This is a genomic window from Streptomyces griseiscabiei, from assembly GCF_020010925.1.
Lineage (GTDB): Bacteria > Actinomycetota > Actinomycetes > Streptomycetales > Streptomycetaceae > Streptomyces > Streptomyces griseiscabiei.
In genome coordinates, this window is sequence record NZ_JAGJBZ010000002.1 from 804,743 (window position 1) to 862,413 (window position 57,671).

A 57,671-nucleotide genomic window follows, 5' to 3' on the forward strand; every position below is an offset into this window, starting at 1 on the left:
TCGCCACGGCCACCGTCAAGCGCCTCCATCTGGAACTGGGCGGCAAGGCCCCGTTCGTGGTGTTCGACGACGCCGATCTGGAGGCCGCCGTGCACGGGGCGGTCGCGGGCGCCCTCATCAACACCGGCCAGGACTGCACGGCCGCCACGCGCGCGTACGTGCAGCGGCCCCTCTACGAGGAGTTCGTCGCACGGACGGCCGCCCTCATGGAGACCGTCCGGCTCGGCGACCCCTTCGCCCCGGGCACCGACCTGGGCCCGCTGATCTCGCACGTCCAGCGCGACCGGGTCGCGGGGTTCGTCGAGCGGGCACGCGCGTACGCGCGCGTGGTGAGCGGGGGAGAGGCTCCCCAGGGGGAGCTGAAGGACGGCGCCTACTACCGGCCCACGCTCGTCGCGGACGCCGCCCAGGACTCCGAGATCGTCCAGTCGGAGATCTTCGGGCCGGTGCTGGTGGTCCTGCCCTTCGACAGCGACGACGAGGGCATCCGCCTCGCCAACGACACCCCGTACGGCCTCGCCGCCTCCGCCTGGAGCCGGGACGTGTACCGGACGAACCGCGCCACCCGCGAGATCAAGGCGGGCTGTGTGTGGATCAACGACCACATCCCGATCATCAGCGAGATGCCGCACGGCGGCTACAAGGCCTCCGGCTTCGGCAAGGACATGTCCTCGTATTCGTTCGAGGAGTACACCCAGATCAAGCACGTCATGTTCGACAATACGGCGATCGCCAGGAAGGACTGGCACCGCACGATCTTCGGGGACCGCTAGCCAGCCCGGGGACCGGCCGTCCGACCCCCGGCCGGTCCCCGCCCACCCTCCCGAAAGGGCACCTCCGAAAGGGCATCACGCGCATGGAGCAGTACGAGCCCGACCGCCTGTCCCCGGCCCAGGTGGCCGCCGTGCGGCGCGGCGCCAGGAACGGCCGGGCCGCCCTCACCCGCCGTTCGCTGCTGCGCGCCACCACCGGCGGCGCACTCGCGATCGGCGGGCTCGGCGCGCTGAGCGCCTGCGGCATCCCCGCGGCGAAGAACACCTCGGGCGGCTCGTCCGAGGACCACTCGGCCAAGGAGAAGGAGGTCAACTTCTCCAACTGGACCGAGTACATGGACGTCGACGACAGCGGCAAGCGCCACCCCAGCCTGGACCAGTTCACCCGGCGTACCGGCATCAAGGTCGACTACACCGAGGACATCAACGACAACGTCGAGTTCTTCGGCAAGATCAAGCCGCAGCTCGCCGCCGGCCAGGACACCGGCCGCGACCTCATCTGTGTCACCGACTGGCTCGCCGCCCGGCTGATCCGCTTCGGGTGGGTGCAGAAACTGGACGCGTCGAACCTCCCGCACGCCTTCTCGAACCTCTCCCAGCAGTTCCGCGACCCCGACTGGGACCCGGGGCGGGCCTACTCCTACCCCTGGCAGGGCATCTCGACCGTCATCGCCTTCAACAAGAAGGCCCTCGACGGCGAGGAGGTCACCTCCGTCTCCGACATGCTCGACAACCCGAAGCTGAAGGGCCGCATCGGCTTCCTCTCCGAGATGCGCGACAGCATCGGGATGACCCTGCTGGACATGGGCAAGGACCCGGCGACGTTCACCGCCGACGACTACGACGCGGCGATCGCCCGCCTCCAGAAGGCCGTCGACCAGGGCCAGATCCGCCGCTTCACCGGCAACGACTACACCTCGGACCTCACCAAGGGCGACCTCGCTGCCTGTGTCGCCTGGGCCGGTGACGTCGTCCAGCTCAAGGCCGACAGCCCGGACGTCGACTTCGTCATCCCCGACAGCGGCTACATGACCTCGACCGACAACCTGCTGATCCCGAACAGGGCCCGGCACAAGACCAACGCCGAACGGCTCATCGACTACTACTACGAGCCGAAGCCGGCCGCCGAACTCGCCGCGTACATCAACTACGTGTGCCCGGTCGACGGGGTGAAGGCGGAGCTGGCCAAGATCGACCCGGACGCGGCGAACAACCCGCTGATCATTCCCGACGCGGCCATGGCGGCCAAGTCGCACGCCTTCCGCTCCCTGAGCCAGAAGGAAGAGACGGCGTACGAAGAGAAGTTCGCGAAGCTGACAGGGGCGTGACGAGGACGATGACCAGCAAGAAGAGCACAGCCGAGGGCAGCGGCGACGTCCGTCTCTCCGGCATCGGCAAGACCTACGGCTCCTTCACCGCCGTGCACCCGCTCGACCTGACCGTGCCGGCCGGTTCCTTCTTCGCCCTGCTCGGCGCCTCCGGCTGCGGCAAGACCACCACCCTGCGCATGATCGCGGGCCTGGAGGAACCTTCCTGCGGAACCGTCCGGCTCGGCGACCAGGACGTGACGAACCTGCCCCCGTACAAGCGGCCGGTCAACACCGTCTTCCAGTCGTACGCCCTCTTCCCGCATCTCGACATCTTCGAGAACGTCGCCTTCGGACTGCGCCGGCGCGGCATCAAGAGCGTGAAGAAGCAGGTCGAGGAGATGCTGGACCTGGTCCAGCTCGGCGAGCAGGCGCGCAAGAAGCCGCACCAGCTCTCCGGCGGCCAGCAGCAGCGCGTCGCCGTCGCCCGCGCCCTCATCAACCACCCGAAGGTCCTGCTCCTCGACGAGCCCCTCGGCGCCCTCGACCTCAAGCTGCGCCGGCAGATGCAGCTGGAGCTCAAGCGCATCCAGACCGAGGTCGGCATCACGTTCGTCCATGTCACCCACGACCAGGAGGAGGCCATGACCATGGCCGACACCGTCGCGGTGATGAACGGCGGCCGGGTCGAGCAACTCGGCTCACCCACCGACCTGTACGAGAACCCGCGGACCACCTTCGTCGCCAACTTCCTCGGCACCTCCAACCTCATCGAGGCCGAGGTCGACTCGAAGAACGGCGGCGACATCGTGCTCAAGGCGGGCGACGGCAAGCTCGTCCTCCCCGAGGCACGCTGTCCGGCGCCCGCCACGGCCGGCGGCAAGGTCCTCGTCGGCGTCCGCCCCGAGAAGATCACCCTCACCCACGCCGACGACGCCGGGGAGATACCGGCCGGCCGCAACCGCGTCACCGGCACGATCGCCGCCACCAGCTTCATCGGCGTCTCCACGCAGTACGTGATCGACAGCGCGGTCTGCCCCGAGTTCGAGGTGTACGTCCAGAACATCGACCGCGACACCCGGCTCGTCCCCGGTGCCGAGGTCGTCCTGCACTGGAACCCCGCGCACACGTTCGGTCTGGACGCCGCCCAGGACATCGACGCGGGCGTGGACGAGGGGGCGGCCGTCTGATGTCGACCGGAACCCTCACCGAGGCCGTGGCGCCACCGCCCCCGCCCCTCGCCCCCGCCCCGGCCACCGGGAAACCACCCCGCAGACGGGGCCGCTGGACGCCGTATCTGCTGCTCGCGCCCGGTCTGATCTGGCTGCTGGTCTTCTTCGCGATGCCGATGGTCTACCAGGCCTCCACGTCCGTGCAGACGGGCTCCCTGGAGGACGGCTACCGGGTCACCTGGCACTTCGCGACCTACTGGGACGCGCTGAGCGAGTACTACCCGCAGTTCCTGCGCTCGGTGCTCTACGCGGGCACCGCGACGGTCCTGTGCCTGCTGCTCGGCTATCCGCTGGCGTATCTGATCGCGTTCCGCGCGGGCCGCTGGCGCAATCTGATCCTGATCCTGGTGATCGCGCCGTTCTTCACCAGCTTCCTGATCCGCACCCTCGCCTGGAAGACGATCCTGTCGGACGGCGGCCCGGTCGTCGGCGCCCTCAACACCCTGCACGTCCTCGACGTCACCAGCTGGCTCGGCCTCACCGCCGGGGACCGGGTGCTCGCCACCCCGCTCGCGGTGGTCTGCGGCCTCACGTACAACTTCCTGCCGTTCATGATCCTGCCGCTCTACACCTCCCTCGAACGCATCGACGGACGGCTGCACGAGGCGGCCGGCGACCTCTACGCCAGGCCGTTCACGACGTTCCGCAAGGTCACCTTCCCGCTCTCCATGCCGGGCGTCGTCTCCGGCACACTGCTCACCTTCATCCCGGCGAGCGGCGACTACGTGAACGCCGAACTCCTCGGCTCCACCAACACCCAGATGATCGGCAACGTCATCCAGAGCCAGTTCCTGCGGATTCTCGACTATCCGACAGCGGCGGCGCTCTCGTTCCTTCTCATGGCCGCGATCCTGCTCATGGTCACCGTCTACATTCGCAAGTCCGGGACGGAGGATCTGGTTTAAATGGCCTTCGTCAACTGGCTCAAGCGCCGTCTCGTCGTCATCGCGGGACTTCTGACGCTCGGATATCTGCTGCTGCCGAACGTCGTCGTCACGGTCTTCTCCTTCAATCAGCCGAAGGGCCGTTTCAACTACGAGTGGCAGGAATTCTCCACGGCCGCCTGGACCGACCCGTGCGGGGTCGCCGACCTCTGCGGCTCGCTCTCGCTCAGCCTTCAGCTGGCCGCCTGGGCGACCCTCGGCGCGACCGTCCTCGGCACGATGATCGCCTTCGCGCTGGTCCGGTACCGCTTCCGCGCGCGGGGCGCCGTCAACTCGCTGATCTTCCTGCCGATGGCGATGCCCGAGGTCGTGATGGCCGCCTCCCTGCTCACCCTTTTCCTGAATCTGGGTGCTCAGTTGGGATTCTGGACGATCCTCATCGCCCACATCATGTTCTGCCTCAGCTTCGTCGTGGTCGCGGTGAAGGCGCGGGTGATGTCGATGGACCCGAGGCTGGAGGAGGCCGCGCGCGACCTGTACGCCGGGCCCGTGCAGACCTTCGTCCGGGTCACCCTGCCGATTGCCGCCCCGGGCATCGCGGCGGGCGCGCTGCTCGCCTTCGCGCTCTCCTTCGACGATTTCATCATCACCAATTTCAACGCGGGTTCGACCGTCACCTTCCCCATGTTCGTCTGGGGCTCGGCACAGCGCGGCACACCCGTCCAGATCAATGTCGTCGGTACGGCCATGTTCCTGGTCGCCGTACTGTTCGTGGTGGCCGGAATGGCCATCGGAAATCGCAGAAAGAAGCAAAAGGCATAGGACCGCCATCGGTTCCGCTGCCTCTGTCGGCTCTGTAGGGAGTTGAAATCATGGCCCCAAGCGCCATGAACCGCTGGACGAAGTCTCTTTCCGACGCACAGCCGGTCCCGTACTGGCTCGAAGACCCCGGCAAGCCCCACCCCGAGCCCGCGCTCACCGGCGCCGAGACCTGCGATCTGCTGGTCGTCGGCGGCGGCTACAGCGGACTGTGGACCGCGCTCAACGCCAAGGAGCGCGACCCGCAGCGGGATGTCGTCCTGCTGGAAGGCCGCGAGGTGGGCTGGGCCGCCTCCGGCCGCAACGGCGGCTTCTGCGCCGCCTCCCTCACCCACGGCCTGGCCAACGGCCTCGCCCGCTGGCCGGGCGAGATCCACAAGCTGGAGGAGCTGGGCGCCCGCAACCTCGACGAGATCGAGACCGCGGTCGCCCGCCACGGCCTGGACTGCGACTTCGAACGCACCGGTGAGATCGATGTCGCGACCGAGACCTACCAGGCCTGGGAACTGCGCGACTGGTACGACGAGATCGCCCGCAAGGGCCTCGCCGACGGCATAGAGTTCCTCGACGCCGACGCCGTCCGCGACCAGGTCGCCTCACCCACCTTCGAGGCCGGGCTGCACGACCGCCGGGGCGTCGCCATGCTGCACCCCGCGAAGCTCGCGTGGGGCCTCAAGCGGGCCTGCCTGCGGCTCGGCGTCCGCGTGTACGAGCACACCCCCGCGCTGAACCTCAAGGCGTACGGCACCGGCATGGCCGTCCGCACCCCCTACGGCCAGGTCCGTACCCGGCAGGTGGCGCTCGGCACCAACATCTTCCCCAGCCTGGTCAGGCGCGTCCGCGCGTACACCGTCCCCGTCTACGACTACGCCCTGATGACCGAGCCGCTCACCGACGGGCAGCTGGCGTCGATCGGCTGGAAGAACCGGCAGGGGCTCGGCGACTCCGCCAACCAGTTCCACTACTTCCGGCTCAGCGCCGACAACCGGATCCTGTGGGGCGGTTACGACGCGGTGTACCAGTACGGCGGCCGGGTGCGCGCCGAGTACGACGACCGGCCGGAGACCTACGCCAAGCTCGCCGACCACTTCTTCACCTGTTTCCCGCAGCTGGAGGGCGTCCGCTTCACCCACGCCTGGGGCGGCGCCATCGACACCTGCTCCCGCTTCTCCGCGTTCTTCGGCACCGCCCACCAGGGCAGAGTCGCCTACGCGGCCGGCTACACGGGGCTCGGTGTGGGCGCCACCCGGTTCGGCGCGGACGTCATGCTCGACCTGCTCGCGGGCGAGCGCACGGAACGCACCGAGCTGGAGATGGTCCGCCGCAAGCCGCTGCCGTTCCCGCCCGAGCCGTTCGCCTGGACCGGGATCGCCCTCACCAAGTGGTCCCTGGCCCGCGCCGACTCCCACGCGGGCCGCCGCAACCTGTGGCTGAAGGCCATGGACCGGCTCGGGCTGGGCTTCGACAGCTGACACGGGGAGGTCCGCAAACCCCGGTCGGTGGGGCGTGAAGGCGCACATGTGATCAACGGGCGTACGCCCGGCCGGACCGTGTTACCTCATTCACCACCAAGAAGTGGTCGGAACCCGCGTAATGCAGGCCCCCAACCTCTGTCTGTGCTCCTGACGCGAAACCGCGTCCGACGGAGCTCTAGAGAGAGGAAGGTCCCTGTCATGACTGGGGCCAAGACGGCGGCCGAGTGGCTGGCATCCGTATCACCGGATCCCGAGGCCTGCCGCTGGGAGTGGGAGCGCAACCCCCTGGGGGTCGCCCTGCTTCCGGCGGGCAGGGCCTGGGACGTGCTGATCCTGCCGGGCACACTCGGCTATCCGACGCTGGACGTCCTGACCCGCATCATCGACCAGCCCGGGCCGGTGCTCGTCGACTTCGGCGACGACCGCATGGGGTTCTTCGTCCCGCCGGGCACGGCCTCCCGGTGGCTCGGCACGGGCGTGCGCAGCGCGGGCCGCGGCACCTGGATCGTGGTGCCGTACCCGGGCCGGCAGACCGGTGGCGTCCGCTGGCTGATCCCACCGGACGGCAGCGGCACCCTCACCGACCCGGCCCTGCTCGAACTGGCCATGCACGAGGCGGCGGCGAACCTGGCCAGGGACGAGAACCGGTAGCCGGGGGCTGACCGCCCCACGCCGTGAGGCGGCCGTCCCCCGGCCGCACCGCGCGCTCGTCGGCCGCCCGTGCGGCCGACGCGGACACCGCCCGGCGGGGGTCCGCCCGAAAGTGGTGGCGATGCCCTCACCCGGAGGACCGGCGCACCCGGAACCACAGCGAGGAGAGCAGCACCGCGCAGACGCACCAGCTCGCCAGCACGTCGAGCGGCCAGTGGTAGCCCTGGCGCACCAGGCCGAAGCCGACCCCGATGTTCAGGACCACCGCGAGGACGACGACCGCGCGGCGCGCGGGGGCGCCGCGCAGCAGGGGCAGCAGAAGCAGCACGGCACCGCCGTACGCGATCGAGGCGGTCGCGGTGTGGCCGGAGGGGTAGAAACCCGTGCCGGGGCCCATGACCGGCGGGCCCGACCGGGCGATGAGCTCTTTCAGCGGGACGACCCACAGGGGCACGGTGACCATCAGGACCGCCGCCGCGGCGGACGGCCGCCACCAGTGGTCCCGACCGGTGGCACGCGCGCGCCACCCCACGTACAGCAGTACGGCGGCGAGGACCGGGACGGCGACCGTGACGTTGCCGAGGTCGGCGAGGAACTGGGTGGGGGCGCCCCGGTGGACCAGGGAGTCGCTGAGGCGTTCGTCCGCGCGGGCCAGCGGGCCGTGCGCGAGGACCTGCCAGGTGATCAGCGCGAAGAGCAGGGCCGGAAGGCCGAGAAGGAGGAAGGCGGCGCGGCGGCCGGAGGGGATGGTCGGCCACCCCCGAACAGGGGGGGTGGTTCGGGGGCGGCCGTCCGGATCGGTGTGCCGCACGCCCCGGGGGGTTTGGGACGCGCGGCCATCCGATCGGTGAGGAGATCCGGAGCCGGAAGCTCCGGGTGTGTGCGCGAGGGCACGACCAGGGCGAAGCTGGGGAGGCCCCGACCCTGTGTCGCCCACAGTCCCCTGTGGGCGGGGTGTATCTCTCATCTGCGTAAGAACCTACGGCAGGGAACGCGGTGACGACAGGCGGAATCGGGACCCGTCATGCACCTTGCACACCTTCTTCACGCGGTCCGACGCTTGTCCACAGGGACCGGAATCCGGCCCCGGATTCCGCTTCCGCGCGGCGTGGGACGGCGGAGGCGGGTGGGGGACCGGCGGGCCACCCGGGCAGGGGATTCCGTATGCGAGCGCCCTGCGGAATCGGACACTCGCACACGGGTCGGAGGCGTTTCGGACGCGCGTCAGATACCGGCGAACGCCTGCTCGATGATGTCGAGGCCCTCGGTCAGCAGGTCCTCGCCGATCACCAGCGGCGGCAGGAAGCGCAGCACGTTGCCGTAGGTGCCACAGGTCAGGACCAGCAGGCCCTCCTGGTGGCAGGCCTTCGCCAGCGCGGCGGTCGCCTCCGGGTTCGGCTCCTTCGTCGTACGGTCCTTGACCAGCTCGATGGCGATCATGGCGCCGCGGCCCCGGATGTCGCCGATGACGTCGTACTTCTCGGCCATGGCGGTCAGGCGCGCCTTCATGACGGCCTCGATGTGCTTCGCCCGGGCGTTGAGGTCCAGCTCCTTCATCGTCTCGATCGAGCCGAGGGCGCCCGCGCAGGCGACGGGGTTGCCGCCGTAGGTGCCGCCGAGGCCGCCCGCGTGCGCCGCGTCCATGATCTCCGCGCGCCCGGTGACCGCGGCGAGCGGGAGACCGCCGGCGATGCCCTTGGCGGTGGTGATCAGGTCCGGGACGATGCCCTCGTCCTCGCACGCGAACCACTGGCCCGTGCGGCAGAAGCCGGACTGGATCTCGTCGGCGACGAAGACGATGCCGTTGTCGGAGGCGAACTGCGCGATCGCGGGCAGGAAGCCCTTGGCGGGCTCGATGAAGCCGCCCTCGCCGAGCACCGGCTCGATGACGATCGCGGCCACGTTCTCCGCGCCGACCTGCTTGGCGATCTGGTCGATCGCCTGCGCGGCGGCCTCGGGGCCGGCGTTCTCCGGACCGGTCGGCCAGCGGTAGCCGTACGCCACCGGGACGCGGTACACCTCGGGCGCGAACGGGCCGAAGCCGTGCTTGTACGGCATGTTCTTGGCCGTCAGCGCCATCGTGAGGTTGGTGCGCCCGTGGTAGCCGTGGTCGAACACGACGACGGCCTGCCGCTTGGTGTACGAGCGGGCGATCTTCACCGCGTTCTCGACGGCCTCGGCGCCGGAGTTGAAGAGCGCGGACTTCTTGGCGTGGTCGCCCGGGGTCAGCTCGGCGAGGGCCTCGGCGACGGCGACATAGCCCTCGTACGGGGTGACCATGAAACAGGTGTGCGTGAAGTCCTGGAGCTGGGCGGTGGCCCGGCGGACGACGGCCTCGGCGCTGGCGCCGACGCTGGTGACGGCGATGCCCGAACCGAAGTCGATCAGCCGGTTGCCGTCGACGTCCTCGATGATGCCGCCGCCCGCGCGCGCGGTGAACACCGGAAGCACCGACCCCACGCCCGCCGCGACCGCGGCGACACGGCGGGCCTGCAGCTCCTGGGACTTCGGTCCGGGGATGGCGGTGACTACGCGGCGCTCCTGAGGAAGTGCGCTCATGTGGGGCTCCTGGGGTCTTGCGGACGGGTCTGACGGACGCTTGTCTTCTTTTCTCGCAGGCTAGGGCGGGGGCCGGTGGGTGGGCATGCTCCATGTGGGCGTTGTCGGGTGTTCGTCTTGTCCGGGTTGGACAGGGACGAACGGTGGGCACGGGTGTGCGCCCGGCCGCGTAATACGGTGAGCACACGGGTCCACCCGGCCGCGTAAGCGGTGAACTCCCCTTGCGGGGGCGTTAGATTGGCTCGCTGATGGTGGACGGAACGGCTGGTCAGGGGGCAGGCGCGATGAACAGCGACGGGACGCGGGACGCGCGGGGCACGCATGCGAATCCTGTGCCGCGCCCGACGGGGTCGCCGGAGATGCCTTCGGCGCCTCCTCGGCCCTCGCGCGCACCAGGGGTTCCCCCGATGCCGGACGGGGCTTCCTTCCTCGCCTGGCTGCGGGCACCGAGGCCGGACGTGGCACCTGGTGTGTGGCGGTTCGGGCACACGCCGCGCCCCGACGAGGAACCCGACGAGATCCCGAAGCGGCAGCTGCTGGGCGGGGCCCTCATCGCGTTTCTGGTGGGCTGGCTCCTCTGGTCGCTGCTGCAGAACGGCTATCTCGGCTATTGGTGGTGGATCCCGCTCGACCTGATCGCCCCCGACTCCTGGCAGGGAGGCTCCGGAGAGGGAGGCCAGGTCGGCACCTTCATCCTGTACCGGGGTTACGAACTGCTCGTCGCCCTGATCATCTTGGTCGCGGTGGCCCGGCTCGGCCGTTGGGGCGAGGTGTGGCGCCGTTTCGTCGTTCCGCGCTTCCGCGGCCGGCCGCCGGAGCAGGCGACGCCCGCTCCCCAGGACGACCCCGCCCAGTGGAACCAGCTCCGGGAGGCCGGGGCCGGGGAGGCCGCCGAGCGGCTGGTGGCCGAGGCGGGGGCCGGGCTGATGCGGGACGTGGACCACGCGCGGATCATGCGGGCGTGGCAGGGCGTGCGCAGCGGGCGGCACAGTCTGGCGACGTTCACCGGGGCGGTGCTGAAGGACGGGGCGGCGGCGTGTCTGCACCCCTCCGGGGAGCGGGACCTGCCGGCCCGGCTCGCCCGGCACGACATGGTCACCGGGCAGGTCCGCCTGGGCGGCACCGTCGACGACCCGCGCAACCCCTACGCCTACCGGGGCTCGGGCCTCGCCCTGGGACCCGAGCTGCTCGGCACGTCCCTGCTGGCCGTCGGACCGGCGGGGTCGGGGAAGACGGGCAGTGTGGTGTGGCCCGTCGCCGAGTCGCTGTGTCTGCACGCGCTCGCCGGGCGGGCCGCGGTGGTGGTCGTGGGCGCGGCGGGGGCGGGGCTCGGACCGGCCGACGCGTACGACGTCGTCGTACGGATCGGGAACCCGCAGTCCGTGTACGACCTCGATCTGTACGGCGGCACCACGGACCCCGACGAGGCGGCGGCCGTGCTCGCGGAGGCGCTCGTCGGTGATCTCGCCGACCCGCATCCCGGCGGTGACAGCCGGCGCTCCACCACGGTGCTGGCCCAGTTGCTCGGACCGTTCCGGGCGGTGCACGGGCGGTTCCCGTCGGTGCCGCAGCTGCGGCAGCTGCTGGACGGCGCCCCCGGTCCGCTGGGCGAGCTGCGCCGGGCCCTCCAGGACGCGGGGCAGGAGTCGCTGCTGCGGGAGCTGGACGCCCGGGAACGCCAGCTCGGGCACCCCGGGGACGTCGGCTCCGTGCTGGCCGACCGGATCGCCCTCCTCGACCGGCCCGCGTTCGCCGGGTTCTTCGACACTTCCGGCCAGTCCCGGCCCTTCTCCCTCAAGGCCCTCGACCACCCCGTCCGGGTCCGGATCGACCTCCCCGAACGCGGCCACGCCGACGCCTCGCGCATCCTGGCGCGGCTGGTGCTCGCGCAGTTCACCGCGAGCGTCGCCGTCCGGGAGGACCGGTCGCTCTTCGCCTGTCTGGTGCTGGACGACGCGACCGGGGTCGTCACCCCGGAGGCCGTCCGCGGCATCCAGCGGCTGCGGTCCGCGGGCGCGGGCGCGGTCCTCACCCTGCGCACCCTCGACGACGTGCCCCGGCCGTTGCGCGGGCCGCTCCTCGGGGCCACCGGCTGCCGGATGGCGCTGTCCGGGCTCACGCCGTGGGACGGGCAGGACTTCGCCGAGGTGTGGGGCAAGGAGTGGACCGAGGCGCGGGACGTCACCGACCGGCAGATCATCGCCGACTCCCCGGCGGGCAAGGCCTGGCACGCGCTGCGCCGGATGATCACCGGCCACGCGCCCACCGCGCGGGCGGTGACCGTACGGCAGGTGGAGCGGGAGCGGTGGTCCGCCTCCGAACTGGCGCACGGTGTGCCGCCGGGGCACGCGGTCCTGTCGCTGACCACCGTGCGGGGCGAGCACGCGCCGCCGCTGCTGGTGGATCTGCGGGGCTGAGCGAGTGGGCGGGGTGGGCCGAGGGGCCCTGGACGGCGGTCCGGCACGGCGTATGTTCTGAGCCATTCGGGTGGGGGTGTGGGGGGCTTGTGATCGTACGGTGAGGCAGAATCGGGACAGGTCGTTCATACGCGGCGGCCAAAAGCCCACGAGCCCCCGTCCGAGCCTCCGTCGACCTGAAGGTCCCATGCCCCCCACGCTCGCCTCGCTCGTCCATCACTCCGCGCTCAAGCTGACCGTGCGGGCGGGCGGGGACCGCCTGGATGTGCCGGTGCGCTGGGCGCACGCCAGTGAGCTGGCCGACCCGGTGCCGTACATGGAGGGCGGGGAGCTGCTGCTGATCACCGCGCTGAAGCTGGACGCGGAGGATCCGGAGGCGATGCGGCGCTATGTGCGGCGGCTGGTGGGGGCCGGGGTCGTCGGGCTCGGCTTCGCCGTCGGGGTGCACTACGAGGACATCCCCGAGGCGCTCCTCGCGGCGGCCGAGGGGGAAGGGCTGCCACTGCTGGAAGTGCCCCGGCGTACGCCGTTCCTCGCCATCAGCAAGGCCGTGTCGGCCGCCATCGCCGCCGAGCAGTACCGGGCCGTGACGGCGGGGTTCGCGGCGCAGCGGGAACTCACCAAGCAGGCGCTGACCGACGGCCCCGAAGGGCTGCTGAGCGCGCTCGCCGGGCAGGTCGACGGGTGGGCCGCCCTGTACGACGCCTCCGGCGCGGTCGTCGCGGTGGCGCCCGAGTGGGCGGAGCGGCGGGCCGGGCGGCTCACCGCCGACGTCGAACGGCTGCGGGACCGGCCCGCGCCCGCCAGCGCGGTCGTCGGCGGCGAGGACCGCGTCGAACTGCACTCCCTCGGCACCGGGCGCCGCGCCCGCGCCGCTCTCGCCGTCGGCACGGCGGCGGCCCTCGGCACGGCCGAGCGGTACGCCGTCCACTCCGCGATCGCCCTGCTGACCCTCACGACGGAACGGTCGCGCTCGCTGCACGCCGCCGAGCAGCGGATCGGTGCGGCGGTGCTGCGGATGCTGCTGGCCGGGGAGTGCGACCACGCGCGTGCCGTCGCCCAGGATCTCTACGGGGAACTGCTGGACGCCCCGTTCCGGGTGATCCTCGCGGAGTCGGCCTCCGCGTCGGCTGCGCGGGCCCGGGTGGAGGGGGCCGCGGGGGCTGTGGGTGCCGTGGAGGGGGCGGCGGCCGGGGGCGTGGGCGTCCCACGAGCCGTGCAGGGGGTTGTGGAGGCCGGGCGGGCGGTGGCCGGTGTCGTCGACCCGGGCGGGGATCTGCTCGGGCGGCTCGTCGAGGTGGTGGAGGCGGCCGCCGCGCGGGCCGGGGAGACGGTGCTCGTCGTGCCCGACGGGGAGCGGCTGGTGGTGCTCGCCGTGGACGGGGGCGCGGTGGTCGCCGCGTGCGGGGAGTTCGCGCTGGGGCTGGAGACGTCTCGGGCGGTCGGGCGGGACGTGGTGCCCCTGACGTCGGATTCCGTCCCCGTGGACGAGGAGGAACTCGTCGTCGGGCTGTCCGCGCCGGCCGGGCCGATCGCGGCGGCGGCCGCCTACAAGCAGGCCGAGCAGGCGTTGTCCGTGGCCCGGCGGCGGGGGCGGTGTCTGGTCGAGCACGAGGAGCTGGCGGCCGGGTCGGTGCTGCCGTTGCTCGGTGACGACGCGGTGCGGGCGTTCGCGGACAGTCTGCTGCGGCCGTTGCGTGAGCATGACGCCACGGGGCGGGGGGATCTGGTGGCTTCGTTGCGGGCGTGGTTGTCGCGGCATGGGCAGTGGGATGCGGCTGCCGCCGATCTGGGGGTTCATCGGCATACGTTGCGGTATCGGATGCGGCGGGTGGAGGAGATTCTGGGGCGGTCGCTGGATGATGCGGATGTGCGGATGGAGTTGTGGTTGGCGTTGAAGGCTACGGCTGCGGCGGGGGAGTGAGCGGGTCTTCCTCGCCCCCGCCGCCCCTACCCGTCCCTCCCCCACTCTCGGCTTCGCTCGAGCGGGAGGTGCCCCCATCCAGGGGCTGCGCCCCTTCGCCCCCCATTTTCGCGCTCCGCGCGGGGGTGGGTGGGTACGCGCGCGTCCGGTGGGGGCTGGTCGCGCAGTTCCCCGCGCCCCTGAAAAGCAGGGGCTACGCCCCGTGCTTTTCAGGCCCGCCACCGATCGCCTTCAGGCCCGCCACCGATCGCCTTCAGGCCCGCCACCGATCGCCTTCAGGCCCGCCACCGATCGCCTTCAGGCCCGCCACCGATCGCCTTCAGGCCCGCCACCGATCGCCTTCAGGCCCGCCACCGATCGCCTTCAGGCCCGCCACCGATCGCCTTCAGCCCCGCCACCGATCGCCTTCAGGCCGTGGAGGGCTGGTCTTTCAGGCCCGCAGGGGCCTGAAGCTTTTAGGGGCGCGGGGAACTGCGCGACCAGCCACCACCGGAGCCGCACCCGCCGATGGACCGACCCCACCCCACCATTCCGGCGCAACCCCCACCCCCACTCATACGCGCCGGACAAACGACCCCCCGCCACCCCGGCCCTACCGTGGAGCCGGAAGACGACATGTGCCACCCACCGAAGGGCCGGGATCGACTATGACCGCCACCCATGCCTTCTGGCTCGCCGGCCGTCAGGCCACCGGTGAGACCACGTTCGATGTGAACTCGCCCTGGGACGGCCGCCTGGTCGGCAGGGTGAGCGTGCCGACGGACGGGCAGGTCGAGGAGGCCGTGGCCGCCGCGTACGCCGTGCGGGACGAGTTCGCGGCGACGCCGGCGCACGTACGGGCCGCCGTCCTGGACCACGTCAGCCGGAGTCTCGTCGAGCGGACCGAGGAGATCGCGCAGCTGATCTCCGCCGAGAACGGAAAGCCGGTCAAGTGGGCGCGCGGCGAGGTCGGCCGGGCGGTCTCCGTGTTCCGGTTCGCGGCCGAGGAGGCCCGGCGGTTCAACGGCGGCGAGGCGCAGCGGCTCGACACCGACCTCGGTGGACAGGGGCGGCTCGCCCTCACCCGCCGCTTCCCCAAGGGAGTCGTCCTCGGGATCGCGCCCTTCAACTTCCCGCTCAACCTCTGCGCCCACAAGATCGCCCCGGCGATCGCGGCCGGTGTGCCGATCATCCTGAAGCCCGCCCCGGCGACCCCCCTCTCCGGTCTGATCATCGGAGAGCTGCTCGCGGACGCCGCCACGGCCCTGCCCGCCGGGTCCTGGAGCATCCTTCCCGTCGCGAACGACCGCATGCCCGCCCTCGTCCAGGACGAGCGGCTGCCCGTGATCTCGTTCACCGGCTCCGAGAAGGTCGGCTACGCGATCATGGACTCGGCGCCGCGCAAGCACTGCACGCTGGAGCTGGGCGGCAACGGCGCGGCGGTCGTGCTCGCCGACTACGCGAGCGACGAGGACCTCGACTGGGCCGCCTCCCGTATCGCGACCTTCTCGAACTACCAGGGCGGCCAGTCCTGCATCTCCGTCCAGCGGGTGATCGCGGACGCCTCCGTTTATGACCGGCTGCTGCCGCGCATCGTCGCCGCCGTCGAGGCGCAGGTGACCGGCGACCCGTCCGACGGGGCCACCGATGTCGGGCCGCTCGTCAACGAGGACGCCGCCAAGCGGGTCGAGGCGTGGGTCCAGGAGGCCGTCGACGCCGGTGCCGCCCTCCTCGCCGGCGGCAAGCGCGACGGCGCCTCGTACGCGCCGACCGTCCTCGCCGACGTACCCGCCGACACGACCGTCTCCTGCGAGGAGGTCTTCGGGCCCGTCCTCACCGTGCGGAAGGTGGAGGGGGAGGCCGAGGCCTTCGCCGCCGTCAACGACTCCAAGTACGGCCTCCAGGCGGGCGTCTTCACCCATGACCTGCAGACCGCCTTCCGCGCCCACCGCGCCCTGGAGGTCGGCGGGGTCGTCATCGGGGACGTGCCCTCCTACCGCGCCGACCAGATGCCGTACGGCGGGGTGAAGCAGTCCGGTGTGGGACGTGAGGGCGTGCGCTTCGCGATGGACGACTACACCTATGAGCGGGTGATGGTGCTGACCGGGCTGCAGCTCTGAGGCATCGCGGGGGCACCGTCGAAATCGGTCCGCCCACCCCTAGCTTGTGACAATCATTTTCATGTATTCTCGGGTCAGATCCCGGGATGAAGGGGCCCGGCACCGATGCCTTCCGGTGCCGGGCCCCTTCTGTGTGCCGGCCTGCTTCCGGACCCTCAACCGGAGAAGCCGACGTGCGCCAGCCGCAAGGGGCCGCGCAGTCGGAGGCGGACGTCGTGCACGCCGGTGGCGGAGACGGCGGTGCGCAGGGTGGTGTACGTGTACGGGTCCGCGGTGGGCGGGGAGAGGGACAGGGTGGCCGGCACCGGGCCGCCGACGAGGGAGAACTCGACGCTGCCCCCGCCCGACACCTCCACGGTCACCTCGGTGATCCCCGCACCGAAGTCGCAGGCGCGGAAGAGCAGTTCACCGGACCCGCCGTCCGCCGGCGTCACCGCGTCGCCCGACACCTTCGCGCGGTCGACGATCTCCGTGCCGCGCTGCTCGTCGAAGTCCGCCGCGGCCAGGCCGTGGGTGACCACCGGGCGTGGGGCGACCGGGGAGCCCGCCACCGTGACCGTCGTCCGGAGGCGGATGTCCTCGCTCGACGCGCCGGCCAGCAGTTCGTACGCGCCGGGCTCCAGGTGCCAGGCGCCGTGGGCCACGTCCCAGAACTCCAGGACGGAGAGGGGGAGGTCGAAGGTCAGTTCCGTCGAGGCGCCGGGGGCGAGGGTGATGCGGCGGTGGCCGAGCAACTCGCGGCGCGGGCGCGGGACCGACGGGGCCTCGGCGCGGACGTAGAGCTGGGCGACCTCGTCGGCGGTCATCGCGCCCGTGTTGGTGACGGTGAGGGAGACGGTCAGCTCGGAGTCACCCACATGAGCGACCAGGTTTTCGTACGCGAACTCCGCGTAGGACAGGCCGTGGCCGAACGGGAAGAGCGGGACGCCCTCGAAGTAGAGGTACGTCTGACGGGCGCCGATCACGTCGTAGTCGAGGAGGCCGGGGAGGTCCGCGTCGGCGGCGTACCAGGTCTGCGGGAGGCGGCCGGCGGGGGAGACGTCACCGGCGAGGATCCGGGCAAGGGCGGTGCCCGCGGCCTGGCCGCCGTGCGCGGTCCACAGGACGGCGGGCAGGTCGGCGTGGTCGACGGCGTACGGGTAGGCCGAGACCAGGATCAGGACAGTGTTCGGGTTGGCGGCGCGGGCCGCGCGCAGCAGGCGTTCCTGGTGGGCGGGGAGCGCGAGAGAGGCGCGGTCCTCGGTCTCGCGGCCGTTGATGTGCGGGTCGTTGCCCGCGACGACGAGGACCACGTCGGCCTCGGCGGCGGCGCGGGCGACGGACGCCTCGCCCCGTTCGGTCACCACCAGGTCGAAGATTTCCGGATTGCCGTCGGCAACCTTTACTCCGTCGGCGCCGACAGTGACGTACCGGCCTGTCCCTGTGTGCTGGAGGAGGTGACCGTTCCCATGGGATCCGGAGGGCTCCAGGCGGAACGTCTCCTGGACGACCCAGCCGCCCGGCTGGTCGGCCGAGGCGCGCAGCCGGCCGTCGTCGGCGACCGAGAGATAGCGGCCGTCCGGCGCGCGGAGCGTCAGCACACCCTCGCCCCAGTCGACGAGGGCCAGTTCGGTGCCGGTCGCGTCCGTGGTGAGCGGCGGCAGGTCCGTGCGGCCCGCCAGGAGCGCCGGGTCGAGCGCGCCCTCGGCGCCGCGCGCCTCGTCGGCGGCGTCTGGCGCCTCGGGCACGGACAGGTACGCGCCGGTGGAGTGCGCCCGCAGGCGTACGCGGTCCACGCCCTCCGCGAACGTCACGCGCTCGGCGCCGAACCGGTCGTACAGGCCTTCGAGCGGGGTCGAGCGGTGGAGCAGGGTGCCGCTGTACCAGTCGAGCTTGCACTCGTCGGCCAGCAGCCCGACCACGGCGATCCGGGCGTCGGCGGCGAGCGGCAGCAGACCGTCGCCCTCCCGAGCCGGGCCTCCGTCCTTCCGCGCCGGACCGTCACCCTCCCGTGCCGGGCCTCCCTCGTTCTTCAGCAGGACGATCGCCTGTTCGGCGGCCTCCCGGGCGAGGGCGCGGTGGGCCGGGGTGTCGAAGTCCTTCAGGTCGGCGTACGGGTCGGTGCCGGGGTCGAACTCGCCGAGGCGGAAGCGGACGGAGAGCTGGCGGCGGACGGCGGTGTCGATGTCGTCGGCGGTCAGCAGGCCCCGGTCCAGGGCACCCCGGATTCGTCCGATCATCGTCGAACTCTCGGTGCCGTGATCGGTGAAGCTGTCGACGCCGGCGCGCAGCGAGGCGGCGGTGGCCTCCTCGTGGGTGTCGAAGTAGTGCTCGGAGTCGACCAGGTTCGACGGCGCGCCCGCGTCCGAGCAGACCAGCAGGTCCTCGTCGGTCCAGGTGCGCAGATGCTCGGCCAGCGAGGGCGAGACGTGGTTGGGGCGGCCGTTGACCAGGTTGTACGCGGGCATCACACCGGCCACCGCGCCCGCCTCCACGGTCGCGCGGAAGGCGCGCAGGTCGTACTCGTGCAGCACGCGCGGGCGGACCGAGGAGGAGGTGGTGGAGCGGTCGGTCTCGTTGTTGTGCGCCAGCCAGTGCTTGAGCACGGGGGCGGTGCGCCAGTACGTCGGGTGGTCGCCGCGCAGACCGCGGGTGTACGCGGTCGCGATGGCCGAGGTCAGCCTCGGGTCCTCGGAGTAGCCCTCCTCGTTGCGGCCCCACAGGGGGTGGCGCAGCAGATTGACCGTGGGGGACCAGACGTTGAGGCCGACCCGGTCGTCGCGGGCGCGCATCGCGCGGGTCTCGGTGGAGACGGCCTCTCCCACCCGGCGGACGAGCTCCTCGTTCCAGGTCGCGCCGAGGCCGACGGCCTGCGGGAACACCGTGGCCGGACCCATCCAGGCCACCCCGTGCAGGGCCTCCTGGCCGGTGCGGAAGGCGGCCACCCCGAGACGCTCGACCGCGGGTGCGAACTGGTGCAGGAACGCGATCCTCTCGTCCGGGGCGAGCCGCTGGAGCAGATCGTCGACGCGCTTCGCGAGCGACAGCTGCGGATCGCGGAAAGGCGGCGTGGGCGTCGTCTGTGCGGTCACGTGAGGCATCCCTTTGCGGTGGAGCGACGAGGCGCTTTCGAAGCGCTTCGATGCTCATTCGACCGTGGGGTGGGTGTCAAGGGACCAAGGCGCGGCAGATCCGTTTCCGCACCGTCACGCAGGCCCGGATATCGATGGTGGGAAGGGGGTGTTCCGGTCGTCCGTACGTCGTTCACACCTCCGAGGAATCTGCGAATCGACCCTTGTGCACCCCCGGTCGTTCACTTAACCTCGCAGCAACATCGAAGCGCTTCGACTGCCTCGGCTGCGGAGGGAACCGCTTCGCGTGCTCACCTCCCTCCGCCGGTCGTCAGTTCCCTCGCTTCAGCACAGCCAGTTCCTCTCAGACACCGCAGCCGACGGCCACCGCCGGGTGTCCTGGTGTGCGCCATGAAGGGTTGACGCAATGACGCCGAACTCCGCCACCTCCGCCGAGCCCAGCCGGAGAAGCTTCCTCGCCTCCACGGCGGTCGCCGCCGCCGTAGTGGCGGGGGGTGTGCCGCTGCTGTCCGCCTGCGGCGGCTCGCAGGAGGGCCGCAAGGAGGGCACGACGTCGGGCAAGGACGCGCAGAAGATCCTTCCGACGTTCGTCGCGTCGAGTGTCGTCGCGCCCGACCTGCCGGCGAAGAACGGCGCGCCCGCCGGTTTCACCCAGGCGATCGCGACGGCCGACCTGAAGACCTCGGTCCCGAAGAAGCTCGGCAGCGGCGGCGGGCTCAAGGTCATGTCCCCGTTCTGGGGGACCCCGCCGAAGGGCGGCAACCCCTACTACAAGGCCATGAACGAAGCCGTCGGCGTCGAGGTCACCTGGCAGAACCAGGACGGTGTCACCTACGACCAGAAGCTCGGCGCGGTCCTCGCCTCCAGCGACATCCCGGACGTCGTGGTCGTCCCCGGCTGGAACCTGATGGGCAAGATACCGAGCGCCATCAACGCCAAGTTCGCCGACCTCGGCCCCTACCTCTCCGGCGACAAGGTCAAGGAGTACCCGAACCTCGCGGCCGTCCCCTCCGAGGCCTGGCAGCGCGGCATCTTCGGCGGCCAGCTGCGCGCGATCCCGATGCCCGCCCCGTACGTCACGGACATCGCGCCCATGTACCGCAAGGACCTCTTCGACAAGAAGGGCTACAGCGTCCCGACGAGCCCCGACGAGTTCCTGTCCTGGGCGAAGGAGGCCACGGACGCCAAGTCGAAGGTATGGGCCTGCGACGACATGAAGTGGACGGCGTTCAACATCTTCAGTGTCTTCCCCGGCAGCGACAAGGCGCTGTGGTGGAACATGGTCGACGGCAAGCTCGTCAACCGCGTCGAGACCGACGAGTACCTCGAAGCGCTGGAGTGGACCCGCAAGCTCTACGCCGCCGACGTGGTCCACCCGGACGCGGTCTCCGGCAAGGCGGGCGGCGATGCCAGGAACCGGTTCACGGCCGGGCAGTCCCTCGTCTTCAACGGCAACATCTCCGGCTGGTGGGGCTCGGTCTCCGAACAGGCCACCCAGAACCCCGACTTCGAGATGGGCGCCTTCGACATCTTCGGCCCCGACGGCGGCGACCCGTCCCTGTGGGCGGTGCAGCCCGCGAACATCTTCACCTTCATCAGCAAGAAGGCGTCGGCCCAGCAGATCAAGGACTTCCTCGCCCTCTGCAACTACTGCGCCGCGCCCTACGGCACCAAGGAGTTCATGCTCACCGCCTACGGCGTCGAGGGCACGGACTACGACGTGAAGAAGGGCCTGCCGGTGAAGACCACCACGGGCGTCAACGAGGTCAACGGCGCCTACGACTACACCGGCAACCCGGCCCCGTACACCGCCTACCCCGACTTCCCCGAGGTCACCAAGGGCATGGTCGAGTGGATGCAGCGGATGGGCGCCTTCACCGAGAAGACCTCTTTCTTCGGGCTGACCGTCACCGAGCCGAACCGCTGGACCAACCTCGCCGACAACTTCGAGCAGTTGGAGGACGACGTCGTGCGGGGCCGCAAGAAGATCAGCGACGTCCAGCAGGCGGTGTCCGACTGGAAGAGCAAGGGCGGCGACGGTCTGCGCGACTGGTACAAGAAGCTGCTCGACGACACCGGTTCGGCGAACTGACCCGGGGCAGAGGCGAGGAGACGGCCGTGTCCCACAGCACGGTGCCCCGGTCCAGGGCCGAGGCGAAGACCCCCGACGGGACCCCGGGCGCGTCCGACGACGCCACCGGGACCGGCCGCGGAGGCGGCGGGCGCGCGGGCGGACGGGCGCGGAAGCGCGCGGGCGAGCACACGGGCAGGCTGAGCCTGCGCCTCAGATTCCGGCGCGACCGCACCCTGATCCTGATGACGCTGCCGGCCGTCCTGCTCGTCCTGGTCTTCAACTACATACCGATCCTCGGCAATGTGGTCGCCTTCCAGGACTACGACCCCTACCTCAGCGACAACGGCTTCGTCGCCATCTTCCAGAGCCCCTGGGTCGGCGTCGAACAGTTCGAGCGGATCTTCGCGGACTCGGCCTTCTGGCACGCGGTGCAGAACACGTTCGTGCTGTTCTTCCTCCAGCTCGTCCTGTTCTTCCCCATCCCGATCCTGCTCGCGCTGCTCATCAACAGCATCGTCAGGCCCAGGATCCGGGCGGTCGCCCAGGCGATCATGTACCTCCCGCACTTCTTCTCCTGGGTCCTCGTCGTCACCGTGTTCATGCAGATCTTCGGCGGGGCGGGCGTCATCGCGCAGACCCTCCGGCAGCACGGCTACGACGGCTTCGACCTGATGACCAACCCGGAGATCTTCAAGTACCTGGTCACGGTCGAGATGATCTGGAAGGACGCCGGCTGGGGCATCATCGTCTTCCTCGCCGCGCTCTCCTCCGTCTCCCACGACCTGTACGAGGCCGCCGCGATGGACGGCGCCGGACGCTGGCGGCGCATGTGGCACATCACCCTGCCCGCCCTGCGCCCGGTGATCGCCCTGCTGCTGGTGCTGCGCGTCGGCGACGCCCTGACCGTCGGCTTCGAACAACTGCTGCTCCAGCGGCAGGCGGTGGGCGTCGACGCCTCGGACGTCCTCGACACCTATGTCTGGTGGAACGGCATCCGCAACCAGGACTTCAGCTACGCCGCCGCCGCGGGACTGGTCAAGGGTGTGGTCGGCCTCGCCCTGGTCCTGACCGCCAACAAGGTCGCCCATCTCATGGGCGAGCAGGGGGTGTACAAGAAGTGAGCGCACTCCTCGACAACACGGCCAAGCCGGTCGACGAGCCCGCGGCGCGGAAGCCGGGCCGGTGGGCCGCGCCGCCCCGCCCGGTCTGGGAGGAGGAACCCGCCAGGGCGGGCCTCGCGGGCAAGGGCATCGCCCTCGGCTTCGCCTGCTTCGCGATCCTCTTCCCCCTGTGGATCGTCATCGTCACCAGCCTCCAGACGAAGAAGACGATCGACGCGGCGGGCGGCCTGGTCGTCATCCCCAAGGGGATCACCTTCATCGCCTACAAGGAGCTCCTCGGCGGCGGCCAGGTCCAGACGGCCGCGCTGGTCAGCGTCGGGGTGACGGTGGTGGGCACCCTGTTCAGCATGACCGTGTCGGTGCTGTGCGCCTACGGCCTCTCCCGTGTCGGCTCGCTCGGCCACCGCTGGATCCTGATGACCCTGCTCGCCACGATGTTCTTCGGCGCGGGACTCATCCCCACCTATCTGCTGGTCCAGGGCCTGGGCCTCACCGACACCTATCTCGCGCTGATCCTGCCGAGCGCGGTGAGCGTCTTCAACATCCTGGTCCTGCGCGCGTTCTTCATGGGCATCTCACCGGAACTCATCGACAGCGCGCGGATCGACGGCGCCGGCGACTGGCGGATCCTGTGGCAGATCGTGATGCCGCTGTCGAGGGCGGTCCTCGCGGTCATCGCCCTCTTCTACGCGGTCGGTTACTGGAGTGCCTGGTTCAACGCGTCCATCTATCTCACCGACCAGGACATGATGCCGCTGCAGAACGTCATGATCCAGCTCGTCCAGAAACAGGAACGCCCGGTCGGCCTCTCCGCCCAGATCAACACGGGCCAGCTCTCGCCGCTGGCCGTCCAGATGGCGGTCATGGTCATGGCCCTGCTGCCCGTCGCCGTTCTGTCCCCCTTCGTCCAGAAGCACTTCAAGAAGGGGATGCTGACCGGTGCGGTCAAGGGGTGACCGGGGCGCCTGATGGCTCGGGGGGCCGGTCTCGTGGGCGGGTGCGGGTGCGTGGGGCTTCTCGCGCAGTTCCCCGCGCCCCTGAAAGAGGCCTACGGCCCTTCCGGGACGAAAAGCACGGGGCGCGGCCCCTGCTTTTCAGGGGCGCGGGGAACTGTGCGAGCAACCACCCACCACCCGCACCCGCCAAGCCACCCGCACCCCCGAGCTCACAGGCGCCCACCCCCTCCCCACACGTACAGACGAGGTATGTCATGCACACCCCCAAGCCAACCCGCCGCACCGTACTCGCCGCCACCACAGCCACCGCAGCCCTCACCGCCCTCCCCACCACCCTGGGCACCCCGGCCCACGCGGCCGGGGCCCGAAGCGGCTCAACCGCCGGAGGCACGACGTACCGATGGCGCAACGCGGTCATCGGCGGCACCGGCTTCGTCACCGGCGTCCTCTTCCACCCGGCGCGACCCGGTCTCGCCTACGCCCGCACGGACATCGGCGGCGCCTACCGCTGGGACGACCGCAAGGCCCGCTGGACCCCGCTGACCGACCACCTCGGCTGGGACGACTGGAACCTCCTCGGTGTGGAGGCCATCGCCCTCGACCCCGCCCACCCGAACCGGCTCTACCTCGCCCTCGGCACCTACGCCCAGTCCTGGGCCGGCGACGGCGCGATCCTCCGCTCCGAGGACCGGGGCACGACCTGGACCCGTACCGACCTCACCGTCAAGCTCGGCGCCAACGAGGACGGCCGGGGCGCGGGCGAGCGCCTCCTCGTCGATCCGCGCGACAGCGACACGCTGTGGCTGGGCACCCGGCACGACGGCCTGCTCAGATCGACCGACCGGGGCGCCACCTGGGCGGCGGCGACCGGCTTCCCGGCGACGCCCACCGCCTCCGGCCAGGGCGTCACCCTGCTCGTCGCCGCCGGACGCACCCTCTACGCGGGCTGGGGCGACGCGGACGGCACCTCCGCCAACCTCTTCCGGACCAAGGACGGCACCACCTGGGAGGCCGTCCCCGGCGGGCCGACCGGTGTCTCCGCCAAGGTCCCGATCCGCGCCGCGTACGACCGGCACTCCCGCGAGCTGTACGTGACGTACGCCAACGCCCCCGGACCGAACGGACAGTCCGACGGCAGTGTGCACAAGCTCCGCACCACCGACGGGAGATGGACCGACGTGACCCCGGTGAAGCCGGGCGGCACGACGGGCGACGGCTCCGCCGACACCTTCGGCTACGGCGGGGTCGACGTCGACGCCCGCCGCCCCGGCACGGTGGTCGTGTCCACCAACAACCGCTGGGCCGACGTCGACACGGTCTACCGCTCCACGAACGGCGGCCGTTCCTGGACGTCCCTCAAGGACTCCGCCGTCTTCGACGTGTCCGAGACCCCCTATCTCACGTGGGGTGCGGACAAGCCGAAGTTCGGCTGGTGGATCCAGGCGCTCGCCCTCGACCCGTTCGACTCGAAGCACCTCGTGTACGGCACCGGCGCGACCCTCTACGGCACCCGGGACCTCAAGCGCTGGGCGCCGCAGATCCGGGGTCTGGAGGAGACGTCCGTACGCCAGCTGATCTCGCCTCCGGTCGGGGAGGCGCATCTGATCAGCGGTCTCGGGGACATCGGCACCATGTACCACGAGCGCCTCACGGCGTCCCCGTCGCGCGGGATGGCGTCGAACCCCGTGTTCGGGTCGGCGACCGGGCTCGCGCAGGCCGCGGCGAAGCCGTCGTACGTGGTCCGCACCGGCTGGGGCGACCACGGCAACGGCGCGTACTCGCACGACGGGGGCCGGACCTGGGCGCCCTTCACGGCCCAGCCCGACATCGCCAGGGACGCGCCGGGGCCGATCGCCGCGGCCGCCGACGGCAGCGCGCTGCTGTGGTCCTTCGTGCACTGGGACGGCACGAAGTACCCGGCCCACCGCTCCGCCGACAACGGCGCGACCTGGACCGAGATCCCCTCCTTCCCGAAGGGCGCCACACCGGTCGCCGACCCGGCCGACCCGACGCGCTTCTACGCCTACGACACCGACACGGGGACGCTGTACGCCAGCACCGACAGCGGCCGTTCCTTCACGGCCCGCGCGAGCGGACTGCCGTCCGGGGACAGCCAGTTCAAGCTGGTCGCGGCCCCGGGCAGGTCCGGTGACCTGTGGCTGAGCGTGAAGGGGAACGGGCTGTACCGCTCCACCGACGGCGGGGTGACCTTCGCGAAGCTCGACAGCTGCCGCTCCTCGTACACCCTCGGCTTCGGCAAGGCAGCCCCCGGCGCCGGCTACCCGGCGGTCTACCAGGTCGGCTCGACCGAGACCATCACCGCCGTCTACCGCTCCGACGACGGCGCGAAGACCTGGACCCGCGTCAACGACGACGCCCACCAGTGGGGCTGGACCGGCGAGGTGATCGTCGGCGACCCGCGTGTGTACGGCCGGGTGTACCTGGCGACGAACGGGCGCGGCATCCAGTACGGGGAGCCCGTCTGATGCCGGAGCCGACCCGCCCCTCCCTGGCCGACGCCACCCGCGGCCGGATCCTCTTCGGCGGCGACTACAACCCCGAGCAGTGGCCCGAGGAGGTGTGGCACGAGGACGTCCGCCTGATGAAGCGGGCCGGCGTCAACTCCGTCACCCTCGGCGTCTTCTCCTGGGCGAAGCTCGAACCCCGGCCGGGGGCACGGGAGTTCGGCTGGCTGGACCGGCTGATGGACCTGATGCACGAGCACGGCGTCGGTGTCGTCCTCGCCACCCCCACCTCCTCCCCGCCCCCGTGGATGGGCCGCCTCCACCCCGAGACGCTGCCGCGCGACGAGAACGGGCAGACCGAGTGGTGGGGCTCCCGCCAGCACTTCTCGCACTCCAGCGACACCTACCGCCGCTACGCCGCCGCCATCACCGAGGACCTCGCCGCACGCTACGGCGGCCACCCGGCGCTCACCATGTGGCACATCAACAACGAGTACTGCACCTACGACTGGGGCGACGAGGCGGCGGCCACCTTCCGCGACTGGCTCCGGCGGAGGTACGGCACCCTCGACGCGCTCAACGAGGCCTGGGGCACGGCCTTCTGGAGCCAGGGCTACGACGGCTGGCACGAGATCCTGCCGCCGCGCCGCGCCCACTACATGAAGAACCCCACCCATGTGCTCGACTTCAAGCGGTTCACGAGCGACATGCTCCTGGAGTGCTACGTCGCCGAGCGGGACATCGTCCGCCGGCACACCCCGCACCTCCCGGTCACCACCAACTTCATGCCGCTGTGGGTGGGCCAGGACGCGTGGCGGTGGGCCGAGGAGGAGGACGTCGTCTCGGTCGACCTCTACCCGGACCCGCGCGACCCGCTGGGCGCGCAGCACGGGGCGCTGGTGCAGGACATGACCCGCTCCCAGGCGGGCGGCGCTCCCTGGATGCTGATGGAGCAGGCGGCCGGACCGGTCAACTGGCGCGGCGTCAACCACCCCAAGCCCCGCGGCCTGAACCGTCTGTGGTCCCTCCAGGCGGTCGCCCGGGGCGCGGACGCCGTCTGCTACTTCCAGTGGCGGCAGTCCCGGCAGGGCGCCGAGAAGTTCCACTCCGGCATGGTCAGCCACGCGGGCGAACAGGGACGCACCTACCAGGAGATCGCACAGCTGGGCGCGGAACTGGCGGCGGTGGGCAACGAGGTGGCGGGCCGTCACCTCTCCTCCGACATCGCCGTGCTCTTCGACTGGAACTCCTGGTGGGCCGGTGCCCAGGACGGCCGGCCGTCGTCCGAGGTCGACCTCCCCCAGGTCGTCCGCGCCTGGCACCGCGCCCTCTGGGAGTCGCACCTCACCACCGCCTTCGCCCACCCCGAGCACGACCTCACCCCGTACCGGCTCGTCGTCGTGCCCCAGCTGTACCTGCTCACCGACGCGGCGATCGAGAACCTCCTCGCGTACGTACGAGGCGGCGGCACCCTCGTCAGCGGCTTCCTGACCGGCGTCGCCGACCAGGACGACCGCGTACGCCCCGGCGGTGTGGACGTACGGCTCCGCGACCTCTTCGGCATCCGCACCCTGCACGAGTGGTGGCCCCTGGACGCGGGGGAGACGGTCGAGTGCGAGGGCCCCTCGGGGACCTTCCGGGGCACGCTCTGGTCCGAGGAGATCGAGGCGGCGGACGCGGCGGACACGGACGAGACCGTCCCCTGGCGGTACCGGGGCGGCGAACTCGACGGGCTCCCGGCGGTGTTGCGGAGGGGGCGGGCCCGGTACGTCTCGACGCTGCCCGAACCCGCCGCGCTGCGCGGCCTGTTGGCACGGATCGCGGCCGACGCCGGGGTGCGGCCGGTGCTGGAGGGCCTGCCCGACGGGGTCGAGGCGGTCCGCCGCGGCGAGGTGCTCTTCGTGCTCAACCACGGCCGTGACGAGGTCACCGTCGACGTGCCGGGCACCCACCGCGACCTGCTCACGGGGACGACCGTCACCGGCGCGCTGTCGCTCGGCCGCCACGGCGTGGCGGTGCTGAAACCATGATCACTTCCCCCGGCGCCGAACCGCTCGTTCCGCTCCACCCCGGTGCCGGAGAAGACCGCGTCCTCGTCCAGGGGCCGCGGTAGCTCTCCCCACACGCAGTTCCCCCCACCCATGGAAGGACACGACACCCATGGCAACACGCACCCGCACACGTACCCGCACAGGGACCGGCACGGGTCCCCGCACCCTGGGCCGGATCGGCAAGGCCCTGCTCGCCCCCGCCCTCGCGCTCGGCGCCACCATCGGTCTCGCCTCCGCCCCCGCCTCGGCCGCCGTCTGGAACTCCTGCGACCAGTGGGGCAACACGAACCTGAACGGCTACACGCTCTACAACAACATCTGGGGCTCCGGCGCCGGCAGCCAGTGCATCTGGGCCAACTCCGGTACCAACTGGGGGGTCTGGGCCAACCACCCCAACACCGGCGGCATCAAGTCGTACCCCAACTCCAAGAAGGTGATCAACAGGACGATCACCTCGCTCGGCTCGCTCAACAGCAGCTACAACGTCACGGTGCCGTCGTCGGGCGCGTACAACACGTCGTACGACATCTGGGACACGGACTACGACTACGAGATCATGCTCTGGGTCAACTACAACGGGGCCGTCGGCCCGCTCGGCACCGCGCAGGGCAACGTCACGCTCGGCGGCCACACCTGGAGCGTCTACAAGGGCAGCAACGGCGCCAACGAGGTCTTCTCGTTCCTGCGCACCTCCGACTCGAACTCCGGCACGGTCCAGATCCTCCCCATCCTCAAGTGGATCAAGGACACCAAGGGCTGGATGGGCAACGAGATCATCGGTGACGTGCAGTTCGGCTTCGAGGTCACCTCGTCCTCCGGTGGCCTGGACTTCGCCACCAACAACCTGACCGTCAGCAGCAGCTGACACCCGACGGCGACCGAGCCGTAGGCAGGGAGGCCCGGGCCGGTGCCGCACCCCCACGCGGCACCGGCCCGGGCCGACCTACAACCCCTCGGGGCGGGCCTCCGCCGTCAGACGGATCAGCAGCGCGCCGGGGGCGCGGGGCACCGACACCCGCAGTTCGCCGGTGGCCGGGTCCCAGGCCGCCGCCGCGTCCGTCCGGGCGGCGGACGGGTGCAGGATCTCGGCGCGGACGGGGGCGTCCCGACCCGCCAAGTGCGCGACCGGCAGCCGTACTTCGGCCTCACCACCCCTGCGCCACACCGAGAGGTACGCCCGCCCGTCCCCGCCCGGCACGCGCATTCCCAGCGCCAGCCACTCGTCCGTCCAGCCGGGCAGCCCGAGCGGCCAGAAGGGCTCGGCGTGGGCCAGGTCGGCGCGCACCGACTTGTACGTCGCCACCGCCTCGCGTACGAGGCCGAGTTGACGTGCCGTCATACGGTCGAGGTGGCCCGACAGGTGGATGCGGCCGAGGAGGGCGCCGCCGAGGGTGAGGGTGATCAGGTCGTCGTCGTACTCGGGCTGCGGGTAGGCCCAGACGGCGCCCTGTTCCGGCGGTACCGCCGTGGGCGCGGCGGCGGCGATCGGGGGGTAGCGGAGGGGGTCCTGCTGGTCGCTGGTGGACTGGAGCTGGGAGACGGCGAGGGTGGCGCCGTCCATGCGCATGCCGCCGGAGGCGCAGTTCTCGACGACGAGGCGCGGGTGGCGGTCCAGGACGGCGGAGAGCCAGTCCAGGTAGGCGTGGGCGTGCCCGAGCAGGCCGGCGCCGGGGGCGAGGTCGCCGGGGGCGGTGGTTCCGGGGTCGATCACGATGTTGTAGTCGAGCTTGAGGTAGCCCACGCCCCAGTCGCCGACGATGCGATCCACTGTCCTGTCGAGGTGCGCGCGGGCCGCCGGGTGCCGCAGGTCCAGCTGATGACGGCCCTGCTCGGCCAGCCGCACCCCGTCCCGCTGGAAGAAGGCATCGTCCGGCAGCTCCGCCGCCACCGCGCTGCGCACCCCGACCACCTCCGGCTCCAGCCACAGCCCGGGAACCATCCCCCGCTCCCGGATCCGCTCCAGCACGGCCCGGATGCCGCCGTCGGCCGGGGCCCCGCCGCCCTCGCCGCCCTGGGGAAAGCGGCGCGGCGACGGCAGCCATGCGCCGACGCTGTCCCACCAGCCGCCGTCCACCGTGTCGTCGTACCAGCCGGAGTCGATACAGAAGTACTCGGCGCCCGCCTCCGCCGCCGCGTCGATCAGCGGGAGCAGCTTCTCCGTGGTCGGGTCGCCCATCAGGGTGTTCATGTAGTCGTTGAAGACGACCGGCAGCGCCTCGTGGTCCGGATGCGGGCGCCGCACGGCCCGCCGGTACGCGGTCAGCGCCGCGAACGCCTCGTCCAGCCCGGCGAACACCTCGCCCGGCCCCACCCCGGGCGCGCTTCCGTCCTCCGCGTCGGCGGCTGCCCCGGCGGAGGAACCGAGGGCCGACCCGGCGACCGCGCCGACCGCAGACCCAGCCATCGCTCCAGCCCCACCCCCAGACGTCACCCCACCCGCAACCCCGAGCGCCACCACCGCCCCCACCGTCGTGAACTCCTCGCCCGGCGCCACCCGCACCCGCCACTGGTGCTCCGCGTCCGTCGGGCCGTTCACGGCGAGGTATGTGCCGTGCGCCCGTTCCCCGAGGTCCCACCGCCACCCGGCCGGTGACTCCACCTGCCAGACCCACGCCCGGCCCGGCCTCCCCCGCCCGCCCCGTTGCGTCAGCGCCCCCATCGGCAGGTGCCCGTCGCTGGGCCAACTCCCGCGCCCGGTCAGGGAGAGCGCCGCCCGGCTGTCGTGCTGGTGGGCGTCGGCGCCGATGTCCGCGACCGTCGCCCGCAGCGGTTCGGCGTACCAACGGCACTCCGCGAGCCAGTCGTTGCGCGCCCGGTGCACGTCGAGGAGGCCGGGGGAGGGGAGCCCGCCGAGAAGCAGGCTGCTGACGGACTGGACGACGATCGGCTCGGTCCCGTCGTTGCGAAGCCGCACCCGCGACCGCAGCGCGGCCACTCCGACGGGAGACGACAGCTCGACGAACGCGGTCAACCCGCTGACCGCGTCGTGCAGTTCCACCGTCAGCCGCTCCCACCCACGGCCACCACCGCCACCAACGCCGCCACCATCGCGCCCACCACCGTCCCCCCGATCGCCCCGGTGCCCCCGATATCTCAGCCGCCCCCCGAACGCCGTCCCCGTGAACCGCGGCCCGGACCACCCGCTCCCATGCCCGAACGCCGTCAACTCGACCAGGGGCAGCGCGACGTCGGGATCGGCGGTGTCACCGGACGGCCCGAGCCGGACCAGCCGGAGCGTCCCGTCGGCGGCCGTCGCGAACACGCTCTCGATCTCCGGATGACCCCAAGTGAAGCCCGGAGCAACGCTGTTGTGCCCACCGGCGCTCTCCGCCGGATCGCTCCCGCCGAAGTCGCTCGCACGCAAGTCCAAGTCGCTTCCCCTCTCGAGCCGGCCCGTCCGTGCCCCGCCCGGACGCCGCCCGCCACCGGGGGCGCCCGCGTGAATCTCTCGTTACGTTCTCTTGACGACACCTGTGTGACCGGTCACAATCCTGACATGAATGTGACCGGTCACACAAGGCGCCCGGCGAGCATCCGGGACGTCGCCACGGCCGCCGGCGTCTCGTACCAGACCGTCTCCCGGGTGATCAACGACCACCCCAGCGTCAAGCAGACGACGCGGGCACGGGTGATGGCGGCCATCGACGAGCTGGGGTTCCGGCGGAACGCCACCGCGCTCGCGCTGGCCAGCGGGCGCACCCGGGCCGTGACCGTGCTGACCGCGAACACCACGCACTACGGCTACGCCTCGATCCTCCAGGGCATCGAGGAGGCGGCGCGGGCGGCGTCGTACGCGGTCGGGATCGGGGTCCTGGAATCGGCGGACGAGGCCGCGGTCGCCGCCGAGGTGCAGCGCGCCACCGACGCGGGCGGCGGCCTCATCGTGATCGCCTACGACCCCGCCGGGGTGGCCGCCCTGGACGCGGTCCCCGCCGCGCTGCCGGTCGTCGGCGTCGTCGAGACCCCCGCGACCCCGCCCGGCGGCGACCGCCCCTGGGTGTGGACCGACGACCGCGAGGCCGCCTACGAGGCGACCCGGCATCTGCTCTCCCTCGGCCACGAGACCGTGCACTACGTGGCGATCCCGTCCAGCACCCGGCGCACCGGCGCCCGCACCACCGGCTGGCAGCAGGCGCTCAAGGAGGCGGGAGCGCCCGAACCCCGTCCGGTGCAGGGGAGTTGGGGCCCGGCGGGCGGTCACGCGGCCGGTCTCGCCCTGGCACAGGACCCGGCGGTCACCGCGATCCTCTGCGGCAACGACGACCTCGCCCTCGGTGTGCTGCGCGCGCTGCACGAGGCCGGACGGTCCGTACCCGGCGAGGTGAGCGTCGCCGGCTTCGACGACGCCCCGCACTCCGCGTATCTGACCCCGTCCCTGACGACCGTACGGCTGGACTTCACCGGCCTCGGGCGGGCCGCCTTCGCGCTGCTGCACGGGGTGGTGGAGGAGTCCGCGCAGATCGCCCCGCACCCCGTCTCCGTGCCGCACCTCGTGGTGCGGGAGAGCGCGGGCCCGCCGCCCACGTCCCCGACCGGCCCGCCCGCGAGCCGCACGGACGCCTGAACGCCCCCGCTCACGACCGCCGACTCCCGTGACGAGCATGACGAGCACAGCTGTTCCGCATCCTGCCCTGCCCTGAACCACCCGTTCTCGAAAGGCACGTGATGAAGACAAGAGCTCTCCCGACGCTGGCCCTCGTCTGCGCCCTCGGTCTGGCCGCCACCGCGTGCAGCGATCCCACGGCGGGGACCCCGGGCACGGACACCGACGCGAAGCGGACGGCCGTCGATCCCACCGCACGCCTCGACGGTGTGAAGCTGACGATGTGGACGGCGCAGAACACGGTCACCGCCCCGAAGCAGGTCGTCCAGGCCTTCGAGAAGGCCACCGGCGCCCAGGTGGAGACCCAGGCGGTCCCGGACCTCTACGAGCAGAACGTGCCGACCAAGCTGGCCTCCGGCGACCGCCCCGACCTGATGTTCTGGCAGCCCTCCGTCTCCACGCTCCCGTTCGTCCAGCCACAGCAGAACCTCCTCACCCTCGACGGCGAGGAGTGGGTCTCCAGACTCGGCGACACCGAGAAGTCGCTCGGCGTCATCGACGGCAAGCGGTACGCGGCGATCGTCACCAGCCCCGCCATGCTCGGCGTCTACTACAACAAGGACGTCTTCGAGCGGGCCGGCATCACCGAGAAGGACTTCCCCCAGTCCTACGACGAACTGCTCGCCCTCGGCCACAAGGTCGTCGACGGCACCGACGCCGCCGCCTTCTACGAGGCCGGCGGCGACAAGTGGCCCCTCCAGTGGCAGATGCAGGTGCAGCTCACCGACCTGGACGAGCGGTGGTGGGCGGATCTGAACGAGAACAAGGAGAAGTGGACCGACCCGGTCGTCGTCGGCGCGATCAAGAAGTACAAGGAGAAACTGCTCGACGCCGGGCTCGCCCAGAAGAACCACCGCACCGGGACCTTCACCGGACAGGCGGACGCGCTGTGGAAGGGCGAGGCCGGCATGGTCCTCAACGTCACCTCCTTCCAGAGCCAGTTGCAGGCCAAGCACTCCACGAAGGAGATCGACGAGCGGATCGGCTGGTTCCCGGTCGCCAACTCGGCGGCCACCGGCCTGTACTCGCCCGACCAGACCAACGGTGTCGTCGCCTTCAGGACCGGTGACGAGAAGCGGCAGAACGCGGCCCGGCAGTTCCTCGCCTTCTGGCTGGGCCCGGACTACCCCGACTACATCAAGGCGATGAAGATCCCGTCGGTGCAGCCCTCCGTGCCCACCCCGGACGGCCTCCCGGAGGCGTCGAAGGCCCAGGTCGCGGCCCTTCCCACGGCCGTCGGCGTCTTCCAGGCCAAGGCGATCGTCGCCCCCGACACCCACCTCTACCTCGCCGACATGCTCTTCGGGAAGAAGAGTCCGCAGCAGGTCGCCCAGGCCATCCAGGACCAGTTCGCGCAGGTGGCCAAGGCCCAGGGCGCGCCCGGTTTCTAGCCATGGCGGACACAGTCGTACGCAGCGCGCGCAAGCAGCAGGCCCCCGCGCCGGGCGCACCCAAGGGCGTGGGCCGGCTGCCCCGCGCCGCCGTGCACCACCCCTGGTGGTTCGCGCTCCCCGCGATCGTCGTCTTCGCGGGCTTCTTCCTGGTGCCCAACCTGCTCAACTTCTACTACCCGTTCACCAACTGGTCCTCCTACCACCCGGACATCGCCTTCACCGGCCTCGACAACTTCAGGACCGTCGCCGACGACGGCAGCCTCGTCCGCGCGATCCGCACCACCCTGCTGTACGCGCTCCTCGCGGCCGTCTTCCAGAACGTGTTCGGGCTGGTGCTGGCGCTGCTGCTGGAGGACGACACCCGCTTCAACCGGTTCTTCCGCGCCGTGTTCTTCCTGCCCGTGCTCATCTCGGCCCTCGCCACGGGGTACGTCTTCCAGGCACTCCTGGACCAGGACGGCGCCGTCAACTCGGTGCTCGGCACGGACGTCCCCTGGCTGGGCTCGACGACCTGGACGCTCGTCGTCGTCACCCTGATCCACGGCTGGAAGTGGATGGGCCTGTCGATGCTGATCTATCTGGCGGGCCTGAAGGGCATCCCCGGCGACATGCTCGAAGCCGCGCGGATGGACGGTGCCGGGCCCTGGCGGACGTTCTGGTCGGTGCGCTGGCCGATGCTGGCCCCGGCGCTCACCTTCAACGTCACCACGGCGCTCATCGGCTCCATGAACACCTTCGACATCGTGCAGGCCACCACCGGCGGCGGTCCGGCCGCCTCCACCGAGGTGTTCAACATCTATATGTTCCGGATCTTCGGCCAGGGCCTGTACGCACAGGCCTCCGCGATGAGTCTCGTCCTCTTCCTGGTCGTGGTCGCCGTCGCGATCCCGCTGGTCATCGGCCTGCGCCGAAGGGAGCAGCTGCTGTGAGCGCGGTGCTGTGGCGCTACGGGCGCCCCGCCCTCGTCCTCCTGTTCGCCGGGCTCGCCGTCGGCGTCCCGCTGTGGCTGGTCCTCGTCACCTCCGCCAAACCGCAGGCGGAGGCCATCAGACCGAACCTGGACCTGCCCGGGCAATGGCAGCCCGGCGCCAACTACGCGGACGCCGTCGCCCAGGGCGAGATGCTGCGGGGCCTCCTCAACTCCCTCCTCGTCGTGGTCCCTTCGGTGGTCCTCGTGCTGCTCCTCGGCGCGGGCGCCGCCTGGGTCTTCGCCCGCCGGAAGTCACGGCTGGTGTCGGCCGCGTACGCGCTGTGCATCAGCGGACTGCTGCTGCCGCCCGCGGTCATCACCATCGTGATGGAGCTGCGACAGCTCGGCCTGGCCGGCACCCGGCCCGGAATGATCGCCGTCTACACCGGGATGTACCTCTCCACCTCGATCTTCTTCATGACGGGCTTCATCCGCGCCATCCCGATGGAGCTGGAGGAGGCGGCCCGGATCGATGGGGCGAAGCCGCTGCGGATCTTCGCCCGGATCGTCCTGCCGCTCCTCCGGCCGGTCATCGCCACCGCGACGATCATGGTGATGCTCTACGCCTGGAGCGACATCTTCTACGCCTTCTTCGTCCTCGGCGGCGGCGACCGGGCCACCCTCCCGCTCAACCTCTACAAGGTCGCGAGCGCCCAGCTCTACCTCAACAACTGGCATCTCGTCTTCGCGTACGTCGTGGTGATGAGCCTGCCGCTGGTCGCCGTCTTCGTCGTCGGCCAGCGAAAGATCGTGTCCGGAATCACCAGTGGAGCCGTCAAATGACCGGAGGTCCAGCAGCGTGAGCCCCCACACCGGTACGAGCACCCCCATGAGATCCCGCACCAGAACCGCCCTGGTCACAGCAGTACTTGGAGTCACCGCCATGGCAGCCACCCTTCCCGCCCCCGCGTCGTCCGCCGCGGCGGCGGCCGACCCGCAGCGCCTCACCGTCGACCTCTCCGCCTCCGAGGGTCCGGTGATGCGCGGCGCCAACGGCGCGCTGTACGGGCTCAGCGACGACGGGGTGCCCAGCGACGCGGCCCTCGCCCCCCTGAAGATCACCAGCATCTCGCAGAAGCCGGAGGGCGGAGCCCAGCACCCCAACGGCGACGCGCTCACCGTCTCCAAGTCGTTCTTCCGCAACGGCGGCGGCGAGATCAACGTGATGATGCAGGACATCTACGCCAAGTGGCCCTACGAGGACCTCGGCATCGACGACTACCTCCCCAAGGTCGACAGAATCGTCAAGGACGTCTCGGCGGACCCGAACGGCGACCGCTTCGTCTACATCCCCTTCAACGAGCCCGACCAGATCTGGTACAAGCTCGACGTGGCCGACCAGGCCCAGTACGAGATCAACCGCGACCGCTTCTTCCGCGACTGGAAGACGGTCTACCAGCGCATCCGCGCGATCGACCCCGACGCGCGGATCGCCGGTCCCAACGAGGCCGGCTACCACACCCGCCTGCTGAAGGACTTCCTCGCCTTCGCCAAGCGCGAGAACGTCCTGCCCCAGGTGATGACCTGGCACGAGCTGGGCTCCGGCTCCCTCAGGGACTTCCAGGCCCACTACGACGACTACCGCGCCCTGGAGCGCGCGGCCGGCATAGCCCCGCTGAAGATCAATATCGACGAGTACGCCAACCGCCGCGACCTCTCCGTCCCCGGCCAACTCGTCCAGTGGGTCTCGATGTTCGAGCGGAACAAGGTGTACGCCAACCAGGCCTACTGGGACGCCGCGGGCAACATGGACGGCAACGTCGTCCGCTCCAACATCCCCAACGGCGGCTGGTGGCTGTTCCGTTGGTACGCGGGCCTGACCGGCGACACCGTCAGGGTCACCCCGCCGCAGGCCGACACCATCGACACCCTCCAGGGCCTCGCCTCCCTCGACACCTCCCGCCGCCAGGCCCAGGTCATCCTCGGCGGCTCCGCCGATGACACGGACGTCGTGGTCCGCAAGGTCCCCCGCTCCCTCTTCGGCCGTACGGTCACCGCGACCGTCGCCGAGGCCGCCTGGTCCGGCTACGAGGGCCAGCACGCGGCCCCCCGCGTCCTCGCCCGGACGAAGGTCAAGGTCGCGGACGACGGCACGGTGACCGTCCCGCTGCGCGGCCTGCACAGGATGTCGGCCTACCGCGTCGTCCTCACCCCGGGCGGCAACGGCACCCCGGCCACCCCGTCCGTCCCCTGGACCGCCTCCTACGAGGCCGAGGACGCCGCCATCACGGACGGCAAGGTCTACACCCAGGGCACGGTGAGCAACGCCAACGGCTACGCCGCCTCCGGCACCAAGGACGTCGGCTCCCTCAACCAGCCCGGCAGCAAGGTCGACTTCACCGTCTCGGTCCCCGAGGACGGCACGTACGACCTGGCGATCCTCTACGGCAACCAGTCCGGGACCCCGGCCACCCAGAAGCTGTCGATCGACGGCGGCGACCCGGTCACCGTCACCTACCCCTCCACCGAGAACTGGACCTACCGCGCCAAGAAGGACCTCACCGTCCGACTCACCGCGGGCACCCACCGGTTGACCCTCGCCAAGGGCGCCACCGAGGTCACCCTCGACCGCATCGACCTCACCGCCCGCACCGCAGAGCCCGCCGCCTCCTACGAGGCCACCCTCGCCGACATCGGCGGCAGGCCGTCGTACGACTACTCCTCCTCGTCCGGAACCGGAACCGGCGCCCTCGTGCTGCGCCCCGGCGACAAGGCGGTCTTCGACGTGTACGCCCCGCGCGACGGCTACTACCGGGTGGTGCCCCGGGCCTCCGCCCCGGTGAAGCTCGCCCTGCACGGGCAGTCGGTGGCCGCGGTGCCCGACCGGCCGCTGCGGCTCTACCTCGTCGCGGGCAACAACCGGATCACCGCCACCGCCAAGCACACCGCCGTCCGCTCCCTCGACGTCACCGGCGCGGGCTCGACCACGGGCGTCCTCACCCACGAGGGCTCCTCGGCCACGCTCGCCGGTGGAGCCAGGCTGGTCGACTCCGCGTACGCGTCCGCCGGTTCGTACATCGGCTGGCTCGGCAACGGCGCGGACAGCACCGCCGAGTTCACGGTGGACGCCCCCACGTCGGGCCGCTACGTCCTGGTCGTCCACTACGCGCACAACGACCGCCGCGACAACGGGCACGCCTACAACACCGACATCATGTCCCGCACGGCGGACATCACGGTCGGGGACGGCGACCCGCGCACGGTCACCTTCAAGAACACCTGGGGCTGGGACGACTACTGGACCGTGGGCGTCCCCGTCGACCTCAGGAAGGGCGCCAACAAGGTGACCTTCGGTAACGCGGGGGCCTGGGCGCCGAACATCGACCGGATCGAGGTGGGCCGGGTCGTCGGCTAGCACGCGCGGGGGCCCGGCCACCGGTTGTAGGTGCCGGCGGCCGGGCCCGTGTGCGCCCGAGACCTCAGGCCCGGTCGACCTCGGCCCGCAGCGCGTTGTAGTCGGCGAACGCGGACTCGATGGCGGCGGGGGTGAGGCCGTACCGGCCCAGGTCGTAGCGGTGGGGCCGGCCGCCCTTGGAGCGGGTGGCGGCCTCCGGGAGCCGGGCGGCCTCGGCCTCGGTCCAGCGGGCGCCGACCGCCTCGTACAGCTTGGGGGCGCCCGCGGCCGGGTCGGAGCCGAGCGAGGAGTACGGCACGTCGACCAGCGCCTCGCGGCCGACGGCCGTACGGGCGGCGAGGCCCCGCCGGACGGACCGGCTCAGCAGGTCGAGCCAGGTCGCGCCGAGCCGGTGCGGGTCCACCTCGCGCCGGGAGGTGACCATGCCGACCTCGACCAGGCTGCAGAAGGACGCGACGGCGGCGGCCGGGTCACGGTGCGTCCACACGAGCGTGGCGTCGGGGAACACCTTGGTCAGCGCGTCCAGGTTCCCGGTGTGGAAGGGGGACTTGAGGATCCAGCGGCGGCGCGGACGGCCGTACTGGAGCACCTGCAACGCCTGCTTGAGGTGCCGGTAGTCGGGCTCGAAGTCGTGCTCGAAGTGCCAGGCGTGGTAGGCGGGGAGATGGGCCTGCGACAGCGGCACCAGGGCGTGCGGCAGGAGGAAGGTGCACTCCTCCGGGCCCTCGGCGGTCATCGGGTGGATGTCACGGAAACGCGGGCTGAGCAGATGGCTGGCGTCCAGCACACGGCGCGCGGCGGTGATCCGCTTCCGCCGTTCCTCGGGCGAGGGTTCGAGACCGGGCGCCAGCAGCTCCCAGAGCCGCGGGCACCGGTGGTCGTCGGAGAGGGAGAGCACCCCGTGGGTGAGGGTGCTCGCGGTGCGCGGCAGACCGACCACGAACACGGGCTTCTCGACGGGCTCTTCCACGACGGCCGGGTTCTCGGCGATCAGCCCGCGTATCCGGGCCCGGTTGGTGAGATGCCGCCGGACGTGTGCCTGCGCGGACTGCCAGCCGACCGGGCTGAGTTGCTCGTCCTTCGCCCACTCCCGCAGCAGGAACCGGAAGCTCTCGGCGAACTCCTCGTCCCCGCTGCCTTCCCCCTCCCCGGCCCCGCCCTCCCGCGCTGCCTTCACGGCGATCTGGTCGAACACCCGGTCGGGGTCGCGCCGGGAGCCGAGCGTCGGCCGGAGTAACAGATTGGCCAGCCTGAGGGGGACGGGAGCGGAGGACATCGAGGGTTCCCTTCGGCGCGGGTCCGGTACCGGCGGTGGACGTCCGCTCGGGACGCGCCACCGGTGATCATCCTGCCGCGCGGGCGACCTCCGCCGTCCCCGGGGGTGCGGTCGCCGCCGCCCCCGCCCCGTCGCCGTACCGCGCCCGCAGCTCCGACAGCACCCCACTGGCCGCCGCGACGAGCGGCACCGCGAGGAGCATGCCGAGGATGCCGGCGATGGAGGCGCCCGCCGTGAGCGCCAGCAGGATCGCCGCCGGGTGCATCTGCACGGTCCGGCTGTGGATCATCGGCTGGAGCACGTTCCCTTCGAGGATCTGCACCGCGAAGACGACACCGACCGCCCACAGCGCCGTCACCAGACCGCGGTCCGCGAACGCGACGAGGATCGCCACCGCGCCCGACAGGAACGCGCCCAGATACGGGATGTACGCGCCGACGAACACCAGCGCGCCGAGGCCGATCGCCCCCGGTACCTGCAGTATCAGCAGACCGATGGCGATACAGGCGCCGTCGATGAAGGCGATCATCGTCGTCCCCCGCATATAGCCCTCGATGGCCCGGAACGCGCGCCGGGCCATCACCTCCAGGGTCTCCCCGCTGCCGCGCGGCGCGAGCGAGTGCAGGGACGCGACCGCCTTGTCGGAGTCCCGCAGGAAGAAGAACATCAGCAGCATCGCCAGGATCGCCATCGCGACGAACTCACTGACCGCGCTGACCCCGGTCAGCACCCCGGAGGCCGCCGTGCCGCCGAACTTCGACATCAGCTCCTTCGCGTTCTTCGCGAGGTCGTCCAGCGAGGTCCCCGCGAGACCGAACTCCTCACTGAGCGACTTCGCCGCCTCCCGCAGCGAGGAGATGATCTGATCGCCGGTGTCGATCAGCGCGGCCACCACGATGTACGCGGCCCCGCCCATCACCACGATCACGGCCGCACAGGTCAGCCCGGCGGCGAGGGACCTGTTGATCCGCATCGCCACCAGCCGCCGGAACAGCGGGCCCAGCAGCGCCGTACCGAGCAGCGCGATCAGCACCGGGGTGACCGCCGTCTGGAACGTCACACAGATCCACACGCCCACATAGACGACCCCGGTCACCAGCAGCGTCAGCGCGCTCCACACGGCGACGTGCCGCGCCGGCCCCGGCAGGAAACCCCGGGGAGCGACCGGCTCCGACGGCGCCACCGCCCTCGGCGCCTCCACATACCCACCACCGGTGGTCCGTATCGTCGTCCGCGCCCGGTGCACCCGCCTCCGCGCCGGCCCGCCCGTTCCGCCCCGCCGTCCCCCGCGGATTCCGCGAGAGTCTCCCGTACGGCTGTTCATCCTCCGTCAACTCCACTCGCTCAGAGATCGCGCACACCCCTGAGGATCATGGGATGGCCGTGGCGCCATAGCGTAGACCCGGCCGGCGCACGGCCATCGGGCCGGTCCGCGCCCGGCGCTCCGGCCGGTGCGGGCGGGAACCCCCGCCCGCACCGGCCCCCTACTCGGCGATCGGCAGGACCGCCCCGTCCCGCAGGAACACCGGGATCCGCTCCAGCGGCGCGTCCACGGTCACGGACGCACCCCCCTCGTACGTCTCCCCGGTCCACGCGTCCGTCCACCGCGCCCCCGCCGGCAGATAGGTCGTCCACCGGGTGACCCCCGCCTCCAGCACCGGCGCCACCAGCACATCCCGCCCGAACAGATACGCGTCGTCGACCCCCCACGCGGCCGCGTCCTCCGGGAACTCCAGGAACAGCGGCCGCATCACCGGCAGCCCCTCCTCGTGCGCCTCCCGCATCACCCGCAGCACATACGGCTTCAACCGCTCCCGCAGCCGCAGATACGCCTCCAGGACCGCCCCGGCCTCCTCCCCGTACGACCACACCTCGTTGGGCCCACCCGTCATGTCCGGCCCCAGCGGCATCCCGGGGTCCCGGAACCCGTGCAGCCGCATCAGCGGCGAGAACGCCCCGAACTGGAACCAGCGCACCATCACCTCGCGGTACGCCGGGTCGTCGGGGTCGCCCCCGTGGAAGCCGCCGATGTCGGTGTTCCACCAGGGGATGCCGGACAGGGCCGTGTTGAGCCCCGCCGCGATCTGCCGCCGCAGGGTCGGGAAGTCGGTCCCGATGTCACCGGACCACAGCGCGGCCCCCCAGCGCTGACTGCCGGCCCACGCCGAACGGTTGAGGGAGACGATCTCCTCCCGGCCGGCCGCCCGCAGCCCCTCGTAGAAGGTCCGCGCGCTCTCGGCCGGATAGATGTTCCCGACCTCCAGACCGGGCCCCGCCCAGTAGCGCAGATTCTCCTGGAAGCCCGGCTTGATCTCGGGCTCGCAGGCGTCCAGCCAGAAGGCGTCGATGCCGTACGGCTCCAGATAGTTCTCCTTCATCCGCGACCACACGAACTCCCGGGCCTCCGGGTTCGTGGCGTCGTAGAAGGCGACCTGCACCGTCGACGCGACCCCCTTGTCCGGCCAGTCGGCGTGCGCCATCGGGCCGTACTGCGTGCCGACGAAGTAACCGCGCTGCTCCATCACCGGGTGGTTCTCGCTCAGCGGCGACACCGACGGCCATATGGACACCACCAGTTTGATGCCCAGCTCCGCCAGCTCCCGGACCATGGCGGCGGGGTCGGGCCACTCGTCGAGGTCGAACTTCCACTCACCCAGATGCGTCCAGTGGAAGAAGTCGCACACGATGACATCGATGGGCAGGCCCCGCCGCTTGTACTCCCGTGCCACCGCGAGGAGTTCGTCCTGGGTGCGGTAGCGCAGCTTGCACTGCCAGAACCCGGCGGCCCACTCCGGCAGCATCGGCGTACGGCCGGTCGCCGCGCTGTAGCGGCGCTGCGCGGCGGCCGGATCGCCCGCGGTGATCCAGTAGTCGATCTGCCGGGCCGAGTCCGCGACCCACCGGGTGCCGTTGCCGGCCAGCTCGACGCGGCCGATCGCCGGGTTGTTCCACAGCAGGGTGTAGCCACGGCTGGAGGTGAGGACCGGGATACCGACCTCGGCGTTGCGCTGCACCAGGTCGAGCACCAGCCCCTTCTGGTCCAGCCGCCCGTGCTGGTGCTGCCCGAGGCCGTACAGCTTCTCGTCGTCGTACGCGGCGAACCGCTGCTCCAGGCGGTGGTGGCCGTTGCCGACGGCGGTGTAGAGGCGCGGACCCGGCCACCAGAAGTGGGCGCGGGCCTCCGCCAGCAGCTCGCTCCCGTCGGCCGTCCGGCTGTAGCGGATCAGGCCCTCGGCGTCGACCTCGACGGTGAGCGCGCCGACGGTCAGCCGCCCCAGCCCGTCCTCGATCTTGACGCTGCTCTCGGTGGACTCGGCCTCGTCGAGCAGGGCGCCCGGCAGCCCGTCGAGCACCGGGCCGCCGAGACGGGCACGGACCCGGACCGCGTCCGGGCCCCAGGGTTCGATCCGCAGGGTCTCCTGACGTCCGCTCCACTCCAGGGCACCGTCCCGCTCACGGAACGTACCGACGGTGGGGGAGGACTGGGCGAGGCTGACCGCACCCGTCGGGGTCCGGTTCTCGGCATGCTGATTCACGAGAGGTCTCCTGGGAGGGAGGGGTGAAGGTGAAGGAAGACAGAAGACAGGAGGGAACGACGGTGAGGGAGGGGAGGGGAGGGGAGGGGAGGGGAAGGGAGGAGGGGGGAGAGAAGAGGGGAGGAGGGGGAGTGGTCGTACGACGTCGGCTCAGCCGGTGACGGACAGCGGCCCCGTGCTGGCGCGGACCGTCAACTCGGGGGCGAGAAGCACCACTTCGTCGGTGTCCCGGCCCTCCAGCTTGGCGATCAGCTGCTCCACGGCCCGGCGGCCCATCTCCTGGGCGGGGATGGCCACGGACGTCAGCCGTACCGAGGCCTGCACGGCGACCTGGTCCGGGCAGACCGCGATCACCGAGACGTCCTCCGGCACCGCGCGCCCCTGCTGCCGCAGCAGCGCGAGCAGCGGCTCCACCGCGGACTCGTTCTGCACCACGATGCCCGTGGTGCCCGGCCGTTCGTCGAAGATCCGGGCCAGCGTCGCGGCCATCGCGTCATAGCCGCCCTCGCAGGGCCGGTGCAGCACCCGCAGACCCAACTCCCGTGCCCGGGACCTCAGTCCGTCGAGGGTGCGCTCGGCGAAACCGGTGTGCCGTTCGTACACCGCGGGTGCCTCGCCGACGACGGCGATGTCACGGTGGCCGAGCATCGCCAGATGTTCCACACACAGCGCGCCCGTCGCAGCGAAGTCGAGATCGACGCAGGTCAGACCGCTGGTGTCGGCCGGCAGTCCGATCAGCACCGAGGGCTGGTCGGTGCCGCGCAGCAGCGGCAGCCGCTCGTCGTCCAGCTCCACGTCCATCAGGATCATCGCGTCGGCGAGCCCGCTGCCGGTGACCCGGCGCACCGCGTCGGGGCCCTCCTCGCCGGTGAGCAGCAGCACGTCGTAGCCGTACGTCCGGGCGGTGGTGGCGACCGCGATGGCGATCTCCATCATCACCGGGACGTACATGTCGGTGCGCAGCGGGACCATCAGGGCGACGATGTTCGACCTGCTGCTCGCCAGGGCGCGGGCCCCCGCGTTCGGGTGGTAGCCGAGCTCCTGGATGCTCCGCTCGACCCGCTGCCGGGTGCCCGCGGAGATGGACCGCTTGCCGCTGAGGACATAGCTCACCGTGCTCGCCGAGACTCCGGCGTGCGAGGCGACCTCGGCGAGGGTGACCATCCAGCTCTCCAAGCGTGTTTAAGCGCTTCGACAGCGCGCTGTCTCTGAACAAAGGCGAGTGAGGGTGGCTCGACAGTAGCTCGGTGCCGGATGGGTGTCCATAGGTTGTCGAAGCGCTTCGATTATTCGCCGGACACCCGGGAGCGCGGGGGTGGGGGGAAGCTTCAGCTTAGAGCCGGACGGCAGCCTCCGTGCGCCCCGACGGCGACCGGCACCCGCATCGCACCACGGCGCGCTCGGTCGACATCGGCGGACATCGGCCGGGACGGTGGCGCGGTGGCACGCGAGGGGTGGCGGGGTCATCCCGAATCGGGTACCAACGATCGAGTAGCACCCATCGGTAACCAATCAGGTACCCACCGGTACAAGATCCCGATTCGCGGCGAGGTGAGCCTCATGTCCGCCCCACCCCTCAAGAAGCCCGTCGTCACAGAACGTGAGGCCCGCCAAGTGGCGGAGGCCGCCCGGGAACAGGCCTGGCGCAAGCCCAGTTTCGCCAAGGAACTGTTCCTGGGCCGGTTCCGTCTCGACCTCATCCACCCCCACCCCACGCCCACGGACGAGGCGGTCCGGCGCGGCGAGCAGTTCCTGAACAAGCTCCGCGCCTTCTGCGAGACGAAGGTCGACGGCGCCCTCATCGAACGCGAGGCCCGTATCCCCGACGAGGTCATCGACGGCCTCAAGGAACTCGGCGCCCTCGGCATGAAGATCGACCCCAAGTACGGCGGCCTCGGTCTCACCCAGGTGTACTACAACAAGGCGCTGGCCCTGGTCGGCTCGGCCAGCCCCGCCATCGGCGTCCTGCTCTCCGCACATCAGTCGATCGGCGTACCGCAGCCGCTGAAACTGTTCGGCACCCCCGAGCAGAAGGAGAAGTTCCTGCCGCGCTGCGCCCGCACCGACATCAGCGCCTTCCTCCTCACCGAGCCCGACGTCGGCTCCGACCCCGCCCGGCTGGCCACCTCGGCGGTCCCCGACGGCGACGACTACGTCCTCGACGGCGTGAAGCTCTGGACGACCAACGGCGTGGTCGCCGACCTCCTGGTCGTCATGGCGCGCGTCCCGAAGTCCGAGGGGCACAAGGGCGGCATCACGGCCTTCGTCGTGGAGGCCGACTCGCCCGGCGTCACCGTCGAGAACCGCAACGCCTTCATGGGCCTGCGCGGCATCGAGAACGGCGTCACCCGTTTCCACCAGGTCCGGGTCCCCGCCGCGAACCGCGTCGGCCCCGAGGGCGCGGGTCTCAAGATCGCCCTCACCACCCTCAACACCGGCCGCCTCTCGCTGCCCGCCTCCTGCGTGGCCGCCGGCAAGTGGTGCCTGAAGATCGCCCGCGAATGGTCCGCGGCCCGTGAGCAGTGGGGCAAGCCGGTCGCCCACCACGAGGCGGTCGGCCAGAAGATCTCCTTCATCGCGGCGACCACCTTCGCCCTCGAAGCCGTCCTGGACCTCTCCTCCCAGATGGCCGACGAGGACCGCAACGACATCCGTATCGAGGGCGCCCTCGCGAAGCTGTTCGCCTCCGAGATGGGCTGGAAGATCGCCGACGAACTGGTCCAGATCCGCGGCGGCCGGGGCTTCGAGACCGCCGACTCCCTGCGGGCCCGCGGCGAACGGGCCGTCCCCGCCGAGCAGATGCTGCGCGACCTGCGCATCAACCGGATCTTCGAGGGCTCCACGGAGATCATGCATCTGCTGATCGCCCGTGAGGCGGTCGACGCCCATCTCACCGTGGCCGGTGACCTCATCGACCCGGAGAAGTCCCTCTCCGACAAGGCCAAGGCAGGCGCGAACGCGGGTGTCTTCTACGCCAAGTGGCTGCCCAAGCTGGTCGCCGGACCGGGCCAACTCCCGCGCACCTACGGCGACTTCCACCCGGCGGGCCACCCCGACCTCGCCACCCACCTGCGCTATGTCGAGCGCAACGCCCGCAAGCTGGCCCGCTCCACGTTCTACGCCATGTCCCGCTGGCAGGGCCGGATGGAGACCAAGCAGGGCTTCCTGGGCCGGGTCGTCGACATCGGCGCCGAACTCTTCGCCATGAGCGCGGCCGTGGTCCGCGCGGAACTGCTCCGCACCACCACCGACCACGGCCGCGAGGCCTACCAACTGGCCGACACCTTCTGCCGCCAGTCCCGCATCCGCGTCGAGGAACTCTTCGGCCGTCTGTGGACCAACACCGACGACGTCGACCGCAAGGTCGTCAAGGGCGTCCTCGGCGGCGCCTACGAATGGCTGGAGCAGGGCGTCATCGACCCCTCGGGCGAGGGCCCGTGGATCGCGGACGCCACACCGGGCGAGAGCACGAAGGAGAACGTCCACCGCCGTATCCGGTGACCCCGGGCAAGGCCCCTGAAGGCAGGCCCGCAGGGCCGCCTTCAGGGGCGCGGGGAACTGCGCGACCAGCCCCCACGGCGCCGCACTCGCCCGACGGCAGACCGTGGCACCCCGATAGGCGCCCGGCTAGCAATACTTGTCGCTCGCGTCCCGAGTGGTCCAGGAACAGGAATCCACCTTCGACCCGTTGGCCTTCGTCAGCTTCGCCGTGTCGCTGGTGTTGTTCCAGACGTACGCCTTGCGGTTCTGGTACTTCGTCGCGGACGTGTCGGTACCCGACCCCGTGCGGATCTTGATGTACTTCTTCGCCCCGATCTTGACGTTCGGGAACGTGTACTTGTGGTTGTCCAGGTCCTTCAGCACCCAGCCCTTCAGCGAGATCGCCGACGAGCTCGTGTTCTTGATCTGCACCCACTCCGCGTTGTACTGCGCGTTGGTCCGCGTGTCCTTGCCGGGGCTGTCGAAGTACACGCGGTAGATGATCACCCCGCCCGCCGCCTCGGCCGGGCTGCTGAGCAGCGTGCCGGTCAGGGCGACGGCTCCGGCGAGCGCGGGCAGGGCAGCGCGTATGCGCTTGTGCATGGATCCCCCCAGGGTCCTCGTTCACGGCCCGTTGATCTGACAATCGGATCAACAGGTCAGAAGTCATATCACCCCTTCTTCACGTGTGCTTCACAAACGGAGAAACAGCCCCGTCACTCACAGACGGCACGAAGCGGGTCATCAGGGGGACGCGCGGTCCTGCCGGACACCGGATGCGGCCACAATGGGGGGATGAGCGACAGTCCAGCCCCTCTCGCCGATCCGCATCTCGTCTTCGACCCCGTCGACGGCGTACGGGACACCGTGATCCTCGGATCGACCGGCTCGATCGGCACCCAGGCCATCGACCTCGTCCTGCGCAACCCGGACCGCTTCCGCGTCACCGGGCTCTCCGCCGCCGGAGGGAAGGTGGAGCTGCTGGCCGAGCAGGCACACCGGCTGCGCGTACGGACCGTCGCCGTCGCCCGCGAGGACGTCGTACCGGCCCTGCGTGAGGCACTGACCCGTGCGTACGGTGCGGGGGAGGCCCTCCCCGAGATCCTCGCCGGACCGGATGCCGCCACCGACCTAGCCGCCTCCGACGGTCACACCGTGCTGAACGGCATCACCGGCTCCATCGGCCTCGCCCCGACCCTTGCCGCCCTGGAGGCGGGCCGTACCCTCGCGCTCGCCAACAAGGAGTCGCTCATCGTCGGCGGCCCGCTGGTGAAGGCCGTGGCCGAGCCCGGCCAGATCATCCCGGTCGACTCCGAGCACGCCGCCCTCTTCCAGGCCCTCGCCTCCGGCACCCGGGCCGACGTCCGCAAGCTCGTCGTTACCGCCTCCGGGGGCCCGTTCCGCGGCCGTACGAAGGCGGAACTGGCCGATGTGAAGCCCGCCGACGCCCTCGCGCACCCCACCTGGGCCATGGGCCCGGTCATCACCGTGAACTCCGCGACCCTGGTGAACAAGGGCCTGGAGGTCATCGAGGCGCACCTCCTCTACGACATTCCCTTCGACCGCATTGAGGTCGTCGTGCACCCCCAGTCGTATGTCCACTCGATGGTTGAGTTCACGGACGGATCGACGATGGCCCAGGCGACGCCCCCCGACATGCGCGGGCCCATCGCCATCGGTCTCGGCTGGCCGCAGCGCGTCCCGGACGCGGCGCCCGCCTTCGACTGGACCAAGGCGTCCACCTGGGAGTTCTTCCCCCTCGACGAGGACGCGTTCCCCTCGGTCGGGCTCGCCCGGCACGTGGGACAGCTCGCGGGCACCGCCCCGGCGGTGTTCAATGCGGCCAACGAGGAGTGCGTCGACGCGTTCCTGCACGGCGGTCTCCCGTTCAACGCGATCATGGAGACCGTCACCCGGGTCGTCGAGGAGCACGGCACCCCCGGAACGGGAACTTCCCTGACCGTGGCGGACGTACTCGAAGCGGAGACCTGGGCGCGAGCCAGGGCCCGTGAGCTGACCACGTCGACCACCCCCACCACCTTGACCACCTCGACCGGCAAACCCACCGAGCGGACGACCGCGGAGGCCCGTGCATGACGACCCTGATGTTCATCCTCGGCATAGTGGTCTTCGTGATCGGCCTGGCCTTCTCGATCGCGTGGCACGAGCTGGGCCACTTCTCCACCGCCAAGCTCTTCGGCGTCCGCGTGCCCCAGTTCATGGTGGGCTTCGGCCCGACGATCTGGTCGAAGAAGAAGGGCGAGACCGAGTACGGCGTCAAGGCGATCCCGCTCGGCGGCTACATCCGCATGATCGGCATGATCCCGCCCGGCGAGGACGGCCGGATCGAGTCCCGCTCGACCTCCCCGTGGCGCGTGATGATCGAGGACGCCCGCGCGGCCTCCTTCGAGGAGCTGCAGCCCGGCGACGAGAAGCGCCTGTTCTACACGCGCAAGCCGTGGAAGCGCGTCATCGTGATGTTCGCCGGACCCTTCATGAACCTGGTCCTGGCCGTCGTGATCTTCATCGGCGTGATGATGACCTTCGGCGCCCAGACCCAGACGACCACGGTCAGCAAGGTCTCGGACTGCGTCATCGAGGCCAGCGAGAACCGCTCCAAGTGCCGGGCCGGTGACGAGGAGGCCCCCGCCAAGGCTGCGGGCCTGCTGCCCGGCGACAAGATCGTCGCGTTCGACGGCGAGCCCGTCGACGACTGGTCCGCCCTGCAGTCCGACATCCGCTCCAACCCCGGCGAGCAGGTCACCGTCACCGTCGACCGCGACGGCAAGAAGCTCGACCTCACCGCCACCCTCGTGGAGAACCAGGTCAGCAAGACCGACGGCAACGGCGGCTACGTCCAGGACAAGTACGTCTCCGCCGGCTGGTTCGGCTTCACCCCCGCCTCCGGCATCGTCCCGCTCTCCTTCGGCGAGTCCGTGGACCGCATGGGCGACATGATGGAGAACGGCGTCCAGTCCCTGCTCTCCCTGCCCGCCAAGGTCCCCGCCCTGTGGGACGCCACCTTCGGCGACGGCGAGCGCGAGGCCGACTCACCCATGGGTGTGGTCGGCGCGGCCCGCGTCGGCGGCGAGATCTTCACCATGGACATCCCCGCCAGCCAGCAGCTCGCCAGCTTCCTCATCCTGCTGGCCGGCTTCAACCTCTCCCTGTTCCTGTTCAACATGCTCCCGCTCCTCCCGCTCGACGGCGGCCACATCGCGGGCGCCCTCTGGGAGTCCCTGCGCCGCAACGCGGCGAAGCTGCTGCGCAGGCCCGACCCCGGCCCGTTCGACGTGGCGAAGCTGATGCCCATCGCCTACGTGGTGGCCGGCATCTTCGTCTGCTTCACGCTCCTGGTGCTGATCGCGGACCTGGTGAACCCGGTGCGCATCTCCTAGACACACGGAGTTCACGGCGGCCGGGCACACTCACGCGGTGGGCCCGGCCGGACGGTGATGTGCTCGGGCCCCTGCCGGTGCCGTAATCTCGAAGCCTGGAGCCCGCCCGTACCGGGACCCGATCCTGATCCACAACTTGGGGTTGCACAGCAGATGACTGCGATTTCTCTCGGCATGCCGTCCGTTCCGACCAAGCTCGCCGAGCGCCGCAAGAGCCGGCAGATCCAGGTCGGGTCCGTCGCGGTCGGTGGGGACGCCCCGGTCTCGGTCCAGTCCATGACCACGACCCGCACGTCGGACATCGGCGCCACGCTCCAGCAGATCGCCGAGCTGACGGCCTCCGGCTGCCAGATCGTCCGGGTCGCCTGCCCGACGCAGGACGACGCGGACGCCCTCGCCACCATCGCCCGCAAGTCGCAGATCCCGGTGATCGCGGACATCCACTTCCAGCCGAAGTACGTCTTCGCCGCGATCGAGGCCGGCTGCGCCGCCGTCCGCGTCAACCCGGGCAACATCAAGCAGTTCGACGACAAGGTCCGCGAGATCGCGCAGGCGGCGAACGACCACGGCACCCCGATCCGCATCGGCGTCAACGCCGGCTCCCTCGACCGCCGCCTCCTCCAGAAGTACGGCAAGGCCACCCCCGAGGCGCTCGTGGAGTCCGCCCTCTGGGAGGCCTCCCTCTTCGAGGAGCACGGCTTCCGGGACATCAAGATCTCGGTCAAGCACAACGACCCGGTCGTCATGGTCAACGCCTACCGCCAGCTCGCCGCCCAGTGCGACTACCCCCTGCACCTCGGTGTCACCGAGGCCGGCCCCGCCTTCCAGGGCACCATCAAGTCGGCCGTCGCCTTCGGCGCGCTGCTCGCCGAGGGCATCGGCGACACCATCCGCGTCTCCCTGTCGGCCCCGCCGGTCGAGGAGATCAAGGTCGGCAACCAGATCCTGGAGTCGCTGAACCTCAAGCCGCGCCGCCTCGAGATCGTCTCCTGCCCCTCCTGCGGCCGCGCCCAGGTCGACGTCTACAAGCTCGCCGAGGAGGTCACCGCCGGCCTCACCGGTATGGAGGTCCCCCTCCGCGTCGCCGTCATGGGCTGCGTCGTCAACGGCCCCGGCGAGGCCCGCGAGGCCGACCTCGGCGTCGCCTCCGGCAACGGCAAGGGCCAGATCTTCGTCAAGGGCGAGGTCATCAAGACCGTCCCCGAGTCCAAGATCGTCGAGACCCTCATCGAGGAGGCGATGAAGATCGCCGAGCAGATGGAGGCGGACGGCGTGGCCTCCGGCGAACCGACGGTGGCGGTAGCGGGCTGAGGCCGTTGCTCTTGGAGGGCAGGCCGCAGGCCGTCCTCCGGGGGCGCGGGGAACTGCGCGACAAGCCACGACGCACCCGCACCCGCCAACGCACAGGAGCCCCCGAGTTCTGAGGCGCCCTCGCACAGCCCGGCAGGGTATCGTGCGGAGACCAGCGCAGACCCCAGGGTGAGGCCCCCGCACGTGTTGACCCAGACCACCACCAGGGTCCTCGAACCGAGTGACCTGGACGCCGCACTCGCCGTCCTGGACCGAGACCCCGTCGCGAACGCCTTCGTGACCTCCCGCGTCCAGGTCGCCGGGCTGGACCCGTGGCGGCTGGGCGGCGAGATGTGGGGCTGGTACGAGGACGGCGCCCTCACCTCCCTCTGCTACGCCGGCGCCAACCTCGTCCCCATCTGCGCCACCCCCCGCGCCGTACGCGCCTTCGCCGACCGCGCCCGCCGGGCCGGCCGCCGCTGCTCCTCGGTCGTCGGCCCCGCCGAACCCACCGCCCAGCTCTGGCGCCTCCTCGAACCCAGCTGGGGCCCGGCCCGCGAGGTCCGCTCCCACCAGCCCCTCATGGTCACCGACCGGCTCCCCGACCCCGCCGAGGTCACCCCCGACCCGTACGTCCGCCGGATCCGCAAGGACGAGATGGACACGATCATGCCGGCGTGCGTCGCGATGTTCACCGAGGAGGTCGGCGTCTCCCCGCTGGCCGGCGACGGCGGCCTCCTCTACCAGGCCCGGGTCGCCGAACTCGTCGGCTCCGGCCGCTCCTTCGCCCGCCTCGACGCCGACGGCCGCGTCGTCTTCAAGGCCGAGATCGGCGCCGCGACCTCCCGCGCCTGCCAGATCCAGGGCGTCTGGGTCGACCCCGCCTACCGCGGCCAGGGCCACGCCGCCCCCGGCATGGCAGCGGTCCTGCGCTACGCACTGGCCGACGTCGCCCCCCTGGTCAGCCTCTACGTCAACGACTACAACACGGCGGCGAGGCGCACGTACCAGAGGGTGGGCTTCCAAGAGGTGGGCGCGTTCATGAGCGTCCTGTTCTGAGCTTCGGCCGCAGAGGGCTCCACTTCTGCACGCCGGGCAAGGTGCGCGCCTCGAAAGGGGCGCGGGGAACTGCGCGACCAGCCACATCCGGCCCGCACCCCGCCGACATCCCGAACCCCCCTGTAGCATCCGCAACATGGACCTCGTCATCGGCCCCTTGGACCTCTCCGCCCACGTGGACGAGGCCTTGGCAGTCCAAGCCGTAGCCTTCGGCCTGGGCCCCGACGAGGTGGCGGTCCGCCGCCAGATCGTCCTCCGCCACATGACGTACCCGGGGGCCCGCGCACTGGGGGCCACGGCCGGAGGCCGTCTCGTCGGTTTCGTCTACGGCATGCCCAACAACCGCGCCCACTGGTGGTCCACCGTCGTCGAGCCCTACCTCCGCGCCCTCGGCCACGACCACTGGCTGGACGACTCCTTCGTCATCACCGAACTGCACGTCCACCCGGGCCACCAGAACCACGGCGTCGGCCGCGCCCTCATCACCACCATCACCGACAGCGCGACCGAACCCCGCTCGATCCTCTCCGCGATCGACATCGACAGCCCGGCCCGCGGCCTCTACCACTCCCTCGGCTACACCGACCTGGCCCGCCGCGTCGTCTTCCCCAGCGCCCCCAAGCCGTACGCGGTCATGGGCGCCCCCCTGCCCCTGCGCCGCAGATAGCCGACCCGTCGCCTCTCCACCGCCACCACCGGATTTCCACGGGCCCCCGCCCCCCGGCTAACCTCCTGCCATCACCCGATCCCGGCAGGAGTACGAGAAGCCATGGCGAACGCACCGGTCCAGCGCATGTCCCAGTTGATGGCGAAGACGCTGCGCGACGACCCCGCGGACGCCGAGGTGCTCAGCCACAAGCTCCTCGTCCGCGCCGGTTACGTCCGCCGCACCGCCGCCGGAGTCTGGACCTGGCTGCCGCTCGGCAAGAAGGTCCTCTCCAACGTGGAGCGCATCGTCCGCGAGGAGATGGACGCGATCGGCGCCCAGGAGGTGCTGCTCCCCGCGCTGCTGCCGAAGGAGCCGTACGAGGCGACGGGCCGCTGGGACGAGTACGGCCCGGAGCTGTTCCGCCTCAAGGACCGCAAGGGCGGCGACTACCTCCTCGGTCCCACCCACGAGGAGATCTTCACGCTGATCGTGAAGGACCAGGCGTCCTCCTACAAGGACCTGCCGGTGATCCTCTACCAGATCCAGACGAAGTTCCGTGACGAGGCCCGCCCCCGCGCCGGCATCCTGCGCGGCCGTGAGTTCCTGATGAAGGACTCGTACTCCTTCGACACCGAGGACGAGGGCCTCGCGCAGTCCTACGCCCTGCACCGCCAGGCCTACCAGAAGGTGTTCGAGCGCCTGGGCCTCGACTACCGCATCTGCGCCGCCACGGCGGGCGCGATGGGCGGCTCCAAGTCCGAGGAGTTCCTCGCCCCGGCCGGTGCCGGCGAGGACACCTTCGCGGACTGCCCGGCCTGCGACTTCGCGGCCAACACCGAGGCGATCACCTTCGCGTCGAAGCCGGTGGACGCGGGCGACGTGGCCGCCCTCGAAGAGATCCCGACCCCGGACACCCCCACCATCGAGACCCTCGCCGCGTACCTCGGCGTCCAGCCCTCCGACACCCTGAAGAACCTCCTGGTGAAGGTCGACGGCGAGATCGTCGCCGTCGGCGTCCCCGGTGACCGCGAGGTCGACATGGGCAAGGTCGAGGCACACTTCGCCCCGGCCGTCGTCGAGATGGTCACCGAGACGGACTTCGCCGGCCGCCCCGACCTGGTCCGCGGCTACGTCGGCCCGCAGGGCCTCGGCGAGAAGGTCACCTACATCGCCGACCCGCGCGTCGCCCCGGGCACCGCCTGGATCACCGGCGCCAACAAGCCGGGCACCCACGCGAAGAACGTCGTCGCGGGCCGTGACTTCGAGGTCGCCGAGTACGTCGACGTCGTCGTGGTCCAGGAGGGCGACCCCTGCCCCAACTGCGGCACCGGCCTCAAGCTGGACCGCGCCATCGAGATCGGCCACATCTTCCAGCTCGGCCGCAAGTACGCCGACGCCCTCAAGCTCGACGTCCTCGGCCGGCACGGCAAGCCGGTTCGCGTCACCATGGGCTCCTACGGCATCGGCGTCTCCCGCGCGGTCGCCGCCCTCGCCGAGCAGTCCGCCGACGACAAGGGCCTGTGCTGGCCCGCCGAGGTCGCCCCCGCCGACGTCCACGTGGTCGCCGCGGGCAAGGCCCTCCAGACCGAACTGGCCCTCGACGTCTCCGAGAAGCTGCGGGCCGCCGGCCTCCGCGTCCTCGTCGACGACCGGGCCGGTGTCTCCCCGGGCGTGAAGTTCACCGACTCCGAGCTGATCGGCGTCCCGAAGATCCTGGTCGCCGGCCGCCGCTCCGCCGAGGGCGTCCTGGAGCTGAAGGACCGCCGCTCCGGCGAGCGCGAGGAGCTGACGGTCGACGAGGCGATCGCCCGCCTCACCACCGCTTAGTCTCACCACCGCCTAAAGGAAACCCTCAGAAACTTCTCCCGGGGCGTATAGCCGCCTCACAGGTTTCTCTCAGACCGTTCCCCGACCGTAGGGCGTGACAGAACGTCACTACGGAGGGGAACGGTCATGACGACCAGGGAACGAGGGGCCGTCGCGGGCATCCGCAGAGGCGCCCGGCGCACGGCGGCCACCGCGGCGGCGGTGACGCTCGCGGCCGCCGCCGGGATGTTCGCGCTGATCGGCACGATGCAGGCGGACGCGGACACCACCGCGAGCGGCAGCGGCACGAGCTCGACGTCGTCGACCACGACCACCGACACCAGTACCGACACCAGCAGTGACACGGGCACCGACACCGGCACCAGCACCGGTGGCGGTACCGACACGTCCACCGATTCCTCCTCGGACCTCCGGTCCTCCTCCGACGGCATGACGTCCTCCACGGACGACTCCGCCGACTCGACCTCGGGGGCGTCGTGATGACCGCGCCGACGACGACCCCCCGCTCCACGGCCGCCGCCGACTGGCGGGCCCTCGGCACGAGCGTCCGTCTGGTCACCACGGACCCGGCCCTGCTCGACTCCTGCAATCTGCTCCTGGCCCGGCACCTGGCCGAGGTCGACGCCGCGTGCAGCCGCTTCCGCGCGGACTCGGAGCTGACGGCGCTGAACACGGCCGAAGGCCGGCCCACGAAGGTCAGCCCGCTGCTGGCCGAGGCCCTGGCGGTGGCCCTGCGCGCCGCCCGCGCCACGGACGGCGCGGTGGACCCCACGGTCGGCTCGGCGATGGAAGCCCTCGGCTACGACCGGGACTTCACCCTGGTCCAGGAGGACGACCGCCCCGTACGCCTGGCGGTGCGCCGCGTGCCGGGCTGGAGCCTGGTCGGCCTGGACCGCGCCACGAACACGGTCACCCTCCCGCCCGGCGTCAGCCTGGACCTGGGCGCCACCGCCAAGGCGTGGGCGGCCGACAGAGCGGCCCGGACACTGGCCCGGACCGCCGACTGCGGCATCCTCGTCAGCCTCGGCGGCGACACGGCCGTCGCGGGCGAACCCCCGGCCGGCGGCTGGCGCGTCCGCGTCCAGGACGAGACGGCCCCGGTCGACCGGCTCCCCGAGCACGGCTCCTACGCCACGGTCGGCATCCGCGGCGGCGGCCTCGCCACCTCCGGCACCACCGCCCGCCGCTGGCGCCGCGGTGACCACGACCTCCACCACATCGTCGACCCCCGTACGGGCCTGCCCGCCACCACCCCCTGGCGCACCGTCTCGGTGGCCGCCGCCACCTGCGCCGACGCCAACGCCGCCACCACGGCCGCCCTGGTCAAGGGGCACACGGCCCCCCGCTGGCTGTCCCGCCTGGGACTCCCGGCCCGGCTGGTCAGCCACGACGGCACGGTCGTCACGACCCCGGGCTGGCCCTCCGCCACCCCGAAGGCCGAGACCGCCCCATGAGCGACGAGATCCTCTGGTACGCCAACAGAGCCACCGGCGCCGTCTGTCTGGTCCTCTTCACCGTCGTCGTCCTCCTCGGCATCGCCGTACGGCTGCGCGCCCGCGTCCCCGGCCTGCCCCGGTTCGGCACGGTCTCCCTCCACCGCGCCCTCTCCCTCTCCGCCACCGCTTTCCTGGTCCTGCACATCGCGACGGCCGTGGTCGACGACTACGTGAACATCACCGCGCTGGACGTGCTCGTCCCCTTCGTCTCCGACTACCAGCCCCTCTGGCTCGGCCTCGGCACGGTCGCCCTCGACCTGCTGCTGGCCGTCCTGATCACCAGCCTCCTCCGCGCCCGCGTCGGCCGTCGTGCCTGGCGGACCGTGCACCTGCTGGCGTACGCGTCCTGGCCGTTCGCCCTGGTCCACGGCGTCGGCATCGGCACGGACAACGGCACCGCCTGGATGCTCTGGCTCACCGTCGCCTGTGCCGCCGCGGTGCTCGCCGCCTTCGCCGCGCGCACCGCCCACGCCGTACGGGACGCCCGCCGCACCCCCGCCACCCTGCTCCGCACGGCCGAAGGAGCCCGCCCATGACCACCGCGACCGCCCCCGCCGTCCCCGGCCTCCACATGCCACCCCGCCTCCTCGCCCCGGGCGGCACCCCGGCCGACCACACCACCCACGAACAGCGCTACGGCCCCCTGACCTCCCTCACCCCCGACGACCTGCTGCGCGTCACCGCCGAGTCCGGCCTGACCGGCAGGGGCGGCGCCGCCTTCCCCACGTACCGCAAACTCGCCTCGGTCGCCGAGGCGGGCCGCCGCACCGGCCGTACGCCCGTGGTCGTCGCCAACGGCTCCGAGGGCGAACCGGCCAGCGCCAAGGACAAGACGCTGCTGCGCCTGTCACCTCACCTGGTCCTGGACGGCCTCCGCCTGGCCGCCGAGGCGACGGGCGCGGGGGAGGCGTACCTCGCGGTGGAGGAAGACGCGGCGCACCTGGAGGCCGCGGTGGCCGAACGCCGCGACCCCATCCCCGTACGTGTCGTCCGTGTCCCCCGGCGGTTCCTGTCCGGCGAGTCCTCGGCCCTCACCCAGCACCTGAAGGGCCGGGCCGCCCTGCCCCGCCACCAGAACCCCCCGGTCCGCGCACAGGGCGTGCACCGCGCCCCCACCCTCGTCCAGAACGTCGAGACCCTCGCCCACCTGGCCCTGATCGCCCGCTACGGCCCCGACTGGTACCGCTCGGCCGGCACCCCCGCCGAACCCGGCAGCGTCCTGTGCACCCTCCACGTCCCCGGCCACACCCCCCGAGTCGTGGAGGCCCCCTACGGAATGCCCCTGCACCGCCTGCTCCCCCTGCACGGCACGAGCGCGATCCTCGTCGGCGGCTACCACGGCACCTGGATCCCGACCCGCCAGGCCGCCCAACTCACCCTCGGCACAACCCACTTGGGAGCCGGAGTCCTCGCCGCCCTCCCCGCCGACCGCTGCGGCCTCGCCGAGACGGCCCGGGTCC

Annotated in this window: 41 protein-coding genes (2 of these 41 running past the window's edge); 32 read left to right on the top strand and 9 right to left on the bottom strand. The window is 71.3% G+C overall.

Translation table 11 applies throughout. The annotated features are described in order from the left end of the window. From J8M51_RS21110 to J8M51_RS21140, 7 genes are all read left to right on the top strand, one after another. Positions 1-773 carry the 3' portion of a gamma-aminobutyraldehyde dehydrogenase gene (locus J8M51_RS21110; RefSeq protein WP_086760670.1) on the top strand. The gene continues 763 nt to the left of window position 1, outside the view, so the window shows 773 of its 1,536 coding nt (coding positions 764-1,536); the start codon falls outside the window, past its left edge; its stop codon occupies positions 771-773. 83 nt (positions 774-856) lie between these two features. Further along, positions 857-2,101, top strand: a complete 1,245-nt coding sequence (locus tag J8M51_RS21115) for a polyamine ABC transporter substrate-binding protein (RefSeq protein WP_086762648.1) — start codon at positions 857-859, stop codon at positions 2,099-2,101. 8 nt (positions 2,102-2,109) lie between these two features. Next, positions 2,110-3,270 (top strand): ABC transporter ATP-binding protein, encoded by a 1,161-nt coding sequence (locus J8M51_RS21120; RefSeq protein ID WP_267299377.1) that lies wholly within the window; start codon positions 2,110-2,112, stop codon positions 3,268-3,270. Next, entirely contained in the window at positions 3,270-4,217 is a 948-nt protein-coding gene (locus J8M51_RS21125) for an ABC transporter permease (protein ID WP_267299378.1), read from the top strand. Before J8M51_RS21120 ends, J8M51_RS21125 begins: the two co-directional genes overlap by 1 nt. Next, positions 4,218-5,018, top strand: coding sequence for an ABC transporter permease (locus tag J8M51_RS21130; RefSeq protein WP_086758508.1), 801 nt, complete (start codon positions 4,218-4,220; stop codon positions 5,016-5,018). Positions 5,019-5,068: 50 nt separating this feature from the next. Then, positions 5,069-6,487 carry an NAD(P)/FAD-dependent oxidoreductase gene (locus tag J8M51_RS21135; protein WP_086758510.1) on the top strand — a complete coding sequence of 473 codons (1,419 nt, stop codon included), beginning with the start codon at positions 5,069-5,071 and terminating at the stop codon, positions 6,485-6,487. Positions 6,488-6,688: 201 nt separating this feature from the next. After that, positions 6,689-7,141, top strand: a complete 453-nt coding sequence (locus tag J8M51_RS21140; RefSeq protein WP_086758512.1) for a hypothetical protein — start codon at positions 6,689-6,691, stop codon at positions 7,139-7,141. A gap of 127 nt (positions 7,142-7,268) precedes the next feature. Here the strand turns inward: J8M51_RS21140 and J8M51_RS21145 are convergent, their stop codons facing one another. Together J8M51_RS21145 and gabT are read right to left on the bottom strand one after the other, a co-directional pair. Further along, a complete protein-coding gene (locus J8M51_RS21145) occupies positions 7,269-7,952 on the bottom strand; it encodes a phosphatase PAP2 family protein (RefSeq protein WP_267299379.1) in 684 nt (227 codons plus the stop codon). A 413-nt stretch (positions 7,953-8,365) separates the two neighbouring features. Next, on the bottom strand, positions 8,366-9,700 hold the full coding sequence (gene gabT / locus J8M51_RS21150; RefSeq protein ID WP_086762716.1) for a 4-aminobutyrate--2-oxoglutarate transaminase: 1,335 nt from the start codon (positions 9,698-9,700) through the stop codon (positions 8,366-8,368). 284 nt (positions 9,701-9,984) lie between these two features. On the opposite strand from gabT, the gene J8M51_RS21155 reads away from it, so the two are divergent. From J8M51_RS21155 to J8M51_RS21165, 3 genes are all read left to right on the top strand, one after another. After that, the gene (locus tag J8M51_RS21155; RefSeq protein ID WP_179203453.1) at positions 9,985-12,117 is read left to right on the top strand and encodes an ATP-binding protein; all 2,133 of its coding nucleotides are present in this window, start codon (positions 9,985-9,987) and stop codon (positions 12,115-12,117) included. A 187-nt stretch (positions 12,118-12,304) separates the two neighbouring features. Continuing rightward, positions 12,305-14,041, top strand: coding sequence for a PucR family transcriptional regulator (locus tag J8M51_RS21160; RefSeq protein WP_267299380.1), 1,737 nt, complete (start codon positions 12,305-12,307; stop codon positions 14,039-14,041). A 647-nt stretch (positions 14,042-14,688) separates the two neighbouring features. Beyond that, entirely contained in the window at positions 14,689-16,140 is a 1,452-nt protein-coding gene (locus J8M51_RS21165; RefSeq protein WP_267299381.1) for an aldehyde dehydrogenase family protein, read from the top strand. Between the two features lie 155 nt (positions 16,141-16,295). On the opposite strand, the gene J8M51_RS21170 is transcribed toward J8M51_RS21165, so the two are convergent. Beyond that, positions 16,296-19,211 carry a glycoside hydrolase family 3 C-terminal domain-containing protein gene (locus tag J8M51_RS21170; RefSeq protein ID WP_086761971.1) on the bottom strand — a complete coding sequence of 972 codons (2,916 nt, stop codon included), beginning with the start codon at positions 19,209-19,211 and terminating at the stop codon, positions 16,296-16,298. A 406-nt stretch (positions 19,212-19,617) separates the two neighbouring features. Between J8M51_RS21170 and J8M51_RS21175 the strand changes: the two genes are divergently transcribed. From J8M51_RS21175 to J8M51_RS21200, 6 genes are all read left to right on the top strand, one after another. Continuing rightward, entirely contained in the window at positions 19,618-21,303 is a 1,686-nt protein-coding gene (locus J8M51_RS21175; protein ID WP_216591459.1) for an extracellular solute-binding protein, read from the top strand. 26 nt (positions 21,304-21,329) lie between these two features. Then, a complete protein-coding gene (locus tag J8M51_RS21180; RefSeq protein WP_086764178.1) occupies positions 21,330-22,406 on the top strand; it encodes an ABC transporter permease in 1,077 nt (358 codons plus the stop codon). Next, positions 22,403-23,362, top strand: coding sequence for a carbohydrate ABC transporter permease (locus J8M51_RS21185; RefSeq protein ID WP_086764176.1), 960 nt, complete (start codon positions 22,403-22,405; stop codon positions 23,360-23,362). Before J8M51_RS21180 ends, J8M51_RS21185 begins: the two co-directional genes overlap by 4 nt. A gap of 254 nt (positions 23,363-23,616) precedes the next feature. After that, positions 23,617-25,848 (top strand): beta propeller repeat protein, encoded by a 2,232-nt coding sequence (locus J8M51_RS21190; protein ID WP_086762094.1) that lies wholly within the window; start codon positions 23,617-23,619, stop codon positions 25,846-25,848. Continuing rightward, positions 25,848-27,857 (top strand): beta-galactosidase, encoded by a 2,010-nt coding sequence (locus tag J8M51_RS21195; RefSeq protein WP_086762092.1) that lies wholly within the window; start codon positions 25,848-25,850, stop codon positions 27,855-27,857. The genes J8M51_RS21190 and J8M51_RS21195 overlap by 1 nt, the downstream gene beginning before the upstream one ends. A gap of 130 nt (positions 27,858-27,987) precedes the next feature. Then, positions 27,988-28,743, top strand: coding sequence for a glycoside hydrolase family 12 protein (locus tag J8M51_RS21200; RefSeq protein ID WP_086762091.1), 756 nt, complete (start codon positions 27,988-27,990; stop codon positions 28,741-28,743). Positions 28,744-28,821: 78 nt separating this feature from the next. Here the strand turns inward: J8M51_RS21200 and J8M51_RS21205 are convergent, their stop codons facing one another. Continuing rightward, positions 28,822-31,248, bottom strand: coding sequence for a glycoside hydrolase family 36 protein (locus J8M51_RS21205; protein ID WP_398856584.1), 2,427 nt, complete (start codon positions 31,246-31,248; stop codon positions 28,822-28,824). Between the two features lie 126 nt (positions 31,249-31,374). Here J8M51_RS21205 and J8M51_RS21210 point away from each other — a divergent pair, with 126 nt between their 5' ends. The 5 genes from J8M51_RS21210 to J8M51_RS21230 all read left to right on the top strand — a co-directional run bounded on the left by J8M51_RS21210 (position 31,375) and on the right by J8M51_RS21230 (position 38,200). Then, the gene (locus J8M51_RS21210; protein ID WP_086755513.1) at positions 31,375-32,442 is read left to right on the top strand and encodes a LacI family DNA-binding transcriptional regulator; all 1,068 of its coding nucleotides are present in this window, start codon (positions 31,375-31,377) and stop codon (positions 32,440-32,442) included. 101 nt (positions 32,443-32,543) lie between these two features. Beyond that, positions 32,544-33,872: an ABC transporter substrate-binding protein gene (locus J8M51_RS21215; protein WP_086755514.1), complete on the top strand. Its 1,329-nt coding sequence runs from the start codon at positions 32,544-32,546 to the stop codon at positions 33,870-33,872. Positions 33,873-33,874: 2 nt separating this feature from the next. Then, positions 33,875-34,804 (top strand): carbohydrate ABC transporter permease, encoded by a 930-nt coding sequence (locus J8M51_RS21220; protein WP_086755515.1) that lies wholly within the window; start codon positions 33,875-33,877, stop codon positions 34,802-34,804. After that, the gene (locus tag J8M51_RS21225; protein ID WP_086755516.1) at positions 34,801-35,628 is read left to right on the top strand and encodes a carbohydrate ABC transporter permease; all 828 of its coding nucleotides are present in this window, start codon (positions 34,801-34,803) and stop codon (positions 35,626-35,628) included. Before J8M51_RS21220 ends, J8M51_RS21225 begins: the two co-directional genes overlap by 4 nt. A gap of 100 nt (positions 35,629-35,728) precedes the next feature. Beyond that, positions 35,729-38,200: a carbohydrate-binding protein gene (locus J8M51_RS21230; RefSeq protein ID WP_086755517.1), complete on the top strand. Its 2,472-nt coding sequence runs from the start codon at positions 35,729-35,731 to the stop codon at positions 38,198-38,200. 64 nt (positions 38,201-38,264) lie between these two features. Here the strand turns inward: J8M51_RS21230 and J8M51_RS21235 are convergent, their stop codons facing one another. The 4 genes from J8M51_RS21235 to J8M51_RS21250 form a co-directional block, all read right to left on the bottom strand. Continuing rightward, positions 38,265-39,476 carry a sulfotransferase family protein gene (locus tag J8M51_RS21235; RefSeq protein WP_267299382.1) on the bottom strand — a complete coding sequence of 404 codons (1,212 nt, stop codon included), beginning with the start codon at positions 39,474-39,476 and terminating at the stop codon, positions 38,265-38,267. A 67-nt stretch (positions 39,477-39,543) separates the two neighbouring features. Beyond that, entirely contained in the window at positions 39,544-40,596 is a 1,053-nt protein-coding gene (locus tag J8M51_RS21240) for an AI-2E family transporter (protein ID WP_086755519.1), read from the bottom strand. Positions 40,597-40,960: 364 nt separating this feature from the next. Further along, positions 40,961-43,012 (bottom strand): glycoside hydrolase family 31 protein, encoded by a 2,052-nt coding sequence (locus J8M51_RS21245; protein ID WP_267299383.1) that lies wholly within the window; start codon positions 43,010-43,012, stop codon positions 40,961-40,963. Between the two features lie 150 nt (positions 43,013-43,162). Further along, positions 43,163-44,176 (bottom strand): LacI family DNA-binding transcriptional regulator, encoded by a 1,014-nt coding sequence (locus tag J8M51_RS21250; protein ID WP_216590040.1) that lies wholly within the window; start codon positions 44,174-44,176, stop codon positions 43,163-43,165. Between the two features lie 396 nt (positions 44,177-44,572). Here J8M51_RS21250 and J8M51_RS21255 point away from each other — a divergent pair, with 396 nt between their 5' ends. Further along, positions 44,573-46,513 (top strand): acyl-CoA dehydrogenase family protein, encoded by a 1,941-nt coding sequence (locus J8M51_RS21255; protein WP_086755714.1) that lies wholly within the window; start codon positions 44,573-44,575, stop codon positions 46,511-46,513. A 126-nt stretch (positions 46,514-46,639) separates the two neighbouring features. Here J8M51_RS21255 and J8M51_RS21260 read toward each other — a convergent pair whose 3' ends face one another. Then, positions 46,640-47,095 (bottom strand): lamin tail domain-containing protein, encoded by a 456-nt coding sequence (locus J8M51_RS21260; RefSeq protein WP_086755713.1) that lies wholly within the window; start codon positions 47,093-47,095, stop codon positions 46,640-46,642. A gap of 192 nt (positions 47,096-47,287) precedes the next feature. Between J8M51_RS21260 and dxr the strand changes: the two genes are divergently transcribed. From dxr to J8M51_RS21310, 10 genes are all read left to right on the top strand, one after another. Further along, positions 47,288-48,589, top strand: a complete 1,302-nt coding sequence (gene dxr / locus J8M51_RS21265) for a 1-deoxy-D-xylulose-5-phosphate reductoisomerase (RefSeq protein ID WP_086755712.1) — start codon at positions 47,288-47,290, stop codon at positions 48,587-48,589. Continuing rightward, positions 48,586-49,890: a M50 family metallopeptidase gene (locus J8M51_RS21270; protein WP_086755711.1), complete on the top strand. Its 1,305-nt coding sequence runs from the start codon at positions 48,586-48,588 to the stop codon at positions 49,888-49,890. Before dxr ends, J8M51_RS21270 begins: the two co-directional genes overlap by 4 nt. Before the next feature lie 153 nt (positions 49,891-50,043). Then, positions 50,044-51,201 (top strand): flavodoxin-dependent (E)-4-hydroxy-3-methylbut-2-enyl-diphosphate synthase, encoded by a 1,158-nt coding sequence (gene ispG, locus J8M51_RS21275; protein WP_086755710.1) that lies wholly within the window; start codon positions 50,044-50,046, stop codon positions 51,199-51,201. A 183-nt stretch (positions 51,202-51,384) separates the two neighbouring features. Further along, a complete protein-coding gene (locus J8M51_RS21280) occupies positions 51,385-52,239 on the top strand; it encodes a GNAT family N-acetyltransferase (RefSeq protein ID WP_179203088.1) in 855 nt (284 codons plus the stop codon). Between the two features lie 136 nt (positions 52,240-52,375). After that, on the top strand, positions 52,376-52,906 hold the full coding sequence (locus J8M51_RS21285; RefSeq protein WP_086755708.1) for a GNAT family N-acetyltransferase: 531 nt from the start codon (positions 52,376-52,378) through the stop codon (positions 52,904-52,906). A gap of 102 nt (positions 52,907-53,008) precedes the next feature. Then, positions 53,009-54,715, top strand: coding sequence for a proline--tRNA ligase (locus tag J8M51_RS21290; protein WP_086755707.1), 1,707 nt, complete (start codon positions 53,009-53,011; stop codon positions 54,713-54,715). Positions 54,716-54,841: 126 nt separating this feature from the next. Then, the gene (locus tag J8M51_RS21295) at positions 54,842-55,195 is read left to right on the top strand and encodes a hypothetical protein (RefSeq protein ID WP_179203087.1); all 354 of its coding nucleotides are present in this window, start codon (positions 54,842-54,844) and stop codon (positions 55,193-55,195) included. Next, positions 55,195-56,169, top strand: a complete 975-nt coding sequence (locus J8M51_RS21300) for an FAD:protein FMN transferase (protein WP_086755706.1) — start codon at positions 55,195-55,197, stop codon at positions 56,167-56,169. The genes J8M51_RS21295 and J8M51_RS21300 overlap by 1 nt, the downstream gene beginning before the upstream one ends. Continuing rightward, positions 56,166-56,747, top strand: a complete 582-nt coding sequence (locus J8M51_RS21305; RefSeq protein WP_267299384.1) for a ferric reductase-like transmembrane domain-containing protein — start codon at positions 56,166-56,168, stop codon at positions 56,745-56,747. The genes J8M51_RS21300 and J8M51_RS21305 overlap by 4 nt, the downstream gene beginning before the upstream one ends. Next, a protein-coding gene (locus J8M51_RS21310) for an NADH-ubiquinone oxidoreductase-F iron-sulfur binding region domain-containing protein (RefSeq protein ID WP_267299385.1) crosses the window boundary here: on the top strand, positions 56,744-57,671 show its 5' portion. Its footprint extends 302 nt past the window's final position; 928 of the gene's 1,230 nt are visible here — the first part of the coding sequence; the start codon lies at positions 56,744-56,746; its stop codon lies beyond the right edge, outside the window. The genes J8M51_RS21305 and J8M51_RS21310 overlap by 4 nt, the downstream gene beginning before the upstream one ends.

Coding starts and splice junctions, on each gene's coding strand:
- J8M51_RS21115 (WP_086762648.1), top strand. CDS start 857: ATGGAGCAGTACGAGCCCGACCGCCTGTCCCCGGCCCAGGTGGCCGCC.
- J8M51_RS21120 (WP_267299377.1), top strand. CDS start 2,110: ATGACCAGCAAGAAGAGCACAGCCGAGGGCAGCGGCGACGTCCGTCTC.
- J8M51_RS21125 (WP_267299378.1), top strand. CDS start 3,270: ATGTCGACCGGAACCCTCACCGAGGCCGTGGCGCCACCGCCCCCGCCC.
- J8M51_RS21130 (WP_086758508.1), top strand. CDS start 4,218: ATGGCCTTCGTCAACTGGCTCAAGCGCCGTCTCGTCGTCATCGCGGGA.
- J8M51_RS21135 (WP_086758510.1), top strand. CDS start 5,069: ATGGCCCCAAGCGCCATGAACCGCTGGACGAAGTCTCTTTCCGACGCA.
- J8M51_RS21140 (WP_086758512.1), top strand. CDS start 6,689: ATGACTGGGGCCAAGACGGCGGCCGAGTGGCTGGCATCCGTATCACCG.
- gabT (WP_086762716.1), bottom strand. CDS start 9,700: ATGAGCGCACTTCCTCAGGAGCGCCGCGTAGTCACCGCCATCCCCGGA.
- J8M51_RS21155 (WP_179203453.1), top strand. CDS start 9,985: ATGAACAGCGACGGGACGCGGGACGCGCGGGGCACGCATGCGAATCCT.
- J8M51_RS21160 (WP_267299380.1), top strand. CDS start 12,305: ATGCCCCCCACGCTCGCCTCGCTCGTCCATCACTCCGCGCTCAAGCTG.
- J8M51_RS21165 (WP_267299381.1), top strand. CDS start 14,689: ATGACCGCCACCCATGCCTTCTGGCTCGCCGGCCGTCAGGCCACCGGT.
- J8M51_RS21175 (WP_216591459.1), top strand. CDS start 19,618: ATGACGCCGAACTCCGCCACCTCCGCCGAGCCCAGCCGGAGAAGCTTC.
- J8M51_RS21190 (WP_086762094.1), top strand. CDS start 23,617: ATGCACACCCCCAAGCCAACCCGCCGCACCGTACTCGCCGCCACCACA.
- J8M51_RS21195 (WP_086762092.1), top strand. CDS start 25,848: ATGCCGGAGCCGACCCGCCCCTCCCTGGCCGACGCCACCCGCGGCCGG.
- J8M51_RS21200 (WP_086762091.1), top strand. CDS start 27,988: ATGGCAACACGCACCCGCACACGTACCCGCACAGGGACCGGCACGGGT.
- J8M51_RS21210 (WP_086755513.1), top strand. CDS start 31,375: ATGAATGTGACCGGTCACACAAGGCGCCCGGCGAGCATCCGGGACGTC.
- J8M51_RS21215 (WP_086755514.1), top strand. CDS start 32,544: ATGAAGACAAGAGCTCTCCCGACGCTGGCCCTCGTCTGCGCCCTCGGT.
- J8M51_RS21220 (WP_086755515.1), top strand. CDS start 33,875: ATGGCGGACACAGTCGTACGCAGCGCGCGCAAGCAGCAGGCCCCCGCG.
- J8M51_RS21230 (WP_086755517.1), top strand. CDS start 35,729: ATGGCAGCCACCCTTCCCGCCCCCGCGTCGTCCGCCGCGGCGGCGGCC.
- J8M51_RS21235 (WP_267299382.1), bottom strand. CDS start 39,476: ATGTCCTCCGCTCCCGTCCCCCTCAGGCTGGCCAATCTGTTACTCCGG.
- J8M51_RS21250 (WP_216590040.1), bottom strand. CDS start 44,176: ATGGTCACCCTCGCCGAGGTCGCCTCGCACGCCGGAGTCTCGGCGAGC.
- J8M51_RS21255 (WP_086755714.1), top strand. CDS start 44,573: ATGTCCGCCCCACCCCTCAAGAAGCCCGTCGTCACAGAACGTGAGGCC.
- J8M51_RS21260 (WP_086755713.1), bottom strand. CDS start 47,095: ATGCACAAGCGCATACGCGCTGCCCTGCCCGCGCTCGCCGGAGCCGTC.
- dxr (WP_086755712.1), top strand. CDS start 47,288: ATGAGCGACAGTCCAGCCCCTCTCGCCGATCCGCATCTCGTCTTCGAC.
- J8M51_RS21270 (WP_086755711.1), top strand. CDS start 48,586: ATGACGACCCTGATGTTCATCCTCGGCATAGTGGTCTTCGTGATCGGC.
- ispG (WP_086755710.1), top strand. CDS start 50,044: ATGACTGCGATTTCTCTCGGCATGCCGTCCGTTCCGACCAAGCTCGCC.
- J8M51_RS21285 (WP_086755708.1), top strand. CDS start 52,376: ATGGACCTCGTCATCGGCCCCTTGGACCTCTCCGCCCACGTGGACGAG.
- J8M51_RS21290 (WP_086755707.1), top strand. CDS start 53,009: ATGGCGAACGCACCGGTCCAGCGCATGTCCCAGTTGATGGCGAAGACG.
- J8M51_RS21295 (WP_179203087.1), top strand. CDS start 54,842: ATGACGACCAGGGAACGAGGGGCCGTCGCGGGCATCCGCAGAGGCGCC.
- J8M51_RS21300 (WP_086755706.1), top strand. CDS start 55,195: ATGACCGCGCCGACGACGACCCCCCGCTCCACGGCCGCCGCCGACTGG.
- J8M51_RS21305 (WP_267299384.1), top strand. CDS start 56,166: ATGAGCGACGAGATCCTCTGGTACGCCAACAGAGCCACCGGCGCCGTC.